This is a genomic window from Amycolatopsis sp. WQ 127309 (assembly GCF_023023025.1).
Lineage (GTDB): Bacteria > Actinomycetota > Actinomycetes > Mycobacteriales > Pseudonocardiaceae > Amycolatopsis.
The window spans coordinates 8,517,165-8,573,103 of record NZ_CP095481.1 but is presented as its reverse complement, the minus strand read 5'-3'; the positions used below and the strand labels follow the sequence as shown (position 1 = coordinate 8,573,103).

The 55,939-nt window shown below is 72.7% G+C and carries 55 protein-coding genes (2 of these 55 only partly in view); 34 read left to right on the top strand and 21 right to left on the bottom strand.

Annotated elements, in window-relative coordinates:
- From MUY22_RS37710 to pip, 3 genes are all read left to right on the top strand, one after another.
- Positions 1-1,389, top strand: the 3' portion of a protein-coding gene (locus tag MUY22_RS37710) for a WXG100 family type VII secretion target (RefSeq protein ID WP_247051952.1). The gene continues 6 nt to the left of window position 1, outside the view; 1,389 of the gene's 1,395 nt are visible here — the last part of the coding sequence; its start codon lies beyond the left edge, outside the window; its stop codon occupies positions 1,387-1,389.
- A gap of 27 nt (positions 1,390-1,416) precedes the next feature.
- Positions 1,417-2,145, top strand: a complete 729-nt coding sequence (locus tag MUY22_RS37705) for an ESX secretion-associated protein EspG (protein ID WP_247064315.1) — start codon at positions 1,417-1,419, stop codon at positions 2,143-2,145.
- Positions 2,146-2,223: 78 nt separating this feature from the next.
- Positions 2,224-3,171 carry a prolyl aminopeptidase gene (gene pip, locus MUY22_RS37700; protein WP_247051951.1) on the top strand — a complete coding sequence of 316 codons (948 nt, stop codon included), beginning with the start codon at positions 2,224-2,226 and terminating at the stop codon, positions 3,169-3,171.
- A 46-nt stretch (positions 3,172-3,217) separates the two neighbouring features.
- Here the strand turns inward: pip and MUY22_RS37695 are convergent, their stop codons facing one another.
- On the bottom strand, positions 3,218-4,417 hold the full coding sequence (locus MUY22_RS37695; RefSeq protein WP_247051950.1) for a Glu/Leu/Phe/Val dehydrogenase dimerization domain-containing protein: 1,200 nt from the start codon (positions 4,415-4,417) through the stop codon (positions 3,218-3,220).
- 118 nt (positions 4,418-4,535) lie between these two features.
- On the opposite strand from MUY22_RS37695, the gene MUY22_RS37690 reads away from it, so the two are divergent.
- The 8 genes from MUY22_RS37690 (at position 4,536) to MUY22_RS37655 (ending at position 13,069) form a co-directional block, all read left to right on the top strand.
- The gene (locus MUY22_RS37690) at positions 4,536-5,462 is read left to right on the top strand and encodes a LysR family transcriptional regulator (protein ID WP_247051949.1); all 927 of its coding nucleotides are present in this window, start codon (positions 4,536-4,538) and stop codon (positions 5,460-5,462) included.
- A gap of 120 nt (positions 5,463-5,582) precedes the next feature.
- Positions 5,583-6,851, top strand: a complete 1,269-nt coding sequence (locus tag MUY22_RS37685) for a glutamate-cysteine ligase family protein (protein ID WP_247051948.1) — start codon at positions 5,583-5,585, stop codon at positions 6,849-6,851.
- A complete protein-coding gene (egtB, locus tag MUY22_RS37680) occupies positions 6,848-8,182 on the top strand; it encodes an ergothioneine biosynthesis protein EgtB (RefSeq protein WP_247051947.1) in 1,335 nt (444 codons plus the stop codon). The genes MUY22_RS37685 and egtB overlap by 4 nt, the downstream gene beginning before the upstream one ends.
- 5 nt (positions 8,183-8,187) lie before the next feature.
- Positions 8,188-8,964 (top strand): ergothioneine biosynthesis protein EgtC, encoded by a 777-nt coding sequence (egtC, locus tag MUY22_RS37675; protein ID WP_247051946.1) that lies wholly within the window; start codon positions 8,188-8,190, stop codon positions 8,962-8,964.
- The gene (gene egtD / locus MUY22_RS37670) at positions 8,961-9,938 is read left to right on the top strand and encodes an L-histidine N(alpha)-methyltransferase (protein WP_247051945.1); all 978 of its coding nucleotides are present in this window, start codon (positions 8,961-8,963) and stop codon (positions 9,936-9,938) included. The genes egtC and egtD overlap by 4 nt, the downstream gene beginning before the upstream one ends.
- A 46-nt stretch (positions 9,939-9,984) precedes the next feature.
- The gene (locus MUY22_RS37665; protein ID WP_247064313.1) at positions 9,985-10,407 is read left to right on the top strand and encodes a nitroreductase family deazaflavin-dependent oxidoreductase; all 423 of its coding nucleotides are present in this window, start codon (positions 9,985-9,987) and stop codon (positions 10,405-10,407) included.
- 141 nt (positions 10,408-10,548) lie between these two features.
- On the top strand, positions 10,549-12,144 hold the full coding sequence (locus tag MUY22_RS37660; RefSeq protein ID WP_247064311.1) for an alpha/beta hydrolase: 1,596 nt from the start codon (positions 10,549-10,551) through the stop codon (positions 12,142-12,144).
- Positions 12,145-12,361: 217 nt separating this feature from the next.
- Complete coding sequence (locus MUY22_RS37655) at positions 12,362-13,069, top strand: MgtC/SapB family protein (RefSeq protein ID WP_247051944.1); 708 nt, start codon at positions 12,362-12,364, stop codon at positions 13,067-13,069.
- Here MUY22_RS37655 and MUY22_RS37650 read toward each other — a convergent pair.
- Both MUY22_RS37650 and MUY22_RS37645 read right to left on the bottom strand, forming a co-directional pair.
- Entirely contained in the window at positions 13,066-13,842 is a 777-nt protein-coding gene (locus MUY22_RS37650) for an alpha/beta fold hydrolase (protein WP_247051943.1), read from the bottom strand. The genes MUY22_RS37655 and MUY22_RS37650 overlap by 4 nt on opposite strands.
- 69 nt (positions 13,843-13,911) lie before the next feature.
- The gene (locus MUY22_RS37645; RefSeq protein ID WP_247051942.1) at positions 13,912-16,743 is read right to left on the bottom strand and encodes an aconitate hydratase; all 2,832 of its coding nucleotides are present in this window, start codon (positions 16,741-16,743) and stop codon (positions 13,912-13,914) included.
- 351 nt (positions 16,744-17,094) lie between these two features.
- Between MUY22_RS37645 and MUY22_RS37640 the strand changes: the two genes are divergently transcribed.
- Positions 17,095-18,414, top strand: a complete 1,320-nt coding sequence (locus MUY22_RS37640) for an NlpC/P60 family protein (protein ID WP_247064309.1) — start codon at positions 17,095-17,097, stop codon at positions 18,412-18,414.
- 1 nt (position 18,415) lies between these two features.
- Here MUY22_RS37640 and MUY22_RS37635 read toward each other — a convergent pair whose 3' ends face one another.
- Positions 18,416-18,811 (bottom strand): DUF1801 domain-containing protein, encoded by a 396-nt coding sequence (locus MUY22_RS37635; RefSeq protein WP_247051941.1) that lies wholly within the window; start codon positions 18,809-18,811, stop codon positions 18,416-18,418.
- A 2-nt stretch (positions 18,812-18,813) separates the two neighbouring features.
- On the opposite strand from MUY22_RS37635, the gene MUY22_RS37630 reads away from it, so the two are divergent.
- The 5 genes from MUY22_RS37630 (at position 18,814) to MUY22_RS37610 (ending at position 22,713) form a co-directional block, all read left to right on the top strand.
- Positions 18,814-18,984: a hypothetical protein gene (locus MUY22_RS37630; RefSeq protein ID WP_247051940.1), complete on the top strand. Its 171-nt coding sequence runs from the start codon at positions 18,814-18,816 to the stop codon at positions 18,982-18,984.
- A gap of 9 nt (positions 18,985-18,993) precedes the next feature.
- Positions 18,994-19,548 (top strand): molybdenum cofactor guanylyltransferase, encoded by a 555-nt coding sequence (locus MUY22_RS37625; RefSeq protein ID WP_247051939.1) that lies wholly within the window; start codon positions 18,994-18,996, stop codon positions 19,546-19,548.
- A 162-nt stretch (positions 19,549-19,710) separates the two neighbouring features.
- Entirely contained in the window at positions 19,711-20,784 is a 1,074-nt protein-coding gene (locus MUY22_RS37620) for a MoxR family ATPase (protein WP_247051938.1), read from the top strand.
- Positions 20,785-20,791: 7 nt separating this feature from the next.
- On the top strand, positions 20,792-21,736 hold the full coding sequence (locus MUY22_RS37615; RefSeq protein WP_247051937.1) for a DUF58 domain-containing protein: 945 nt from the start codon (positions 20,792-20,794) through the stop codon (positions 21,734-21,736).
- Positions 21,733-22,713 (top strand): VWA domain-containing protein, encoded by a 981-nt coding sequence (locus MUY22_RS37610; RefSeq protein ID WP_247051936.1) that lies wholly within the window; start codon positions 21,733-21,735, stop codon positions 22,711-22,713. Before MUY22_RS37615 ends, MUY22_RS37610 begins: the two co-directional genes overlap by 4 nt.
- 4 nt (positions 22,714-22,717) lie before the next feature.
- On the opposite strand, the gene MUY22_RS37605 is transcribed toward MUY22_RS37610, so the two are convergent.
- The 7 genes from MUY22_RS37605 to MUY22_RS37575 are packed head-to-tail and all read right to left on the bottom strand — an operon-like array spanning position 22,718 to position 28,523.
- Positions 22,718-23,233 carry a hypothetical protein gene (locus MUY22_RS37605; RefSeq protein ID WP_247051935.1) on the bottom strand — a complete coding sequence of 172 codons (516 nt, stop codon included), beginning with the start codon at positions 23,231-23,233 and terminating at the stop codon, positions 22,718-22,720.
- A 23-nt stretch (positions 23,234-23,256) separates the two neighbouring features.
- A complete protein-coding gene (locus MUY22_RS37600) occupies positions 23,257-23,724 on the bottom strand; it encodes a tRNA (cytidine(34)-2'-O)-methyltransferase (protein WP_247051934.1) in 468 nt (155 codons plus the stop codon).
- A 4-nt stretch (positions 23,725-23,728) separates the two neighbouring features.
- Positions 23,729-24,154 (bottom strand): thioesterase family protein, encoded by a 426-nt coding sequence (locus MUY22_RS37595; RefSeq protein WP_247051933.1) that lies wholly within the window; start codon positions 24,152-24,154, stop codon positions 23,729-23,731.
- A 22-nt stretch (positions 24,155-24,176) separates the two neighbouring features.
- On the bottom strand, positions 24,177-25,121 hold the full coding sequence (locus tag MUY22_RS37590) for a TAXI family TRAP transporter solute-binding subunit (RefSeq protein ID WP_247051932.1): 945 nt from the start codon (positions 25,119-25,121) through the stop codon (positions 24,177-24,179).
- Complete coding sequence (locus tag MUY22_RS37585; RefSeq protein ID WP_247051931.1) at positions 25,118-26,506, bottom strand: HAMP domain-containing sensor histidine kinase; 1,389 nt, start codon at positions 26,504-26,506, stop codon at positions 25,118-25,120. Before MUY22_RS37585 ends, MUY22_RS37590 begins: the two co-directional genes overlap by 4 nt.
- Positions 26,507-26,509: 3 nt before the next feature.
- Positions 26,510-27,178 carry a response regulator transcription factor gene (locus MUY22_RS37580; RefSeq protein ID WP_247051930.1) on the bottom strand — a complete coding sequence of 223 codons (669 nt, stop codon included), beginning with the start codon at positions 27,176-27,178 and terminating at the stop codon, positions 26,510-26,512.
- Positions 27,179-27,185: 7 nt separating this feature from the next.
- Positions 27,186-28,523, bottom strand: coding sequence for an MFS transporter (locus MUY22_RS37575; RefSeq protein WP_247051929.1), 1,338 nt, complete (start codon positions 28,521-28,523; stop codon positions 27,186-27,188).
- A gap of 484 nt (positions 28,524-29,007) precedes the next feature.
- Between MUY22_RS37575 and fabG the strand changes: the two genes are divergently transcribed.
- A complete protein-coding gene (fabG, locus tag MUY22_RS37570) occupies positions 29,008-29,712 on the top strand; it encodes a beta-ketoacyl-ACP reductase (protein ID WP_247051928.1) in 705 nt (234 codons plus the stop codon).
- 35 nt (positions 29,713-29,747) lie between these two features.
- Positions 29,748-30,515 (top strand): enoyl-ACP reductase FabI, encoded by a 768-nt coding sequence (gene fabI / locus MUY22_RS37565; protein WP_247051927.1) that lies wholly within the window; start codon positions 29,748-29,750, stop codon positions 30,513-30,515.
- A 61-nt stretch (positions 30,516-30,576) separates the two neighbouring features.
- On the opposite strand, the gene MUY22_RS37560 is transcribed toward fabI, so the two are convergent.
- Together MUY22_RS37560 and MUY22_RS37555 are read right to left on the bottom strand one after the other, a co-directional pair.
- A complete protein-coding gene (locus tag MUY22_RS37560) occupies positions 30,577-31,743 on the bottom strand; it encodes a Cmx/CmrA family chloramphenicol efflux MFS transporter (RefSeq protein ID WP_247051926.1) in 1,167 nt (388 codons plus the stop codon).
- A gap of 69 nt (positions 31,744-31,812) precedes the next feature.
- Entirely contained in the window at positions 31,813-32,394 is a 582-nt protein-coding gene (locus MUY22_RS37555) for a TetR/AcrR family transcriptional regulator (RefSeq protein WP_247051925.1), read from the bottom strand.
- A gap of 87 nt (positions 32,395-32,481) precedes the next feature.
- Between MUY22_RS37555 and MUY22_RS37550 the strand changes: the two genes are divergently transcribed.
- Positions 32,482-33,525, top strand: a complete 1,044-nt coding sequence (locus MUY22_RS37550) for a ferrochelatase (RefSeq protein WP_247064308.1) — start codon at positions 32,482-32,484, stop codon at positions 33,523-33,525.
- On the opposite strand, the gene MUY22_RS37545 is transcribed toward MUY22_RS37550, so the two are convergent.
- Positions 33,522-34,280: a bifunctional 2-polyprenyl-6-hydroxyphenol methylase/3-demethylubiquinol 3-O-methyltransferase UbiG gene (locus MUY22_RS37545; protein WP_247051924.1), complete on the bottom strand. Its 759-nt coding sequence runs from the start codon at positions 34,278-34,280 to the stop codon at positions 33,522-33,524. The two genes, MUY22_RS37550 and MUY22_RS37545, sit on opposite strands and share 4 nt — an antisense overlap.
- A gap of 121 nt (positions 34,281-34,401) precedes the next feature.
- Positions 34,402-35,202 (bottom strand): hypothetical protein, encoded by an 801-nt coding sequence (locus MUY22_RS37540; protein WP_247051923.1) that lies wholly within the window; start codon positions 35,200-35,202, stop codon positions 34,402-34,404.
- Positions 35,203-35,302: 100 nt separating this feature from the next.
- Between MUY22_RS37540 and MUY22_RS37535 the strand changes: the two genes are divergently transcribed.
- Together MUY22_RS37535 and MUY22_RS37530 are read left to right on the top strand one after the other, a co-directional pair.
- The gene (locus tag MUY22_RS37535) at positions 35,303-36,700 is read left to right on the top strand and encodes an ATP-binding protein (protein WP_247051922.1); all 1,398 of its coding nucleotides are present in this window, start codon (positions 35,303-35,305) and stop codon (positions 36,698-36,700) included.
- A complete protein-coding gene (locus MUY22_RS37530) occupies positions 36,697-38,661 on the top strand; it encodes a VWA domain-containing protein (RefSeq protein WP_247051921.1) in 1,965 nt (654 codons plus the stop codon). The genes MUY22_RS37535 and MUY22_RS37530 overlap by 4 nt, the downstream gene beginning before the upstream one ends.
- A gap of 3 nt (positions 38,662-38,664) precedes the next feature.
- Here the strand turns inward: MUY22_RS37530 and MUY22_RS37525 are convergent, their stop codons facing one another.
- Positions 38,665-39,291: a tetratricopeptide repeat protein gene (locus MUY22_RS37525; protein ID WP_247051920.1), complete on the bottom strand. Its 627-nt coding sequence runs from the start codon at positions 39,289-39,291 to the stop codon at positions 38,665-38,667.
- Between the two features lie 181 nt (positions 39,292-39,472).
- Between MUY22_RS37525 and MUY22_RS37520 the strand changes: the two genes are divergently transcribed.
- The 3 genes from MUY22_RS37520 (at position 39,473) to mshC (ending at position 43,158) form a co-directional block, all read left to right on the top strand.
- Positions 39,473-41,014, top strand: coding sequence for a hypothetical protein (locus MUY22_RS37520; RefSeq protein WP_247051919.1), 1,542 nt, complete (start codon positions 39,473-39,475; stop codon positions 41,012-41,014).
- 76 nt (positions 41,015-41,090) lie between these two features.
- Positions 41,091-41,849 (top strand): MerR family transcriptional regulator, encoded by a 759-nt coding sequence (locus MUY22_RS37515; protein ID WP_247051918.1) that lies wholly within the window; start codon positions 41,091-41,093, stop codon positions 41,847-41,849.
- Between the two features lie 70 nt (positions 41,850-41,919).
- Positions 41,920-43,158, top strand: a complete 1,239-nt coding sequence (mshC, locus tag MUY22_RS37510; protein WP_247051917.1) for a cysteine--1-D-myo-inosityl 2-amino-2-deoxy-alpha-D-glucopyranoside ligase — start codon at positions 41,920-41,922, stop codon at positions 43,156-43,158.
- 70 nt (positions 43,159-43,228) lie between these two features.
- Here the strand turns inward: mshC and MUY22_RS37505 are convergent, their stop codons facing one another.
- Both MUY22_RS37505 and MUY22_RS37500 read right to left on the bottom strand, forming a co-directional pair.
- Entirely contained in the window at positions 43,229-44,863 is a 1,635-nt protein-coding gene (locus tag MUY22_RS37505) for an ABC-F family ATP-binding cassette domain-containing protein (protein ID WP_247051916.1), read from the bottom strand.
- Between the two features lie 156 nt (positions 44,864-45,019).
- Positions 45,020-45,496: a MarR family winged helix-turn-helix transcriptional regulator gene (locus MUY22_RS37500; protein WP_247064306.1), complete on the bottom strand. Its 477-nt coding sequence runs from the start codon at positions 45,494-45,496 to the stop codon at positions 45,020-45,022.
- Between the two features lie 145 nt (positions 45,497-45,641).
- Between MUY22_RS37500 and MUY22_RS37495 the strand changes: the two genes are divergently transcribed.
- Genes MUY22_RS37495 through MUY22_RS37485 form a run of 3 tightly spaced genes read left to right on the top strand, consistent with a single transcriptional unit; the run spans position 45,642 to position 48,297 of the window.
- Complete coding sequence (locus tag MUY22_RS37495) at positions 45,642-46,229, top strand: helix-turn-helix transcriptional regulator (RefSeq protein ID WP_247051915.1); 588 nt, start codon at positions 45,642-45,644, stop codon at positions 46,227-46,229.
- Positions 46,226-47,500 (top strand): MFS transporter, encoded by a 1,275-nt coding sequence (locus MUY22_RS37490; protein ID WP_247051914.1) that lies wholly within the window; start codon positions 46,226-46,228, stop codon positions 47,498-47,500. The genes MUY22_RS37495 and MUY22_RS37490 overlap by 4 nt, the downstream gene beginning before the upstream one ends.
- Positions 47,464-48,297: a metallophosphoesterase gene (locus MUY22_RS37485; protein ID WP_247051913.1), complete on the top strand. Its 834-nt coding sequence runs from the start codon at positions 47,464-47,466 to the stop codon at positions 48,295-48,297. Before MUY22_RS37490 ends, MUY22_RS37485 begins: the two co-directional genes overlap by 37 nt.
- A 244-nt stretch (positions 48,298-48,541) precedes the next feature.
- Here the strand turns inward: MUY22_RS37485 and MUY22_RS37480 are convergent, their stop codons facing one another.
- On the bottom strand, positions 48,542-49,093 hold the full coding sequence (locus MUY22_RS37480) for an ABATE domain-containing protein (RefSeq protein ID WP_247051912.1): 552 nt from the start codon (positions 49,091-49,093) through the stop codon (positions 48,542-48,544).
- Between the two features lie 38 nt (positions 49,094-49,131).
- Here MUY22_RS37480 and MUY22_RS37475 point away from each other — a divergent pair, with 38 nt between their 5' ends.
- Positions 49,132-50,067 (top strand): phosphotriesterase, encoded by a 936-nt coding sequence (locus MUY22_RS37475; protein ID WP_247051911.1) that lies wholly within the window; start codon positions 49,132-49,134, stop codon positions 50,065-50,067.
- Between the two features lie 15 nt (positions 50,068-50,082).
- On the opposite strand, the gene MUY22_RS37470 is transcribed toward MUY22_RS37475, so the two are convergent.
- Positions 50,083-50,994 (bottom strand): PAC2 family protein, encoded by a 912-nt coding sequence (locus MUY22_RS37470; RefSeq protein WP_247051910.1) that lies wholly within the window; start codon positions 50,992-50,994, stop codon positions 50,083-50,085.
- A gap of 275 nt (positions 50,995-51,269) precedes the next feature.
- On the opposite strand from MUY22_RS37470, the gene MUY22_RS37465 reads away from it, so the two are divergent.
- From MUY22_RS37465 to hisG, 5 genes are all read left to right on the top strand, one after another.
- Entirely contained in the window at positions 51,270-51,902 is a 633-nt protein-coding gene (locus MUY22_RS37465; protein WP_247064304.1) for an HAD family phosphatase, read from the top strand.
- 58 nt (positions 51,903-51,960) lie between these two features.
- Positions 51,961-53,427: an AlkA N-terminal domain-containing protein gene (locus tag MUY22_RS37460; protein WP_247051909.1), complete on the top strand. Its 1,467-nt coding sequence runs from the start codon at positions 51,961-51,963 to the stop codon at positions 53,425-53,427.
- 21 nt (positions 53,428-53,448) lie between these two features.
- The gene (locus MUY22_RS37455; RefSeq protein ID WP_247051908.1) at positions 53,449-53,940 is read left to right on the top strand and encodes a methylated-DNA--[protein]-cysteine S-methyltransferase; all 492 of its coding nucleotides are present in this window, start codon (positions 53,449-53,451) and stop codon (positions 53,938-53,940) included.
- A gap of 113 nt (positions 53,941-54,053) precedes the next feature.
- Positions 54,054-54,317 carry a phosphoribosyl-ATP diphosphatase gene (locus MUY22_RS37450; protein ID WP_247051907.1) on the top strand — a complete coding sequence of 88 codons (264 nt, stop codon included), beginning with the start codon at positions 54,054-54,056 and terminating at the stop codon, positions 54,315-54,317.
- Between the two features lie 35 nt (positions 54,318-54,352).
- A complete protein-coding gene (gene hisG, locus MUY22_RS37445; RefSeq protein WP_247051906.1) occupies positions 54,353-55,198 on the top strand; it encodes an ATP phosphoribosyltransferase in 846 nt (281 codons plus the stop codon).
- Between the two features lie 60 nt (positions 55,199-55,258).
- Here the strand turns inward: hisG and MUY22_RS37440 are convergent, their stop codons facing one another.
- A protein-coding gene (locus tag MUY22_RS37440) for a ParA family protein (protein ID WP_247051905.1) crosses the window boundary here: on the bottom strand, positions 55,259-55,939 show its 3' portion. Its footprint extends 255 nt past the window's final position; only the last 681 of its 936 coding nucleotides appear in the window; the start codon falls outside the window, past its right edge; it ends in the stop codon at positions 55,259-55,261.

Below are 55,939 nucleotides of genomic sequence, written 5' to 3'. Positions count from 1 at the left end.
GGCAAGCAGATCTACGACAACTTCAAACAGGGGGACACCGAAGGACTCCGGCAGATGTCCGAGTCGGTGGAGAAGCTCTCTTCGGCCTACATGGACCGCGCGCAGGGCATCAAGTCGCTGCAGGAGCGGATGAAGCAGGCGTGGACCGGGAGCGCCGCCGACGCCGCCAACGCCGGAGCCGGACCGCTCGAGCAGGCCTTCGCCGAGACCGCGATGCCGCTCGACATGACCAGGGCCTCGGTCGACACGCAGGCGGACGTGTTCGAAAACTCGAACAACGCCGTCGTCGAGATTCCGCCCAAGCCGGACAAGCCCAGTCCGTGGTCCGTGGGGCTCAAGGCCGCCATTCCGATCGCCGGGCCGTTCATGGCTCAGGACGAAGTCAACGACTACCAAACCGGCATCGCGAAGTACAACGCCGCCAACGAGACCAACGTCCGTGTGATGGACCAGTACAGCAGTGCCACCAGTGGCACCAAAGCCGTTCTTCCGACGGACTACGGCGTGCTCGAGTCCGACGGTGCCACGATCGCCGTGAACACGCCGCAGACGCCCGGGCGGATCAAGCCGCCGATCATCGATGGGCACAACTGGACGCCGGATCATCCCGGTGAGAGTGACGACCACACCTCGACCACCAGTGTCGACACCACGCACTCCGGTGGCCCTGGCGGGACCGGCGGCACAGGTGGGACTGGTGGTACGGGCGGGACCGGAGGCACCGGCGGCACTGGGGGAACCGGTGGCACGGGCGGGACCGGGGGTACCGGTGGGACCGACACCACCCACACGACCGGCACCGGCACGACGGGCACCCCCGGCACCAACCTGCCCGGCCGGCTGCCCACCGGACAGCAGACCGGCGACCGGCCCGGCAAGACGCCGCCCGGGACGGGTGGGGTCGACTTCTACCCGACCGGTACCGGTGGGGGCGGCGGTGGTCAGAACTACTCCACCACCTTCGGTGAACCCGGCGGCTCCGGCACGGGAACCGGTCCTGGCGGGCGCGGTCCCAGCAGCGGTTCCGCGGGCGGACGGCTCCTCGACTCCAGCGGCCGCCCGATCGGCGGCTCCGGCACCGGCAGCGGCGGGACCGGCAGCGGCAGCGGAGGCACCGGCAGTGGTTCCGGCGCGGCGGGGGAGCGCGGGCTCGGCAGCGGGCGGGGCTCCGGCATGGGCAGTCTCGGCAACGCGGCCGCCGCGGAGGCGGCCGCGGCTCGGTCGGCCGGCGGGCGGTCCGGGCAGATGGGGCCGATGGGTGCCGGTGGGCGGCGCGGCGAAGGTGAGGAAGATGATGAGCACCAGCGGCCGGACTTCCTGATCGAAGCGGACCCGGACGCGATCTTCGGCACCGACCAGCGGACCAGCCCGCCGGTCATCGGCGAGTAGAACGAGGTGGACGTGGCAACAGGCCGGGTGGACGTTCCGGTCGAGGCGCTGGCCGCACTGGCCGAGCGTGAGCAGGTCGGTCAGTTGCACATCACCCTGCGTCCGGAGCCCCTGTGGCTCTCGGACGAGGAGCGTGACGAGGCCGACCACCGGATCGACGCCGCGCTCGCGGAGGCCGGGCTGGTCGACGCGCGCGGGCGGGCTTCGTTCGACTTCCTCGACTGGCTGCCGCTGCTGGTGACGCCGGCGCGGGAGTGCTACGGCTGGGTCGGCGCCGGCGGCCAGACCTACGGCGTGCTCGCCGCCGCGAAGGGGCTGCAAGCGATTCTCGCGGTCTCCGACGGCGCGCACGTCGGCGTCCAGGAGATCGACCGGAACCGGCTCGCCGAGTCGCTCGTCGAGCAGCTGCCGCCGGTCGGGCCCGGCGGCGGCAACCCGCGCACCGTCCGGGTTGCGGACCTGGCCGACGCCGCCCGCCGCGGTCAGGACGCCTACCCGCTGTCCCCGGCGATCGCCGACGTTGTCAGCCTGGTCCAGCGGCCGGTCACCGGCAGTGGTGAGCTCTACGTCGGACGCCGTGACGACGTCGGCCGCCACACCTGCCTGCGGCAGCCGTTGCACTACGCCGACACGGACTGGGGCCGCTACCTCAGCTACACCTCCGGCGCCGGTGACGACGAGGTCATCCACATCGGCCCCGCCGGCCCCCGCGAGCTGGCGGACACCCTCACCGAGCTGGCCGGCTCCCTGAACTGAGCCGAAAACCCCGAGCGTGCGAGCCGTCTCCGCCGCTAATGTGACAGCGCTGTTGTATTCCGGTGGAAGGACGCGCTGATGGCTGGGCTGTACCCCGAGATCGAACCGTACGAGCACGGCCTGCTCGACGTCGGCGACGGGCACGAGATCTACTGGGAGACCTGCGGGAACCCCGACGGCAAGCCGGCGCTGGTCGTGCACGGCGGGCCGGGCTCGGGCTGTTCGACGAACCTGCGCCAGTACTTCGACCCGGCGAAGTACCGGGTCGTGCTCGTCGACCAGCGCGGCTGCGGCCGCAGCACCCCGCACGCCGGGGCCGCGGTCGCCGACCTCTCCGCCAACACCACCGACCACCTGGTCGCGGACTTCGAGCTGCTCCGCACCCGGCTCGGCATCGGGAAGTGGCTGCTGTTCGGCGGTTCCTGGGGCTCGGTCCTGAGCCTGACCTACGCGCTGCGCCACACCGGCCGGGTGAGCGAGCTGGTCCTGATGGGCCTCGCGACGGACCGCTTCCTCGAGATCGAGATGCTCATCCGCGGCCTCGGCGCCTACTTCCCGGAGGGCTTCGCGAAGTTCCGTGACGGCGTCCCGGAAGCCGACCGCGACGGCGACCTCTCCGCGGCCTACAACCGCCTGCTGCTGGACCCGGACCCCGCGGTCCACCACCAGGCGGCCGCCGACTGGTGTGCCTGGGAAGACGCGATGCTGCCGGGCGTCCCACCGCACGACGTCTTCGCGGACCCGGCGTACCGGCTGTGCTTCGCCCGGATCGTCACGCACTACTTCAGCAACCGGGCGTTCCTGCCGGACGGCGAGATCCTGAACCAACTCGGCAAGCTCGCGGCCGTCCCGGCCGTGCTCGCCCAGGGTGTGCTCGACACGAGCAACATCACCGGCACGCCGTGGCTGCTGCACCACGGCTGGCCGGCCAGCGAGCTGGTCATGCTCGACAACGTCGGGCACACCACGTCGGCCGAGACGATGCAGGACGTCCTGGTCGGCGCGACCGACCGGTTCGCGGGCTGAGGTGCCCGCGCGGCGCCACCGAGAAGGGCGCCGCGCGGACCCCGGCTCACGGGATGAGCAGCGCCGGCTCGCCCTCGGGGGTGAGCGCCGCTTCGGCGCGCGCGGCCCGGTTGGCCTCCACCAGCTTCAGCCCGGTGACGCGCAGCGGCAGCCGGTCCATGGTCCACTCGGCCAGCAGGAGCGCCACCTTGGACTGCATCTCGGTGCGCAGCCGCAGGAACGAGTCGGCCGGGTCCGCGCCGACCTCGCCCAGCAGCAGCCACCACGCCCACGCCGCGGCACCGGCGTTGGCCACGAAGTCCGGCACGACGGCCACCCCGCGCGCCGAGAGCGCCGCTTCGGCCTCCGGCGTCGTCGCCGCGTTGGCCGCCTCGATGACGACCTTGGCCTTGACCAGGTTCTCGTTGTCCGGTCGCAGCGCGTAGGAGATCGCCGCCGGCACGAAGATGTCCGAATCGGTCGAGACGACGGCGTCGCGGGGGAGCAGCTTGATCCCGGCGGGCAGCCGCTTGCGGTCCACCTCGCCGAAGCGGTCGCGCAGGTCGAGCAGCGCCGGGATGTCGAGGCCGTCGGGTGCGTAGAGCGTGCCCGCGGCGTCGGCGACCGCGACGACCTTCATGCCCGCTTCGTGCAGGTACCAGGCCGCGCCGCCGCCCATGGTGCCGATGCCCTGGATCGCGACGGTCGTCTCGCGCACGTCCCAGTCCCACGCCGACGCGACGCCGAGGCACGCCTGCGCCACGCCGTAGCCGCCGACGACGTCGCCGAGCAGCAGCCCGCCGGGCACCGGGGCGTTCAGGCCGGCCTGCACCCGCCGCAGGGTGCGCTCCGGATCGGCCGACCGGCCGATCGCGGCGTGGAACGACTGCTCCAGCCCGAGGTCGGCGAACACCGCGTCGATCAGGTGCTGCGGGACGCCGAGGTCTTCCGCGGTCACCCAGTGGGCGTCCAGCCAGGGCCGGAGGAACGAGCAGAAGCGCGTCAGGACGCCGAAGGCGCGCGGGTCCTTCGGGTCGAAGTCGATGCCGCCCTTCGCGCCGCCGACCGGCAGGTTGAAAGTCGCGGTCTTGTTGGCCATGCCCCGGGCGAGGTCCTCGACCTCGCCCATGGTGCAGCCGGCCCGCATCCGGGTGCCGCCGGTGGCGACGCCGGAGACCAGGCTGTGCACGACCAGGTAGCCGTTCGCGCCGGTGAGGGGGTCGGTCCACGACAGTCGCATCAGCGGCTCGGCGTTGCGGGGGATCATCAGGCCACTCACCTCCGGGGAAGTTGGGGCGGCCTCGTGACCGCCACCACGAGCCTGCGCCCCGGGTGGCCTTCGCGTCCATTTAACGCTACTGCACGATCTCGTTTAGGTTTGGTGCATGGAGCTTTCGTTGCATCGGCTGAAGATGCTCCGCGAGCTGCACCGCCGGGGCACCGTGACGGCTGCCGCGGCGGCCCTGCACTACACCGCTTCGGCGGTGTCGCAGCAGCTCGCGCAGCTGGAACGGGACGTCGGGGCCAAGCTGTTCGAACGGCTGGGCCGGCGGGTCCAGCTCACCGAACTGGGCAAACTGCTCACCGAGCACGCCGAGGAGATCCTCGGCTCGGTGGAGCGGGCCACGCTCGCCCTGGAGGAGGCGCAGGACGCCCGGACCGTCCGGCTGACGGCCGGGGTGTGGGCCTCGGTGGCCTCCGGCCTGCTCCCGACCGCGCTGACGACGCTGGCCGGTTCGCACCCGGGCATCGAGGTCCGGACCCGGGAGCTGGCGCCCGAGGACACCGCCGAGGCGGTCCGCGACGGCGTGCTCGACCTGTCCTTCGTCATCGACTACTCCGACGCGCCGATGCCCTGGGACGCGGGCCTGGAGCGGGCCGTCGTGGCCGTCGAACGCCTCCACGCGGCGGTGCCGCGCGGCGCGGTGCCCGCGGGCTCGGCGTCGCTGGACGACCTCGCCGAGCACCCCTGGATCCTGGCCAGCCCGAAGTCGCACTTCGGCCGGGCGATGCGCACGGCGTGCCGGCGCCACGGGTTCGCCCCGAAGATCAACCACGAGGTCGAGGAGCAGTCCACGGCGATGGCCATGGTCGGCGCCGGGCTGGGCATCACCCTCGTCTCCGACCTCGGCCTGCGCCTGCTGCGCCCGCCCGGGATCGACGTCGTGACGCTCACGACGCCGTTGCTCCGAACGGTGTCGATCGCCTACCGGCGCACCGCGTTCCGCCGTCCGGCGTTGCACCTGGTGATCGACGCCGTCCGGGCCTCGGCCGCCGAACTGGGGCTGGGCACGGAATCCGCTTTGCCCTGATCCGGGACTTCTTACGGAGTGGTGACCCTGTCCTGAAGGGCAGGATCAACCCTGTTTTTGTCGTACCCCGCGTGTAGCGTCCGATGTCGAGAAAGTTCCACCACACGGGACAGGATTGACATGACAGAAGCGTCTACGGTGCACGAATTCCCCGAGAAGTCGGGTAGTGCGTCGAACCGCACCGCGCGGGTCCTGGCGGACCGCGCGGCCGGGGAGGCGTACGTGGCATCGGTGTGCTTCAAGCACGGCCCGCCGCGCCTGACCGGCGTCGAGCTGGAGTTCACCGTGCACCACGCCGACGACCCGGCCAGACCGCTTGATCCCGATCTCCTCGCCACGGCACTGGGCCCGCACACCCCGCGGACACTGCGCCCCGACAGCCCCGCCACGCCGCTCCCGGCAGGTTCACCAGTGAGCCTCGAGCCCGGGGGCCAGGTCGAAATCTCCGCTCATCCCCAGGCCACGCTGCGCGACCTCGACGCAGTCGTCTCGGCCGATCTCCGCCACCTGGGTGAACTTCTCGCCTCCCACGGCCTCCGGTTCGGTGAATCCGGCATCGACGCGCACCGCGCGCCGCGCCGGCTGCTGGACACGCCGCGCTACGCGGCGATGGAACGCCGGTTCGCGCCGATCGGGCCCGGTGGCCTCACGATGATGTGCAGCACCGCCGGCCTGCAGGTCTGCGTCGACGCCGGGGAGGCCGAGCACCACGCGGCCCGCTGGGCGGCCGCGCACGCCATGGGCCCGCCGTTGCTCGCCCTGTTCGCCAACTCCCGCGTCCACGCCGGGCGTGACACGGGGTTCGCGTCCGCCCGCTGGCTCGCGGTGCACGACACCGAGGCCATCCGCACGCGCACGGCGCGCGTCGCGGGGGACCCGGGGGCGGCGTGGGGCGCGCGCATGATGGACACCCCGCTGATGGCGCTGCCCCGGGAAGACCGCCCGTGGGACGCGCCGGAGGGGCTGACCTTCGCCGGCTGGATCGAGGGCCGGGGCCCGGCGGCGCTGCTGCCGAAGCCCACCGAGGCGGATCTCGACTACCACCTCACGACGATGTTCACCCCCGTCCGCCCGCAGGGGTACCTGGAGATCCGGTACCTCGACGCGCAACCGCCGGACGAGTGGCTGGCGCCGGCCGCGCTGGTCACCGCGCTGCTCGCCCGGCCGTCCACAGTGGACAGGGTCCGCGACCTGTGCGAGCGGGTGGCGGACCGGTGGGCCACGGCCGCGTGCCGCGGCCTGGCCGACCCGGACCTGGCGGCCGTCGCGGCCGCGCTGGCCGACCTCGGCTGCGCCGAGCTGGGCCACACCGGGCTGACAGCGGAATCCGTAACCGAGATCTGCGAGAGCGTGCAGGGGCGCGCGTACCGATCGAGGAGCGAAGCATGACCACCACGGAGTCGAAGGACCTCGGCGCGGAGGAGCTGCGTGCCCGCGCGGCCGAGGCACTGACCCGCGCCCGGGCGCGCAGCGACGCGCTGACCGACGCGGTCGACGACGAGGACCTGATCCGCCAGCACTCCAAGCTGATGTCGCCGCTGGTCTGGGACCTGGCGCACATCGGCAGCCAGGAGGAGCTGTGGCTGGTCCGCGACGTCGGCGGCCGGGAGCCGCTGCGCCCGGACATCGACGACATCTACGACGCCTTCCAGCACGCCCGCGCCGACCGGCCGGCGCTGCCGCTGCTCAGCCCGGCCGAGGCCCGCAGCTACGTCCGCGAAGTGCGCGCGAAGGCGTTCGACGTGCTGGAGCGGGTGCCGCTGGGCGGCCGCCGGCTCACCGAACAGGCCTTCGCGTTCGGCATGGTGACCCAGCACGAGCAGCAGCACGACGAGACCATGCTGGCCACCCACCAGCTGCGCCAGGGCGACCCGGTGCTGCACGCGCCCGAGCCGCCGCCCGCGCGGTCGGGCACCCTGCCGGCCGAGGTCCTGGTGCCCGGCGGCGCGTTCACGATGGGCACGTCGGCCGAGCCGTGGGCGCTGGACAACGAGCGCCCGGCGCACGAGATCGCCGTCGACGCGTACTGGATGGACACCACGCCGGTGACTTCCGGGGCCTACGCCGGGTTCCTGGACAGCGGCGGCTACGACGACGAGCGCTGGTGGAGCCCGGCGGGCTGGGCCTACCGCACCGAAAACGGCATCACCGCGCCGCGGTTCTGGAAGCGGGAGCAGGACGGCTGGTGGCGCACCCGGTTCGGGGTCTACGAGCGGATCACGGCCGCCGAACCGGTCGTGCACGTCTCGTTCTTCGAGGCCGAGGCGTACGCGGCGTGGGCCGGGCGGCGGCTGCCGACCGAGGCCGAGTGGGAGAAGGCCGCGCGGTTCGACCCGGCGAGCGGCCGGTCGCGCCGTTTCCCGTGGGGTGACGAGGAACCGGGCGCCGAGCACGCCAACCTGGGCCAGCGGCACCTTCGTCCGGCACCCGCGGGCGCGTACCCGGCGGGCGCGTCGCCCACCGGCGTGCATCAGCTGATCGGTGACGTCTGGGAGTGGACGAGCACCGACCTGCACGGCTACCCGGGCTTCGCCGCGTTCCCGTACCAGGAGTACTCGGAGGTGTTCTTCGGGCCGGAGTACAAGGTGCTGCGCGGCGGCTCGTTCGGCACCGACGCCGCGGCGATCCGGGGCACGTTCCGCAACTGGGACTACCCGATCCGGCGGCAGATCTTCGCCGGCTTCCGCACCGCCCGCGACGCGGGCCCGGGCGAGGGTTAGGCGCCATGTGCAGGCATCTCGCTTACCTCGGCGCGCCCGTTTCGCCCGCCGAGGCGGTTTTTCGCGCGCCGCATTCGCTGCTGGTGCAGGCCTACGCGCCGGCGGACATGCGGGGCGGCGGCACCGTGAACGCCGACGGCTTCGGGCTGGGCTGGTACCTCGGCCCCGGCCACGGCGCCGACGGCGCTTTGCCCCTGCGGCACCGCCGCTCGACTCCACTGTGGACGGACGAGGCGCTGCCGCCGCTGGCCGCGGCGGTCACCACCCACGCCTTCGTCGCCGCGGCCCGCAACGGCACCACCGGCATGCCGGTGACCGAGGCGGCCGCGGCGCCGTTCACCACGGGCCGGTGGCTGTTCAGCCACAACGGCGTCGTCCGCGGCTTCCCCGACTCGCTGGCCGAACTGGCCAAGACCCTGCCGGTCACCGAACTGCTGACACTGGAGGCGCCGACGGACTCGGTCGTGCTCTGGGTCCTGCTGCGGGCCCGGCTCGCGGCCGGGGAAGACCCGCTGGCGGCGGTGGCCTGGCTGACCAGCGCCGTCGAGGCCGCCGCGCCCGGCTCCCGGCTCAACTTCCTGCTCACCGACGGCGAAACGCTGATCGGCACCACCTGGACGCACTCGCTGTCCCTGCTGGAGACCCCGGCGGGCGTGCTGCTGGCGTCCGAACCCGTCGACGGCGATCCGCGCTGGACGCCCGTCCCGGACCACCACGCCGTGCGCGCCACCGCCGCCGGCGTCGACCTGCTTCCCTTGACCCAGGAGGGCATCATCCGATGATCGAACCCGATCTCGACCACCACCGCTCCGGTGACGCCGTCACCGAGGAACTGCGCGCCGACGTCGTCGCCGGGCTCACCGCCGAGCAGAAGTGGCTGCCGCCCAAGTGGTTCTACGACGCCGAGGGCAGCGAGCTGTTCGAGAAGATCACCCAGCTGCCGGAGTACTACCCGACCCGCAGCGAGCGTGAGGTGCTGGCCGCGCACGCCGGCGACGTCGCGGAGCTGACCGGCGCGCACACCCTCGTCGAGCTCGGGTCCGGGTCGAGCGAGAAGACCCGGCTGCTGCTCGACGCCCTCACCCGGCACGGCACGCTGGCGGCGTTCGTCCCGCTCGACGTCTCCGAATCGGCGCTCGCCGACGCCGCCCGGTCGATCTCCGCGGACTACCCAGGCCTGGAGGTGCGGGGGGTCGTCGGCGACTTCACCCAGCACCTCGATCTGCTCCCCGGTGACGGGCCGCGGGTGGTCGCCTTCCTCGGCGGCACGATCGGCAACTTCCTGCCCGCCGAGCGCGCGACGTTCCTCCGGTCGGTGCGGGACGTCCTCGACGAGGGGGAGTGGCTGCTGCTCGGCACGGACCTGGTGAAGGACGCCGAGACGCTGGAGCGGGCCTACGACGACGCCGCGGGCGTCACCGCCGAGTTCGACATGAACGTGCTGCGGGTGCTCAACGCCCGGCTGGGCGCGAACTTCGACCTCGACGAGTTCGAGCACGTCTCGCACTGGGACGCCGAGCACGAGTGGGTCGAGATGCGGCTGCGCGCCCGCCGCGAACTGACCGTCGAGATACCGGGCGCCGACCTCACCGTCCGGTTCGCGGCCGGGGAGCACATCCGCACGGAGATCTCGGCCAAGTTCCGCCCCGGCGGCGTCGAGGCCGAGCTGGCCGCCGCCGGGTTCGCCCTTGACCAGTGGTGGACCGACTCCCAGCAGCGGTTCGGGGTGAGCCTGGCAAGATCTGTGCGTGGCTAATCCTCTCCGGGCGCTGGCCCGGGCCCTGGGCACGAAGCCGTGGCTGATGCGCTCGGCCGGCTTCGTCGTCTGGGCGGACAAGAAACTGCACCGGGTGTTCGGCGGCCGGGTGAGCCTCGTGGCGCTCGCCGGGCTGCCGTCCCTGCGCCTGACGACGACCGGCCGCAAGAGCGGGCTGCCCCGCAGCACGAACCTGCTCTACTTCCCGCACGGCGACGACCTCGTGCTCACCGGGTCCAACTGGGGCCGTCCGCACGACCCGGCCTGGACGCTCAACCTGCGGGCCGACCCGAAGGCCGAGGTCGCCCTCGCCGGGCGGCCGGTCGCGGTCGTCGCGCGCGAGCTGGCCGGCGCGGAGTACGCGCAAATGTGGCGTGAGCTGCTCGAGTTCTGGCCGGGGTACGCGATGGAGCAGGAGGAGGCCGCGCGGCCGTTGCCCGTTTTCGTCCTCAATCGGGTGGCTCGATAGATTCGCACCATCCTTTTGGACGGTGACGGCTTTCACCGGTTTGTGCCAGTCTCTCCCGGGTAACGCGCCGTGACGTCTCGACCGCGCGGCGAGTGCGTGACCTAGGGAGGAGACGTCTTGCGGAGATCCACAAGGGGCCGGGTGCGCTCGTTCGCGCTGGTGGGGGCACTGGTGGCCGGAATGGGACTGGCCGGCACGGCGGGCACCGCCGCCGCCGCGCCGGAAGCGGCCGTCAAGCCGGCGGTCGTCGGCGCCACGGCGCCGGTCGCCTGGGGGACCTGCTCGGCCGCGACCCTCGCCGGCGTGCCCGCGGACCAGGTGAAGTTCTACAGCTGCGCGCGCTACCGCGTGCCGATCGACCACGACAACGCGTCGCTGGGCACGATCGACATCGCCCTGCTCAAGCGCGCCGCCCGCACCCCGGACGCGCGGATCGGCTCGCTGTTCCTCAACCCCGGTGGTCCCGGTGGCTCGGGCCTGCGGATGCCGATCAGCGGCCAGTACTACTTCCAGCCGCAGGTGGTCGACCGCTTCGACCTGATCGGCTTCGACCCGCGCGGGGTCGGGCAGAGCAACCCGCTGCGCTGCTTCACCACGCAGGAGGACGCGGACGAGGTCTTCGGCGCCCAGATTGCGGTGCCGCTGAGCCGCGCCGAGATCTCCGGCACGCTCGCCAGCTACCGCGACTACGGCCAGTTCTGCAGGAACAACGCCGGTTCGCTGCTGAACCACATGTCCACGAAGGACGTCGTGCGGGACGTCGACACGCTGCGCGCGGCGGTCGGTGACCGGAAGCTGACCTACGTCGGCTTCTCCTACGGCACGCTCATCGGCTCGACCTACGCGGCGATGTTCCCGAAGCAGTCCCGCGCGATCGTCATCGACGGCAACGTCGACCCGCAGCTGCGCACCAAGGACGGCGTCGAGTACGACCGCGAGCGGGCACAGGGCTTCGAGATCGCGCTCGACGGCTTCCTCAAGCGCTGCGACCAGGTCGGCACGCAGTGCGCGTTCAGCGACGGCACGCCGCGGGCGAAGTTCGACGAGCTGCGCGAGTACCTGCGCAAGCAGCCGATCACCGTCCCCGGTGGCGGCTCGGTCGACATCAACGCGTTCACCGGTTCGGTGTCGAGCATCCTGTACTCGCCGTCGGCGTTCCCCGGCCTGGCGGAGGACCTTCAGGCGCTCTACGACACGATCCACCCGGCGGGCGCGCAGGCCCAGACCCTGCAGGCCCGGCAGCTCAAGCTGATCGTGAAGGGCAAGCAGGGCCTGGCGGACCAGAACCCGGACAGCCCGTACACCAGCGACGACTCGTACTTCGCCGTCAACTGCTCCGACAAGCCGTTCAAGATCAAGCAGGACCAGGTGCCGGACATCGCCGCCAAGTGGGAGCGCGAGTCGCGCACCTTCGGCCGCTACCAGGCCTTCGCCGACACGGCGGGCTGCCCGGTGTGGCCGGCGAAGAAGCCGGACGTCTACCGCGGTCCGTGGCAGGCGAAGACCGACGTCCCGGTCGTCGTGGTCAGCAACTACTACGACCCCGCGACGCGGTACAAGTTCGGCCAGCAGATGGCGGCCGAGCTGGGCAACTCCCGGCTGCTGTCGGTCGACGCGTTCGGCCACTGCATCCTCGGGGACGCCCTCGGCGTCGACCAGGCCGTCGCGGCGTACCTGACCGACCTCAAGGTGCCGGCGAACGGCCAGGTGTTCCAGCCGAACGTCCAGCCCTTCTGAGTGTGAGCCCGGTCCCGCGGCCCGCACCCGGGCCGCGGGACCGGCTACCCTGAGCGAGATCGATCATCGACCAGTACGGGAAGCGAGGTGAGCGGCACATGCCAGCGGACAGTCATCGGACGGCCGGGCGCGCGCTCACCGGAGGTTTCCGGCTGGGCTGAGGACGTCCGGCCGCCTCCTGTCCGGCAGTGCGCGCACGCCGGAAAAGAGCCGGATCATGACCACCTTCGAAATGCTGCTGCGCGTGGGCACCGGCGTCGGCCTCGGCGCCGTCATCGGGGTCGAGCGCCAGTTCCGCGCCCGGATGGCCGGGCTGCGCACCAACGCCCTCGTCGCGGTCGGCGCGACCTTGTTCGTCCTGCTGTCCGCCCACGGCTTCGGCGGCCTGTCCGGCAGCGGTGACGCCGACCCGACGCGGGTGGCCGCGCAGATCGTCTCCGGCATCGGGTTCCTCGGTGCCGGCGTGATCATGCGCGACGGCCTCAACGTCCGCGGCCTCAACACCGCCGCGACGCTGTGGTGCTCGGCCGCCGTGGGATCCCTTGCGGGATCGGGGTTGTACGCGGTGGCCCTGGCCGGGACGGCGGTCGTGGTCGGGGTGAACGTGGTGCTGCGCCCGCTCGGCCGCGTCGTCGACCGCCGCCCGGACTCGGGTGACGAAACCCCGGCCCGCTACGAGTTCCAGGCCGTGACCCGTGACGACTCCGAGGCCCACGTCCGCGCGTTGCTCGTACAAGCGTTGGCGCGCACGGACTTCCGCCTCTTGTCGGTGCTGAGCACGGACCGTCCGGAGGACCGTACGGTCGAGGTGCGTGCCGAGCTGGCCGCCGACCAGCGTGACGACGCGCAGATGGAGTCCGCGGTGTCCCGGCTGTCGCTGGAGCCCGCGGTGTCCAGTGTGCGCTGGGAAGCCGTGCCGGCTTAGGCGAGGAACTCCTCGAGCAGCTCGCCGAACCGGCGGGGCTGCTCGAGGTTCACCATGTGCGCGGCGCCGGGTACCCGGACCCGGCGCGCGTGCGGGGCTTCGCGCTCCAGCAGGTCGGCCACCGCGAAGATGTCCGTGGCGTCCAGGTCGCCGGTCACGACGAGCATGCGGGTGCCGATCTCCGCGACCCGGCCGATCGCGCCCAGCTCGGCACCGAGCGCCGGGGCGCCGTGGCCCGCGGCGAAGTTCCCCACCAGCATGTCCCGGCACAGGGCGCGAACGGCCGGCGCGACCTCCGCGGGCGTGCGGTGCGGGCCGTCGACCCACAGCCGCAGGACGCACTCCACCACGGCCGCGCCGTCGCCGGAGCGGGCGGCTTCGGCCGCTTGGGCCAGCAGGCCGAGGACGTACGGGTCGTGGAACTCCATCCCGCTGATCCCCGGCGAGGTCAGCACCAGCCCGGCCGGTCGATCGGGATACGCCAGCGCGAAGTCGAGGAACACGCGGCTGCCGAAGGAGCAGCCGACGAGCACCGGCCGGTCCACGTCGAGCGCGTCGAGGAGGTTCTTCAGGTCTTCGTGATGTGAGAACGCACCCGACGGATTCGGTGAGCCACCGGCGCCGCGGGCGTCGTAGCGGATCACGCGGTGGCCGCGCGCGAGACGGGTGAACTGCTCCTCCCACATCGCGCGGGTCATCCCGCCCGCGTGCAGGAAGACCACCGGCTGCCCGTGGCCGCGTTCGTCGTACGCCAGGTCACTGTGTTCCCCCATGCCCGCCACGGTACCGAAAAGGCCTCCCCGCCGGGACCGGCGAGGAGGCCTTTCTTCAAGCAGGAACCCTTACGCGTTCGTCATCTTCCGCAGCACGTACTGCAGGATGCCGCCGTTGCGGTAGTAGTCCGCCTCACCCGGGGTGTCGATGCGGACGTCCGCCTCGAACTCCACCTTCGTGCCGTCGGTGCGGGTCGCCGTGACGTGCACGGTGCGCGGCGTCGAACCCTCGTTCAGCGCCGTGATGCCCGAGATGTCGAACGTCTCGGTGCCGTCCAGCTTCAGCGACGCCGCCGACTCGCCCTGCGGGAACTGCAGCGGGATGACGCCCATGCCGATCAGGTTCGACCGGTGGATGCGCTCGAACGACTCGGTGATCACCGCGCGCACGCCCAGCAGCGAGGTGCCCTTGGCCGCCCAGTCGCGCGACGAGCCCGAGCCGTACTCCTTGCCGCCCAGCACGACCAGCGGCGTGCCCTGCGCCGCGTAGTTCTGCGCCGCGTCGTAGATGAACGCCTGCGGGGCGTCGTCCTGGGTGAAGTCGCGCGTGTAGCCACCCTGGACGTCGTCCAGCAGCTGGTTGCGCAGCCGGATGTTCGCGAAGGTGCCGCGGATCATCACCTCGTGGTTGCCGCGCCGCGAGCCGTAGGAGTTGAAGTCCTTCTTCTCCACGCCGTGCTCGGTCAGGTACTGCGCGGCCGGGGTGCCCGGCTTGATCGCGCCGGCGGGGGAGATGTGGTCGGTCGTGACCGAGTCGCCCAGCTTCGCCAGCACGCGCGCGCCGGAGATGTCGGTGACCGGCGCCGGCTCGGCCTGCATGCCCTCGAAGTACGGGGGCTTCCGGACGTAGGTGGACTCGGCGTCCCACTCGAAGGTCTTGCCTTCGGGGGTGGGCAGCGCCTTCCAGCGGTCGCCGCCGTCGAAGACGTCGGCGTAGTCCTTGGTGAACATCTCCTGCGTGATCGAGGAGTCGATGGTCTCCTGGATCTCCTGCGGCGTCGGCCAGATGTCCTTGAGGAACACGTCGGTGCCGTCGGTGGCCTGGCCCAGCGGCTGGTTCGCGAAGTCGAAGTCCATCGTCCCGGCCAGCGCGTAGGCGATGACCAGCGGCGGCGACGCCAGGTAGTTCATCTTGACGTCGGGGTTGATCCGGCCTTCGAAGTTCCGGTTGCCCGAGAGCACCGAGACCGCGGTGAGGTCGTTCTCCTGGATCGCCGCGGAGATCTCGTCCGAGAGCGGGCCGGAGTTGCCGATGCACGTGGTGCAGCCGTAGCCGACCAGGTGGTAGCCCAGCTTCTCCAGGTACGGCCAGAGCCCGGCCTTGTTGTAGTAGTCGGTGACGACCTGCGAGCCCGGCGCCATCGACGTCTTGACCCACGGCTTCACCGCGAGGCCCTTGTCCACGGCGTTGCGCGCGAGCAGCGCGGCACCGAGCATGACCGACGGGTTCGAGGTGTTGGTGCACGACGTGATCGAGGCGATCACGACGGCGCCGTGGTCGAGCACGAACTCGCCGCGGTCGGACGTGGAGACCTTGACCGGCTTGGTCGGGCGGCCCGAGGCGCCGTTCGCGGCGGAGACGATCACCGGCGCGGCGTCGTCCTCGGCGAACGACAGCGACGGCGCGTCGCTGGCCGGGAAGGACTCTTCCGAGGCTTCGTCGACCTTGGTGTGCGGGGTGGTGTCCTCACCGTCGACGTAGTCGTGCACCGACTTGCGGAACGACGACTTCGCGTCGGTCAGCTCGATGCGGTCCTGCGGGCGCTTCGGGCCGGCGATCGACGGGACGACCGTCGAGAGGTCCAGCTCGATGTACTCGGAGAACTGCGGCTCGTGCGACGCGTCGTGCCAGAGGCCCTGCTCCTTGGCGTACGCCTCGACGAGGGCGACCTGCTCGGCCGAGCGGCCGGTCAGCTTGAGGTAGCGGACGGTCTCCTCGTCGATCGGGAAGATCGCCGCGGTGGAGCCGAACTCCGGGCTCATGTTGCCGATGGTGGCGCGGTTGGCCAGCGGCACCGCGCTCACGCCGTCGCCGTAGAACTCGACGAACTTGGAGACCACGCCGTGGCGGCGCAGCATCTCGGTGATGGTCAGCACGACGTCGGTCGCGGTGACGCCGGTGGGGATCTCGCCGGTCAGCTTGAAGCCGACGACGCGCGGGATCAGCATCGAGACCGGCTGGCCCAGCATGGCGGCCTCGGCCTCGATGCCGCCGACGCCCCAGCCCAGCACGCCCAGGCCGTTGACCATGGTGGTGTGCGAGTCGGTGCCGACGCAGGAGTCGGGGTAGGCCTGCCCGTTGCGGGACATCACGGTGCGGGCGAGGTGCTCGATGTTGACCTGGTGCACGATGCCGGTGCCCGGCGGGACGACCTTGAACTCGTCGAAGGCGCCCTGGCCCCAGCGCAGGAACTGGTAGCGCTCGCGGTTGCGCTCGTACTCGATCTCGACGTTGCGCTCGAAGGCGTCGGGGGTGCCGAAGACGTCGATGATCACCGAGTGGTCGATGACCAGCTCGGCCGGGGCGAGCGGGTTCACCTTGTCGGGGTCGCCGCCGAGGTCCGTGACCGCTTCGCGCATGGTGGCGAGGTCGACGACGCAGGGGACGCCGGTGAAGTCCTGCATGATCACGCGGGCGGGCGTGAACTGGATCTCGATGGAGGGGTCGGCGTTCGGGTCCCACGAGCCCAGCGCGCGGATGTGGTCGGCGGTGATGTTCGCGCCGTCCTCGGTGCGCAGCAGGTTCTCGAGCAGGATCTTCAGGCTGTACGGCAGGCGCTCGGCGCCCTCGACCTTGTTCAGGCGGAACACCTCGTACGAGGCGTCGCCGACCTTCAGCGTGTCTTTGGCGCCGAAGCTGTCCTTGCTGGCAGGTGCGGTCACGTCTAACTCCAGTGGCATGGACTTCCGCGCCGGTGCGGCGGTCGAGTCCCGGGTCAGGTTCGGTCAGTTCGGGTGTCGTGCAGTCCGCACGAGGCGGACGCGAGTCTTGCGCACCCCCACCGTAGGACCGGCTCCGGGATGGCACACCTCGCGGTGCCTCAAACAGTACGCGTGTCCTGTTTGGGGTTCAAGACGACACGCGGTGTGGGCTGCGCCATCCGCACGAGGGGTCCCTCGATAAGGGGAATTGGTGCCTACGGTGTGTAAGTTTCCGCTGAGGCTTGTGATAGTGGTGTGACTGCAGTGACGCGCGATGTGCGCAGGTGAGCGGAGGTGGCGGTCGTGCCGGAACGGCGCAGGGGCTGGTGTGTGCCGAGCGGGCGCCGTGGACTGACCGTGAGCACCCTGGCTCTGGTGATCTTGTTCGGCGCGGGCGGCACGGGCCTCGCGGCGCCCCCGCCGCCGCCCAACCCCAGCGACTCGGACCTCAACTCCAGCAAGGCCCAGGCGAACGCCAAGGCTGGCGAGGTCGGCCGGCTGACCAACCAGCTGGCCCAGGCCGAGCAGAAGCTGTCGCAGCTGCAGGACGACGTCGAGCTGAAGCAGGAAGAAGCCAACAAGGCCCTGGTCGACCTGCAGACCGCCCAGGACGCGGCGGCGCAGGCCGAGAACGACGCGAAGGCCGCCCGGACCGAGGCGGACGCGGCGGCCGGGGCGATCGAGAAGGCGCGCGACGAGCTCAAGTCGTTCGCCGCCGCCAGCTTCCAGCAGGGCAGCACGGTCGGCTCGCTCTCGGCGTACCTGAGCGCCGACAGCCCGAAGGACATGCTGGCCCGCGCGCAGCTGCTCGACGCCGTCGGAGGCGACCGGCTCAACGCCCTCGACCGGCTCCAGCAGGCGCAGACCGAGAAGTCGAACAAGGACTCCGCGGCCCGCAAGGCCGCCGAGATCGCCCAGCAGAAGCAGGACGCCGCGCGCCAGGCGAAGAACGGCGCCGACGCCGCGCAGAACGCCGCCGTCAGCGCGCAGGACAACCAGCAGACGCAGAACTCGGCCCTCGAAGCCAACAAGTCGAGCGTCGAGCAGCAGCTCTACACCGCGCAGGCCAAGGTCAACGGCCTGCAGGGGCAGCGCCAGCGCTACCAGGACTGGCTCGCGCAGAAGCAGCGCGAGGACGACGAGCGCGCCCGGCAGGCCGCGCTCGCGTCGTCCGGCGGTGGCGGCGGTGGCCGTCCGTCCGCCGGGTCCCGCCCGTCGGCCCCGGCCGGCGCGTCGATCGAGGCCGTGATCGCCCGGGCGCTGTCCAAGCTCGGCATGCCCTACGCCTGGGGCGGCGGCAACGCGAGCGGTCCGACCCGCGGCATCCGCGACGGCGGCGTCGCCGACCGCTACGGCGACTACAACAAGATCGGCTTCGACTGCTCCGGCCTGATGATCTACGCCTTCGCCGGGGTCCGGTCGCTGTCGCACTACAGCGGCTACCAGTACACGTCCGGCCGCCGGGTCCCGCTGTCGCAGATGCGCCGCGGCGACATGCTGTTCTACGGCGGCGCGGGCGGCATCCACCACGTCGCGCTCTACCTCGGCGGCGGCCAGATGGTCGAGGCCCCGCAGTCCGGGCTCCGCGTCCGGATCGCCCCGGTGCGCTACGGCGGGATCATGCCGTACGCGACGCGCCTGGTCGGCTGAGTCAGGCGTCGCGCTTCAGCTTGCGCCAGCCGCCGGCCCGGTTGTTCGCGATGATCTGCCGGAACATCGCGGTGAGGGCGGGCGCGTTGATCGGCTCGCCGCGGCGGAACGCGACCGTCCGCGCGGTCTTGTTGCCGTGCCCGGCGGTGATGATGCCGTCCGGGTCGGGCACGATGCCGCCGTCGTAGACGAAGACGTTGACGTGGTCCTTCGCCGCGAGCAGCGCACAGATGTTGCCGTCCAGCACGAAGTACGGCTGCCGGGTGCGCTTGATCGTCTCGGTCACCTCGGGATCGGCCGCGTGGACGAGCTCGCGGACCTCCCGGCAGATCGCCTGCTGCCACTCGGGCAGGGCGTCGATGTAGGCGTCGACGCGCGGTTCGACGGTGTAGGTCATCCGTGGAGTATCACCGAAACCCGCTCGGCGGCTCGACCGGTGGTCTCGCCCGTCCGAACGGCTGCTCTACGGCGACGGATTCCCGGCGCCGGCCGCTCGGCGAACGGCTGCGGCAGTACGTCGGGGACTACCGCGGTGTGCTGGGCTTCTCCTACCTCGTGCCGGGCCGCTAGGGTCCCGGGGTGCGGTACGCGGGGATCGTGGTGGCCGGCGGGTCGGCCCGCAGACTGTCCGGTGTGGACAAGCCGGCCCTGAACGTGGGCGGAAAGTCGTTGCTGACCCGCGCCATCCACGCCCTCGAGGGCGCCGAACGGGTGATCGCGGTCGGCCCGCGACGGCCCGGTTTCGACGTCGTGTGGACCCGCGAGCCCGTGCCGGGCACCGGGCCGGTGGCCGCGGTCGCCGCCGGGCTCCTCTTCGTGCCCGAGGACGTCGAAGCGGTCGCCGTGCTCGCCGCCGACCTGCCCGGCGTCCGCCGGTCCACAGTGGACCGCCTGGTGGCCGCGGTCGGCGGCGCCGGCGGTGCCGATGGTGCGGTCCTGGTCGACGCGGCGGGTGCCCGCCAGTGGCTGCTCGGCGTCTGGCGGGTGCCGGCGCTGCGGGCCGCGCTGCCCGAGCACCCGGAGAACGCGGCCCTGCGCCGGACGCTCGGCGCGCTGGACATCGTGGACGTCCCGGCCGAGCCGGGGGAGGCCGACGACATCGACACCCCCGAGGACCTGGACCGGTTGTCCTGAGCCGGTGCTTCACAGATGTCACACCGGGCACCGTGTTGGCTACCTTCACGGGCCTGCCCGTGCGTCCGCGTGCCGGACGGACGGACGACCGGGGGACGCAGTACGGTCGCACCGCGTGATCAACGTCGCGGGGGCGGCGCACGGACTCAACAAGGAGGCAGAGTGACCGAGCCCGGCTACGCCGAGGGCGGGAACGGGCAGCAGCCCGCCACGCCGGCGCGGGACGCCCAGTTGCTGGAGCGGACCGTGTTCGAGGTCAAGCGGATCATCGTCGGCCAGGACCGCCTGGTCGAGCGGATGCTGGTCGGCTTGCTGGCCAAGGGCCACCTGCTGCTCGAAGGCGTGCCCGGTGTCGCGAAGACGCTGGCCGTCGAGACGTTCGCGCGGGTCGTCGGGGGCTCGTTTTCGCGCGTGCAGTTCACCCCGGACCTGGTGCCGGCCGACATCCTCGGCACCCGGATCTACCGCCAGGGCGCCGAGCGGTTCGACGTCGAGCTCGGCCCGGTCGTGGCCAACTTCGTGCTCGCCGACGAGATCAACCGTGCGCCGGCGAAGGTGCAGTCGGCGATGCTCGAGGTGATGGCCGAGCGGCACGTGTCCATCGGCGGGCAGACGTTCCCGATGCCGGACCCGTTCCTCGTGCTCGCCACGCAGAACCCGATCGAGAACGAGGGCGTGTACCCGCTGCCGGAAGCGCAGCGTGACCGGTTCCTGTTCAAGATCCTCGTCGAGTACCCCTCCGCCGAGGAGGAGCGCGAGATCATCTACCGGATGGGCGTCACGCCGCCCACCCCGCACGAGGTGCTCAGCCCCGGCGAGCTCGTCCGCCTCCAGGGCGTCGCCGCGCAGGTCTTCGTGCACCACGCGCTGGTCGACTACGTCGTGCGGCTCGTGCTGACCACCCGCACGCCGAACGACCACGGCCTCGCCGACGTCGCCGGCTGGGTGTCCTACGGCGCCTCGCCGCGCGCCAGCCTCGGCATCATCGCCGCCTCGCGGGCGCTGGCCCTGGTCCGCGGCCGCGACTACGTGCTGCCCCAAGACGTCGTCGACGTCGTGCCGGACGTGCTGCGCCACCGGCTCGTGCTGTCCTACGACGCCCTCGCCGACGGCGTCCCCATCGACCACATCATCACCCGCGTGCTGCAGACCGTGCCGTTGCCGCAGGTCTCGGCCCGGCCGCAGGGCGGGGCCGGCCAAGGCGGCCCGGTCCCGGCGGGCGCGCCGGTCAGGTAACCCGGCGATGGCGAAGAACGAGAAGGGCGAGCGCCCTTCGTGGGCCCCGCCGGTCCTGCGCGGCGACCGGCTGGAGGCCGGGCTCCGCACGCTGGAGCTCGACGTCCGCCGCCGGCTCGACGGCCTGCTGCAGGGCAACCACCTCGGCCTGGTGCCGGGGCCGGGGTCCGAGCCCGGCGAGGCGCGGCCGTACCAGCCCGGCGACGACGTGCGCCGGATGGACTGGGCCGTCACCGCCCGCACCACCACCCCGCACATCCGCGAGACGGTGGCCGACCGCGAGCTGGAGACCTGGGTGGTCGCCGACCTGTCGGCGAGCCTCGACTTCGGCACGGCGCTGTGCGAGAAGCGGGACCTGGTGGTCTGCGCGGTCGCGGCGGTCGCGCACCTGACCGGGGGCGGCGGCAACCGGATCGGCGCCCTGCTGTCCACCGGCGCCGAGACCACCCGCGTCCCCGCCCGCGGCGGCCTCGCGCACGCCCGCGGGCTGGTCCGCAAGATCGCCGCGACGCCGCGCGCGCCCGAAGGCACCCGGGGTGACTTCGCCGACGCCCTGGAGGCGTTGCGCCGGCCGCCGCGCCGCCGGGGCCTGGCCGTGGTGATCTCCGACTTCCTGGGCGAGCCCACCTGGGAGCGGCCGCTGCGGGCGCTCGGCGGGCGCCACGAACTGATCGCGATCGAAGTCCTCGACCCGCGCGACATCGACCTGCCCGAGGTGGGCACCGTCGTGCTGGCCGACCCGGAGACAGGGAAACAGCGCGAAGTGCACGCTTCGGCCTTGCTGCGCAAGGAGTTCGGGGCCGCGGCCCACGCCCACCGGCAGACGGTGGCGGCCGGCCTGCGGCGCGCGGGTGCGGCGCACCTGACGCTGCGCACCGACGCCGACTGGATCGCCGACATGGTCCGGTTCGTCGTCGCCCGCAAGCGGCGCTGGTCCGGGGGTGTCGCGTGAGCTTGACGGGGTTCACCGCGCCGTGGTGGTTCCTGCTGCTGATCGCCGTGGCCGCGGTCGCCGTCGGGTACGTCCTGGCCCAGCGGGCGCGCCGGAAGCGGACCATGCGGTTCGCGAACCTGGAGCTGCTGGAGAAGGTCGCGCCGAAGAGCCAGGGCTGGGTCCGGCACGTGCCGGCGGTGCTGATCGTGCTGTCGCTGCTGCTGCTGACCGTGGCGCTGGCCGGGCCGACCGCCGAGCAGAAGGTGCCGCGCAACCGGGCGACCGTGATGCTGGTGATCGACGTGTCGCTGTCGATGGAGGCCACCGACGTCGCGCCGACGCGGCTGAAGGCGGCCCAGGACGCGGCGACGCAGTTCGCGCAGAACATGACCCCCGGGATCAACCTGGGGCTGATCTCCTTCGCGGGCACCGCGACGGTGCTGGTCAACCCGACCACGGACCGCAACGGCGTCATCAAGGCGATCGACAACCTGAAGCTGGCGCAGTCCACGGCCACCGGTGAAGGCATCTTCGCGGCCCTGCAGTCGGTGGAGAGCTTCTCCAGCGTCGTGGGCGGGGCCGACGGCCCGCCGCCGGCGCGCATAGTGCTGATGTCCGACGGCAAGCAGACCGTCCCGGAGGACCTGTACGCGGCCCGCGGCGGCTACACCGCGGCGCAGGCGGCGAAGCAGGCCGGCGTGCCGATCTCGTCGATCTCCTTCGGCACCACGCACGGCTCGGTCGACATCGAGGGCAAGGCCCAGCCGGTGAGCGTCGACGACGAGTCGCTGCGCGAGATCGCGCGGCTGTCCGGCGGCGAGTTCTACAAGGCGGCCAGCGCGGAAGAGCTGAAGAAGGTCTACGGCGACCTCGGCGAGCAGATCGGCTACGAGATCAAGGACGCCGACGCGAGCAAGCCGTGGCTGGTCGTCGGGACGCTGATCCTGATGCTGGGCGCCGCGGCGAGCCTGTTCTACGGCCAGCGGCTCCCGTAGCCGCTCACCCTTCTCGGCGGACGCCGTACAGACTGCCGCCGAGGAGGGTGACGCCGGAGAGCGTGCCGCTGACGAACGGGACCCACGGCAGCGCCGCCGTCCCGAGCAGGACCAGGCCCACGACGCCGAGCACCGTCAGGACCGCGCCGACGACGAGGATCGAGCGCGTCTTCCACGCCGAGGCCAGCGCCACGAAGTGCAGCCCGACGATCGTGGCGATCCACGCGACGTTGGCCTGCACCGGCGCGTCGAGCAGGCTCAGCACGAAGAACCCGGCGATCAGCAGCACCACTTCGCCGATGACGATCACCCGGTAGCTCGGCCCGAACATCGGCCGGTCCGCCAGCGTCGGGCGCTCGCCCGCGCGGAACCCGACGACCACCACGGCGGCCAGCGCGACGACGGCGAGGCCGCGCAGGATCCAGCCGGCCACGGCCGGCAGCGGGTCGCCGGAGTTGACCAGGACGAACACGGCACCGAACGCGGCGCCGATGAGCGCCCCCAGGAATTGCTGTCGCACCGGGCGAACCTACCGGACGCCGGTCAGGCCTCCGGAACGGCGAACCCGTTCTGCCGCCAGGCCTCGTAGATCGCGATCGCCGCGGTGTTGGCGAGGTTGAGCGAGCGGCTGGTCGGCAGCATCGGCAGCCGCACCCGGTCGGTCACCTCGGGCGCCTGCTGGACGTCGGCGGGCAGCCCGACCGACTCCGGCCCGAACAGCAGGACGTCGCCGGGGGTGTAGGCGACGTCGGTGTGCAGCCGGGTGGCCGACGCGCTGAACGCGTAGACGTTCGCCGGCAACAGTGCCCGCCACGCCGCGCCGAGGTCCGCGTGCACCCGGACCCGCGCGAGGTCGTGGTAGTCGAGCCCGGCGCGGCGCAGCTGCTTGTCCTCCAGGGTGAACCCGAGCGGCTCGACCAGGTGCAGCTCGCAGCCGGTGTTGGCCGCGAGGCGGATCGCGTTGCCCGTGTTGGGCGGGATTTCGGGGTGGTAGAACAGAACGCGGAACACCGGCTCAGCCCTCGGCCAGGAACGCGGCGTACTGCTTGCGGACGGCGTCCGGCGGCGCGGCCGGGCGGATCGTCGCCGGGTCGACGAACACGTACCGCAGGGTCGCCTCGCTGATCAGCGCGCCGCCGCGGCGGATCTCGAAGTCGTGGACCATCGACGTCGTCCCCAGGCGGACGATGAACTGCGACACGACCAGTTCCTCGTCGTAGCGCGCCGGCGCGCGGAACTTCAGGTTCGCCTCCGCGACCACGACGTCCGTGCGGTGCGCGAGGAACTCGTCGTGGGAGCCGAAGAGGGCCTTCTCCGCCTCGAACGCGCACATGTCCACATAGGCCATGTAGTGGGCGTTGAACACGATGCCTTGGCCGTCGCATTCGTGGTAGCGCACGCGCAGCGGCATTGCGACGATCGGCCGGCGGGGTTCGGTCACCGCGCCAATCTAGCGAGCGGGTTCAGCCGTGCAGCACGCGGTACGCCGTGGCCGCGCCGGGCTGCAGCGGCACCGGCTGGGTGCCGATCAGCGTCCGGACGTCCAGGAACTGCGTGCCGACGGCTTCCGCGGGCACCAGGTCCGTCGCCCGTTCGACCAGGAGCCGGACCACCGCCGCGGCGACGTCGTCGGGAAGGGCGGGGGAGCAGACCAGCAGGTTCGCGACGCCGATCGTGCCCAGTGCGCCGACGCCGCGGTAGGCGCCTTCGGGGACCTGGACCTGGTCGTACACGGGGCCGTAGGTCGTGCGCAGTGGGGGGACCAGAGCGTCGAGCGGGAGCAGCGCGATCGGCGTCGTGCGGGTGAGGTCCGCGAGCTTCGGGGTCGGCACGCCACCGGACCACAGCATCGCGTCGATCCGCCGGTCGGCCAGCGCGTGGACGGCGTCGTCGAACAGCAGGTGCCGGGCGTCGACGACGACTCCGGCCCGGGCGAACAGCCGCTCGCCCAGCTGCGCCGCGCCGGAGCCGCCCGCGCCCAGCGACACCGGGCGGCCGGCCAGGTCGGCGAGCCGGTGCGCGGGCCCGTCCGCGCGCACCACGAGCTGCAGGTAGTTCTCGTACACGCGGCCGAGCGCGAGCAGCGGCACCTTCGCGGTGAACGGCGCGCCGCCGCCGATCGCCGTCTGCGCGACGTCGGCCAGCACCAGCCCGAGATCGGCCCGGCCGCCGCGCACGAGGTCGACGTTGGCGACGCTCGCCTCGGTCGGCACGGCGGTGGCGTGCAGCCGCGGTTCGGCGCGGCTCAGTTCCGCCGCCAGCAGCTCGGCGAAGGCGAGGTAGAAGCCGCCGCGCTCGCCGGCGGCGATGGTGAGGGCCCGCTCGGGACCGGCGTAACCGGACGACGAGCACCCGGCCAGGGCGAGGCCGAGGCCGGCGAGCAGGGCGGTGCGCCGGGTGATCGTCATGGCCCCTCCGGCGCGAGCGGCAGCGTGACGCGCACTTCGAGGCCGTGCGGTTCGGCCTGGCGCAGTTCGAGGACGCCGCCGCGGGTGCGCACCTGCTGGTGCGCGATGGCGAGGCCGAGCCCGGTCCCGCGCGGGGCGCCTTCGCCGCCGGCGCGCCAGAACCGTTCCGTCGCCCGGGCCCGGTCCTCAGTGGACAGTCCGGGGCCGTCGTCGCGCACGACGAGTGTCGCCGTTTCGGCGCCGGCTTCCCAGTCCGTGGTGATCTTCGCGCCGCGCCCGGCGTAGTGAACGGCGTTGTCCAGCAACACGTCCAGGATCTGCGCGAGCTCACCCTCCGGGCAGCGGACGGTCACCGGCTCGTCGTGCCCCGGCGGCGGGACGAGCGCCGCTCCGGCGTCGTCGGCGGCCGGGCGCCAGGCGTCGACGCGCTCGGCGAGCACGGACGCGAGGTCGCACGGCTCGTCGGCGGCCCCGGCCGCCACCCGGGTCGCGGTGCTTTCGGCGAGGGCGAGCGCGAGCAGGCCGTCCAGCAGCTTCTCGAGGCGTTCGACCTCGGCCACGGTCGCCCGGTAGGTGGCGCCTTCCGCTTGGCCCGCCAGGGAATCGACGCGCAGGCGCAGCGCGGCCATCGGGTTCCGCAGCTGGTGCGAGGCGTCGGCGACCAGCCGGTGCTGCTGGTCGGCGGCCTCCAGCACGGCCTCGGACATCCGGTTGACCTCACCGGCCAGCGACCGCAGCTCGCGCGGCCCGGCGCGTTCCGGGACGTGCGCGCGGTGCCCGGCGGCGACGGCCAGCACGCCGGTCTCCAGCTCGTGCAGCGGCCGCACCATCCACCGGGCCAGGAGCACGGCGAGCAGCACGAACACGACGGCGACCAGGAGCGCGCCGGCGGCGATGGTGCCCCAGCGGGCGGCGACGTCCGCGGCGGCCGCCGTCACCGACGCCCGCAGCACGACGACGCCGGCCACCCGGGTCCCCGTACCGACCGGCCGCGCGAAGTACGCCGGTTCGGTCGACAGCGGCCCGAGCCGGTCGACGCGCGGGCCGGGCTCGTTGCGCATGGTCGCCTCGACCAGCGCGTGGACGGCGGGGTCGGTCGCGGTCAGCCCACCCGCCTGCACCAGCGGCACGCGCCGCGCGTCGACGATGACCACGCCTTCGCCGTAGAGATCGGCGTAGCGCGTCGCGTCGGCGGCCAGCGCGGCCGGATCGCGGGTGTCGACCGCCTGCTGGGCCAGCACGACGAACCGGTCGACGTCGGCGGTGCGGGAGATGACCAGCTCCTGGGTGCGCTGCTCGGCCGTGGAGAGCAGCAGCGGCACGGCGAACGCGGCCACCACCGCCAGCGCCAGGGCGACCAGGACCACCAGCAGACGGGTGCGCACGGCTCAGTCCCGGCCGAGCCGGTAGCCGAAGCCGCGGATCGTGGTGAGCAGGCCCGGCCGGTCGAGCTTCGCGCGCAGGCCCGTGAGGTGGACGTCGAGCGAGCGCGACACCGCGAGGTAGGCGTCGCCCCAGACCTCGTCCATCAGCTGCTGGCGGCTGACCGCGGTGCCGAGGCGGGTGGCGAGGACCGCCAGGATCTCGAACTCCTTGGTGGTCAGCGCGACGTCGGCGCCGGCCACCCGCACCCGGCGGGCGGCCAGGTCGATCTCGACGTCCTCGACGTGCACGACGTCGCCGGCCGGGGCGTCGCGGGCGACCGCGCGCCGCACGACGGCGTCCATCCGGGCCAGCAGTTCCGCGAGCCGCACGGGTTTGGTCAGGTAGTCGTCCGCGCCGAGGCGCAGGCCGCGCACCACCGAGCGTTCGTCACCGCGGGCCGTCAGGACGATGACCGGCACCGGGGAGACCGCGCGGATCTTGCGCAGCACGTCGAGGCCGTCGATGTCGGGCAGGCCCAGGTCGAGCAGGACGAGGTCGGCGTCGCGGTGGCGGTGCAGGGCGTCGGCGCCGCGGCCGACGCTGGTGACCGGATGACCGCGCGCGTGCAGCGACTCGGCGAGCGCGCCGGCGACCCCGGCGTCGTCTTCGACGAGGAGCACGCGCACGGCCATCCCTTTCTCAGCGTTCGCCCGCGGCCACCGGATCGGGTCGTTCCTCCAGCTCCGAGCTCTTCGAAGTCTCCCGCATTGTGCCGTAGACGACGAGGGAAACCAGGACGCAGCCCGCGACGTAGAAGAAGAACACCGACTCGTGCCCGGCGCTCTTCAGCGCCTGCGCGATCAGCTCGGCGGTGCCGCCGAAGATCGCGACGGTCAGGGCGTACGGCAGGCCGACGCCGATGGCCCGGATCTTCGTCGGGAACAGCTCGGCCTTCACGATCGCGTTGATCGAGGTGTACCCGGCGACGACCACCAGCCCCGCCAGCACGAGGAAGAACGCGCCGACCGGGTTCCGCGTCGAGCCCATGATCGTCATGATCGGGACGGTCAGCAGCGTGCCCGCGATGCCGAAGAACAGCAGCAGCGGCCGGCGGCCGATCCGGTCGGAGAGCTTGCCCGCGATGGGCTGCAGGATCGCGGCCAGCAGGATCGCCGAGAACAGGATGATCGTGACCGTGCGCCGCGGGATGTGGGCGGTGTTCTCGAGGAACTTCTGGCTGTAGGTGGCGAAGGTGTAGAAGGCCACGGTGCCGCCCAGGGTGAGGCCGACGACGAGCGCGATCTCCTTGGGGTACTTGGCGAGCGCGCGCAGGGTGCCGCGTTCCCCGGAGGCCTGGCCGGCTTCCTTGGTGAAGCTCTCGGACTCGTCCATGCCGCGACGCAGCCACATCACGCTCAGCGCGGCGACGGTGCCGACGCCGAACGCGATCCGCCAGCCCCACGCCGTCAGCTGCTGTTCGGTGAGCAGCGCCTGGAGGATGAGCTGGAGCCCGAGAGCCAGCAGCTGGCCGCCGTAGAGCGTCACGTACTGGAAGCTGGAGTAGAAGCCGCGCTTGCCGGGAGTGGCCACTTCGGACAGGTACGTCGCCGAGGTGGAGTACTCACCGCCGACCGAGAGGCCCTGGATCAGCCGCGCGACGAGCAGCAGGATCGGCGCGGCGATCCCGATCGTCTGGTACCCGGGGGTGACGGCGATCAGCAGCGACCCGCCCGCCATGAGCGTCACCGACAGCACCAGCGCCCGGCGCCGGCCGAACCGGTCGGCGAACCGCCCGAGCATCCAGCCGCCGAGCGGCCGCATGAGGAACCCGACGGCGAACACCGCGGCGGTCCCGAGGAACGCCGCCGTCGTGTCGCTGGTGGAGAAGAAGGACTTGGCGAAGTAGGTGGTGAACGCCGCGTAGGCGTACCAGTCGTACCACTCGACCAGATTGCCGATCGAGCCGCGCAGCACGTTGCCGATCACGCGCTTCTCGCTCACGCCCGCGGCGCCGGTGCCGTTGATCCGGGTAGTCATCGTCGACCTCCTGTGTTGCGACTCACGGTGACCAACCGCGAGACGACCAGCAAGGCCGAGAGAGGGTTCCTTACACCCGCTTAGGACACATCCGTGCATCGCGACCGTCGAGTCGAGCTGGGTCAGCGATCAGGCTCACGGGGTTGGTCCGCAGCGTCGCGGCATCGCGCCGAGCCCGGTCGAACGGCGGTGCTGAAGGTTCGCCGGCACAGCGCGCTGTGGTCTGCGTCGCACCGTTGCGGAAAGTGTAAGCAACAACGCACCGGCAGCCGCGACGTCACGCTCCGTCGACCTACCGGCCGGTACCCGCCCGCCGCACTCACGTTCCGCTGGCCGGAGCGTGCGCCTGTCGTGTGGTGTTGCCGACACCCGGCTCCGATGACGGCGGTTACCTGCAGGTATGGCGGGCGTGGCTGCGCGCCCGGAGCGGCCTGCCGATAGCCTCTTGCCGTCACTCGCGCACGGTCGAAAGAGGGAGAACGCTGTGGGACGGTCGGTCTTGGTCACCGGGGGCAACCGGGGCATCGGTCTGGCGATCGCCCGGGATCTCGCCGGACAGGGCCACCAGGTCGCCGTCACGCACCGCGGGTCCGGGGCTCCCGAAGGGCTCTTCGGGGTGCAGGCGGACGTCACCGACACCGAGCAGATCGACGCGGCGTTCAAGCTCGTCGAAGAACACCAGGGCCCGGTCGAGGTGCTCGTGTCGAACGCCGGGCTGACCGACGACACCCTGCTCATGCGGATGAGCGACGACCAGTTCGAGCGGGTGATCAACGCGAACCTGACCGGCGCCTACCGGGTCGCCAAGCGCGCGTCGCGCGGCATGCTGCGCGGCAAGTGGGGCCGGTTCGTCTTCATCTCCTCGGTGGTCGGCCTCTCCGGTTCCGCGGGCCAGGCGAACTACGCGGCGAGCAAGGCGGGCCTGGTCGGCTTCGCGCGCTCGCTGGCCCGTGAGCTCGGCTCCCGCAACATCACCTCGAACGTCATCGCGCCCGGGTTCGTGCGCACCGACATGACCGACGAGCTGCCCGAGGACCGCAAGAAGCAGATCCTCGCGCAGGTGCCCTCCGGCCGGTACGCCGAGCCGTCGGAGATCGCCGCCGCCGTGCGGTACCTGGCCTCGGACGACGCCGGTTACGTCAACGGCGCGGTGCTGCCCGTCGACGGCGGCCTCGGCCTCGGCCACTGACCTCGCTTCACACCCGAACAAGACTTGGAGGACCTGTGCCCGGACTGCTCGAAGGCAAGCGCCTGCTGATCACCGGCATCATCACCGACGCCTCGCTCGCCTTCCACGCGGCCAAGATCGCGCAGCAGGAGGGTGCGAAGGTCGTCCTGACCGGCTTCGGCCGCATGTCACTGGTCAAGACCATCGCGAAGCGCCTGCCCGAGCCGGCCCCGGTGATCGAGCTCGACGTCACCAACCAGGAGCACCTGGCCGGTCTCGCGGACAACGTCCGGGAGCACGTCGACGGCCTCGACGGCGTGCTGCACTCCATCGGCTTCGCCCCGCAGAGCTGCCTCGGCGCGCCGTTCATGGACGCTCCCGCGGAGGACGTCAAGGTCGCCGTGGACGTCTCGGCGTACTCGTTCATGTCGCTGTCGAAGGCGTGCCTGCCGCTGCTGGGCCGCGGCTCGTCGATCGTGGGCATGGACTTCGACGCCCGGGTCGCGTGGCCGGTCTACAACTGGATGGGCGTCGCGAAGGCCGCGCTGGAGTCGGTCAACCGCTACCTGGCCAAGGAACTCGGGCCGCAGGGCATCCGCGTCAACCTGGTCAGCGCCGGCCCGATGAAGACGATGGCCGCGAAGTCGATCCCGGGCTTCTCGGACCTCGAAGACGGCTGGGGCGACCGCGCGCCGCTCGGCTGGGACAGCTCGGACCCGGACCCGACGGCGAAGAGCGTCTGCGCGCTGCTGTCGGACTGGCTGCCGGCCACGACCGGCTCGATGATCATGGTCGACGGCGGGGTCCACGCCCTCGGCATCTGATCGTTGTCCGTGAAGGCCTCCTTACCGGCTCTTATGGCCGGGAAGGAGGCCTTCACGGCTTTCAGGCCGCGACCGGGACCGGGCGGCGGTCGTCGGCGCGCTGGACGGCGACCGCGACCGTGAGGGCGACGACCGTCGCCGCACCGAGGGCGATGCCCGTCCACGCGACGCTCGGGAAACCCAGCCCGGCGCCGATCGCGACGCCGCCCAGCCACGGCCCGGCGGTGTTGCCGACGTTGAACGCCGCCGTCGTGCTGGCGCCCACGAGCGTCGGGGCGTTCCCGGCCACGGCGTAGGTGCGCACGTTCAGCGCCGGGTTGGCACCGAACCCGGCGGCGCCGAAGACGAGCACGGCCGCGACGGCGACCACCGCGTCGGTCGTCAGGGCCAGCACGAGCAGGGCCGCCAGCGCGAGCGCGACGCAGCTGTAGAGCGTGGCGAACGGGTGCCGGTCGGCCAGCCGTCCGCCGGCGGTGATGCCGATGAGCGCGCCGACGCCGAACAGCGCGAGGACGCCCGGGACCCACGATTCCGGCAGGCCGTCCGTCTCGGTCAGCAGGGGCGCGAGGTAGCTGAACGCGGCGAAGATCATGGCCTGGCACAAGGCGATCACGCCGAGCGCGAGCCAGACCCGGCCGCGCCGGTAGAGCCGCAGCTCGGACCGGACGCTCATCCCGCCGCCGGTCGTTTCGGGCACCAGCGCGGCCACGCCGGCCGCCGCCAGCAGCGTCACCGCCGCGACCGCCCAGAACGCCGTCCGCCAGCCCGCGTGCTGTCCGATGAACGTGCCCGCCGGCACTCCGGCGACGTTCGCCACGGTCAGCCCGCCGACCAGCACCGCCATCGCACGGCCGCGCCGTTCGACCGGCACCAGCGCGATCGTCGTGGCCACGCCGACGGCCCAGAAGCCCGCGCAGGCGAGCGCGGCGACGACCCGCGTCGCGAACAGCAGCGCGTACCCGGTGGCGAGGGCGCCCACGACGTGCGCCCCGAGGAAGACCGCGAGCAGCACCAGCAGCGTCCGGCGGCGGGGGAGCCGCAGCGTGGTGATCGCCAGCAGGGGCGCGCCGATCACCATGCCGATGGCGAACGCGGAGATCAGCAGGCCGGCGTCGGGGATGCTCACGCCGAGGTCGGTGGCCATGCCGGGGAGCAGGCCGGTGATCATGAACTCGGACGTGCCCAGCGCGAACACGCTGAGCCCGAGGACGAAGACGGCCAGGGGCACGGGTCCTCCTTGGTTGTGTATTGGTCAGTACAAAACGTGGCCAGGCTGCTGCCGAAAGGTGCCCGGGGTTCAGGCGACGAGCGCGGACAGGGCGAGATCGGCGACGGCGTACATCGCCTCGCGGCTGGTGCCGCGCCGGGACATCACCTTCAGGCCGGTGACGGTGTTGAGGACGAACTGCGCGACGTCGGCCGGATCCCGGCCGGGCCGCAGGCTGCCGTCGAGCACGCCTTCCCGGGCGCACTGGCCGAGCATCGCCAGGTTGCGCTCGGTGTCGCTGCGCAGGGCGGCGCCGATGCCGTCGTCCGGCATGCCGAGCTCGGCGAGGGTGTTCACGACCAGGCAGCCGCGGCGGTTCCGCTCGAGTTCGGCGTCGATGGTCGTGGTGAAGAGCGCGGTGAGCCGTTCGGCGGCCGTGCCCGGTCCCTCGAGGAGTGCCTGCCGGGCCGTGAGCTGGCTGTCGGTGTAGTGCGTCAGCGACCGCTCGAACAGGGCTTTCTTGCTGGTGAAGGTGTTGTAGACGCTGCTGCGGCCCAACCCGGTGGCCTCGCACAGGTCCTGCGTCGACGTCGCCTCGTAGCCGTGTTCCCAGAACGCGTGCATCGCGCTGTCGACGGCGGCGGACTCGTCGAACTCCCGTGGCCTGGCCATGGGATCACCGTACCAGGGTTTTGGACTGGTCGATTCATAACGGGCCCGCGTCAGCGTGCGGGGCGCCACAGCGGCAAGATGACCGAGGTGGGATACGACGCGGTGCTGTGGCTTTCGTTCGGCGGTCCGGAAGGGCCTGACGACGTCATGCCGTTCCTCGAGAACGTCACCCGGGGCCGGGGGGTGCCTCGTGAGCGGCTCCTGGAGGTCGCCGAGCACTACCAGCACTTCGGCGGGGTCTCGCCGATCAACAAGCTGAACCGCGACGCCATCGCCGCGGTCGAGAAGCAGCTCGCGGCCGCCGGTGTCGACCTGCCGGTGCACTTCGGCAACCGCAACTGGCACCCGATGGTCGAAGCCACCCTGAGCGAGCTGACGGCGGCCGGCGCGCAGCGGATCCTGGTCTTCCCCACGAGCGCGTACGGCGGCTACTCGGCGTGCCGCCAGTACGACGAGGACATCGAACGCGCTCGCGCCGCGGTCGGCGAAGGTGCACCCGAAATGGTGAAACTGCGCCAGTTCTTCGACCACCCGCTGTTCGTCTCGGCGATCGCCGACGGCGTCCGCGCCGCCCACGCGTCGCTGGGGAACGTGCCGGGCATCCGCACCGTCTTCACCGCGCACTCGGTGCCGGACAGCGCGGACAAGGCGTCCGGCCCGCCGGCCGAGGGCGGCCGCCGCTACTCGCGCCAGATCGCCGAGGCCGCCCGGCTCGTCGCGGCCGAAGCCGGCGTCGAGACCTACGACGTCGTCTGGCAGTCGCGGTCCGGGCCGCCGCAGGTGCCGTGGCTGGAGCCGGACATCGTCGACCACATCGACGCGCTGCACGCCGAGGGAGTGCCCGGAGTGGTCGTCTCGCCGCTCGGGTTCGTCTCGGACCACCTCGAGGTGATCTGGGACCTGGACAACGAAGCGGCCGAACGCGCGGCCGAGCACGGCATGGCGTTCGCCCGCGCGGCGACGGCGGGCAGCGACCCGCGCTTCGCCGAGCTGGTGGTGGAGCTGATCCGCGAGCACACGCACGACGTGGCGCCGCGCAAGCTGTCGCCGTTCCCGGCGAGCGGCTGCACGGTCAACGGCGCCCCGTGCGCGATCGGCTGCTGCGAGCCCGCGAAGCGTCCCGGCCGTTAGCTTTTGCGCCCCACCAGGTGGAAGATGCGGCTGAGCCGGCGGCAGGGGTCCCGCCGGCCGGCTTCGAGTTCGACCGCGGCCACGCGTTCGGTGTCGGCCGGATCCAGGTCGGCGCCGCTGAGGTCGAGCCAGTCGACGAACAGCCAGACTCCGTACCACCGCAAGGGTTCCACGCCGCGGCGGCGCAGTGACTCGCTGAGCTCGTCGACGGTGTCGGCGCGCGTCGGCAGGCCCAGCACGCCGATCTCGGCGCGGGTGTCGAACGCCGCCAGCACGTCCTCCCACCGTCGTTCCATGGCCGGGCGCACCGCGGCCGCGTCGGCGTTGCCCGCCATGATCGAGACGAGGCCGCCGGGAGCGGCGCACCGGCACAGCTGGTCGAGCACGGGTTCCGGGTCCGCCAGGTAGCCGAGCACGCCGTGGCACAACACGGCGTCGAACTGCCGGCCGCTGACCGCCTCGACGGCGTCCGCGCCGTCGGCCGCCACGAACGTCACCCCATCCGGCAGCCGCTGCCGGGCCTTGTCCAGCATCGCCGGTGACGGGTCGAGCAGCGTGACGTCGTAACCGGCGCGGGCCAGCGGGAGCGACTGGTGTCCCGCGCCGCCGCCGACGTCGAGCACCCGGGCCGGCGGGGCCGGGAGGTGCTCCAGCAGCTGCCGGTGGATGACGTAGGTGCGCACGCGCCCCTTCACGGTGGCGTAAGCGCCATCGGCGAACTGGTCGGCCAGCGCGGCCCAGGTGTCCTCGACCATGGCCGCCACGGTACTGGGGATCGCGGCGGGGGAGTTCGCTGACCACGGGAGCGACCACGGGAGCGAGGTCCGCGTCCGGGGCTGTTCGGGCACATCACGACCGGCACGAACCGCTGAGACGTCAGCCTTCGCGAGCGGTCTGCTCCGCGAAGACCCGCACGGCCTCGTTGACGGCGGCGCACCGGGCGATCCGCACGGCGTCAGACAGCGGCCGCAGCGCCTGGGCCCGCAGGTTCGACGCCGATGCCGACAGCGCCCCACCCGGGTCGTCGGTTTCGGCGATCGCCAGGATCGCCGAGATCTCCTCGGCACGCTGCAGCACCCGCAGTGACCGTCCAGGTGTGCCCGCCGGCCAGTCGACGTCCGGGCGGGAGCGCAGGTGGGCGGACAGTTCCGCGCGCACTCCCGGCCGGTCGCTGGCGACGTTCAACGTCTGGAGCGCGCCGGCACTCGCGCGGATCGCGTCGGTCAGGCCGTGCTCGGCCTCGCCCAGCGCGACGTACTCCGGCGGGGCGGCCAGGGGGACGAGCGAGAACACCGTCCAGCGCATCAGGCCTTCGGCGACCGGCTCCGGCACGATCCCGTAGCCGAGCTCGGGCAGCACCACCGCGTCACCGGCGCGCAACGCCGCTTCGGTGAACGGGCCGCCGCCCCCGAGGCCCCGGACATCACCCGGGACGGGGAGGACCAGCCGCATGCTTTTCGCTCCCTGCGAACGCAGGGCCATCAGCAACTGGACCGGGGTGGCCGCGCGGTTGAAGGCCAGCGGGAGCTCGAACGCCTCCGCGGCGGCCGCGTCGGCGGCGACGACGTCGTGCGCCTCACCCCACGCGAGCAGGGCGTCGAGCACATCGTCGGACGCGGCGGCTCCGTTCAGCCACGCGCTGGACCAGACGGCGAAGGTCGCACTGGGTCGGCACACGACGCCCTATTTTACCGGGCCGCCTCGCGGCCCGGCAGCGCGCCCACGCTGGAGTCGCTCCACATCGACGGGCCGCCGATCCGGCAGTAGCGTCGAACGGGTGAACGTAGTTCCAGACGATCTTCCCCGCACCGCCGGGGCCCTGCGCGCGGCCGGGTACGAGCCGCGGCCCATCGCGCAAGAGATCCACGACAACCTGCTGACCGCCCTCCGCACGGGGGTCGACGCCTGGCCGGGCATCGTCGGGTTCTCCCGCACGGTGCTGCCGCAGCTCGAACGCGCGCTGCTGGCCGGCCACGACGTCGTCCTGCTCGGCGAGCGCGGCCAGGGCAAGACCCGCCTGCTCCGCACCCTCTCCGGGCTCCTCGACGAGTGGACGCCCGTCATCGAGGGCTCCGAGCTGGGCGAGCACCCGCTGCAGCCGATCACGCCCGCGTCGCTGCGGCGCGCGGCCGAGCTCGGCGACGACCTGCCCGTGGCCTGGCGCCACCGCTCCGAGCGCTACACCGAGAAGCTGGCCACGCCGGACACCTCGGTGGGCGACCTGATCGGCGACGTCGACCCGGTGAAGGTCGCCGAAGGCCGCAGCCTGGGCGACCCCGAGACCATCCACTTCGGCCTGGTCCCGCGCGCCCACCGCGGCATCGTCGCCATCAACGAGCTGCCCGACCTCGCCGAGCGCATCCAGGTCGCGCTGCTCAACGTGATGGAGGAGCGCGACATCCAGGTCCGCGGCTACACGCTGCGGCTGCCCCTGGACGTCCTGCTCGTCGCCACCGCGAACCCCGAGGACTACACCAACCGCGGCCGGATCATCACCCCGCTGAAGGACCGCTTCGGCGCCGAGATCCGCACGCACTACCCCCTGGACGTCGAGTCCGAGGTCGCCGTCGTGCGGCAGGAGGCCCACCTCGTCGCGGAAGTGGGCGAACCGCTGCTGGAGGTCATCGCCCGGTTCGTGCGGAACCTCCGCGAGTCGCCGGTCATCGACCAGCGCTCGGGTGTCTCCGCGCGGTTCGCCGTCGCGGCGGCCGAGACCGTGGCGGCCGCGGCCCTGCGCCGCTCGGCGCTGACCGGTGAGGAACCCGCCGTGGCCCGGCCGGTCGACCTCGACGCGGTGCCGTCGGTGCTGCGCGGCAAGATCGAGTTCGAGCCGGGCGAGGAAGGCCGCGAGGTCGAGCACCTCGTGCACCTGCTGCGCCGGGCGATCGCCGAGACCGCCCGCGAGCGCTTCGCCGGCCTCGACCTGCGCCCGCTGGCCGACGCGGTCGCCGACGGCCACCTCGTCGCCACCGGCGAGCGCGTGCCGGGCGAGGACGTCCTCAAGGCGCTGCCGGAGCTGCCGGTGCTGCACGAGGTCGCCGCGCGCGCCGGCGTCTCGCCCGACGAACCCGCCGGCCGGATCGCGGCCGCCGTCGAACTCGCCCTCGAATCGCTGTTCCTGGCGCGGCGGCTCGCCAAGGACTCCGACGACACGACCACCGTCTACGGCCGATGACCGCGGTCCCGCTCCCCGACGGCTACTCCTACGGCCCGTTCCACGACGGGCCGGACCCGCTCGCGCCGCCGGCCGACCTGCACGACGCGCTCGACGAGATCGGCCGCGACGTGATGGCCGGCTCGTCGCCGCGCGCCGCGCTGGAGGAGCTGCTGCGCCGGGGCACCGACCGCACCTCGGGGCTCGACGAGCTGACCCGGCGCCTGTGGCAGCGCCGCTCGCAGATCCAGCGGCGCAACAACCTCGACGGCACCCTGCAGGAGGTCCAGCGCCTCCTGCAGGACGCCCTCGAAGCCGAACGGCGCGAGCTGTTCCCCGACCCGGACGACGACGCCCGCTTCCGCGAGGCCCAGCTGGACGCCCTGCCGCCCGGCACGGCCGCCGCCGTCAACGAGCTGTCCGAGTACGACTGGCGCTCCGAGCAGGGCCGGGAGAACTACCAGAAGATCCGGGACCTGCTCGGCCAGGAGCTGATGGAGTCCCGGTTCCAGGGCATGAAGCAGGCGCTGCAGAACGCCGGGCCCGAGGACGTCGAGCGGATCAACGAGATGCTCTCGGACCTCAACGATCTCCTCTCCGCGCACGCCCGGGGCGCCGAGGACATCCAGGAGCGCTTCGACGACTTCATGGGCAAGCACGGCGAGTACTTCCCGGAGAACCCGCAGAACGTCGAGGAACTGATCGACGCCCTCGCGGCCCGGTCCGCCGCGGCCCAGCGGATGCTCAACTCGATGTCCGCCGAGCAGCGCGCGGAGCTGGCCGAGCTGACGCAGCAGGCCTTCGGCGACCCGCGGCTCGCGGAGCAACTGTCGAATCTGGACGCGCAGCTGCGCGCGGCCCGGCCGGGCGAGGACTGGACGTCGTCGGAACGCTTCCGCGGCAAGAACCCGCTCGGCATGGGCGAAGGCGCCCAGGCGATGGCCGACCTCGCCGAGCTGGACGCGCTGGCCGAGCAGCTGGGCCAGTCCTACCCCGGCGCGAGCCTGGACGACATCGACCTGGAAGCGCTCGAGAGCCAGCTCGGCAAGGACGCCGGCGTCGACGCGCGGCGACTGTCCGAACTGGAGCGTGAGCTGCGCCGCCAGGGCTTGTTCGAGCGCGCCGCCGACGGGTCGCTCCGGTTGTCGCCCAAGGCGTTGCGGCGCCTGGGCGAGACGGCGCTGTCGGACATCGTGAACGCGTTGCGCGGCAAGTCCGGCGACCGCGAGACCGAGTCGGCGGGCGCCGCGGGCGAGCCGACCGGCGCGTCGCGGCCGTGGCGGTTCGGGGACATGCAGCCCTGGGACGTGCCGCGGACGATCCGCAACGCCGTGCTGCGCTCGGTGTCGGTGGGGGAGTCCGCGGTCCGGCTGGACGTCGAGGACGTCGAAGTGGTCGAGACCGAGCACCGGTCCCGCGCCGCGGTGGCGCTGCTGGTCGACACGTCGTGGTCGATGGTCTCGGAAGGCCGCTGGCTGCCGATGAAGCGCACCGCGCTGGCGCTGCACCAGCTGATCACCACCCGGTTCCGCAACGACGCGCTGCAGCTGATCACCTTCGGCCGCTACGCGACGTCCATGGAGCTGCCGGAGCTGGTCGGGCTGGAGGGCGCGTGGGAGCAGGGCACCAACGCCCACCACGCGCTGCTGCTGGCCGGGCGCCACCTGCGACGTCATCCCGACGCCCAGCCGGTGGTCCTGATGGTCACCGACGGCGAGCCGACCGCGCACCTGGAACCGGACGGCGAGGCCGTCTTCGACTACCCGCCGCAGCCGCAGACCCTCCACAAGACACTGTCCGAAGTGGACCGCCTGGCCAAGCTGGGCGCGTCGGTGACGGTGTTCCGCCTCGGCGACGACCCGCGGCTGACGGCGTTCGTGGACGTCATCGCCCGCCGCTCGGGCGGCCGGGTGGTGGCCCCGGACCTGGACGGCCTGGGTGCGGCGGTGGTGGGCGACTACCTGCGCACCCGGCGTCGGTGACGGTTAGCGGCGCACCCGGCGGTGCCGGACCGGCGCCGCCAGCCCGGCGAGGTCGCTCCCGGCCTGCCGGCTGTACGGGTGCTCCGGTCCGAGCACCCGCTGGTAGTCGGCGGTGACGGCGGTGAGCGTCTCGCGTGCCGGGCCCGGCTTGCCGGCCCTCGCCAACGCCAGGCCGAGGTTGCGCCGGGCGTTGAGCGTGCCCGTGTGGTCCGGGCCGAGCAGCCGGGTCCGGTCGCCGGCCGTGCGCTCGAACAGCTCCAGCGCCTCCCGGGTCTTCCCGGCGTCCAGCAGCGCCCGGGCCAGGAAGAGCCGCAGCCGTACCGTCTCCAGGCTGTCCGCGGGCTGCTCGCGCTCGGCGGTGTCGCGCAGCCGCCGCAACAGCCCGATCGCGTCGCCGTGGCGCCCGGCGGCCTGGTAGGCGGCCGCGCGGTACTGTCCCCACCACGGCGCGTCGGTCCGCGCCGCGTTCTGTTCGTGCAGCGCGATCCCCTCGGTGACCCGGCCGCACCGGACGTAGGTGCGGGCCAGTTCGCCCCGGGCGTTGACCGTCGACGGGTGATCCGGCCCGTGCACCCGGACGTTCTCCCGCAGGTTCTCCTCGAACACCCGGCACCGCCGCCGCGAGCTCACCGGCCGACCGGAGCGCGCTGCCGAGGTTGACGCGGGCGTGGAGCGCGGTCTGGTGGTCGGGCCCGGCCACCCGCACCACGTCGGCGAGGTTGCCGCGGTGCACGGCGATCGCCCGGTCGAGCTGCCCGTGGCACTCGTGGTCGTAGCCGAGTGAGTTGCGGGCGCCGAGCGTGCGCACGTCGTGCTCGCCGTACCACCGGGTCCGGCGCTCGACGAGCCGCTCGGAAAGGGCCACCGCTTCGCCGGTCCGTTCGCCGCGGACGCAGACCAGCCGCAGCGACCGCACCGCGCGGTCGACGTCGGCGTGCCCGGCGAGCAGGTAGGCGTCGTGGTCGGCCAGCACCTCCCGCCCCAGCGCCCGCGCTTCGGCGAGGGCGCCCGCTGCCGCGAGGTGGCCCACCGACCAGCGCCGCAGCCGCAGGATCCGCTCGAGCCGCGGCGTCAGCTCGACCGACGGCAGCGCGCGGAAGGTCCGCCACACCGCGCCGACGTGCTCGGCCAGGTCGTCGGGTGCGGAGCCGTCGCTCTCGTCCGAGCCCCCGGTTTCCTGCTCGAGCGCGTCGAAGGCCTGGTCCAGGGTGGCCGCCAGGCGTTCCTCGGCGTGCAGCCGGCTCAGGACGGCCCGCTGGGTGAGCCGGTGCATGGTGACGATCTCGCCGCTGACGTCGAAGCCGGCGATGGAGGCGCCGGTCAGGGCCCCGAGCGCGGCGTCGACGGCGACCGGATCGGGGCCGAGCCGGTGCGCCAAGTCGCGCCGGACGCCCCGGGGCGCGAGGAGGGCGACGAACTCGGCGATCGCCCGCGCCCGCCCGTCGCGGGCCGTCACCGCCCGCAGCGACTCCAGCGCCGTGTCCTCGACGCGAGCGGGGTACCCCTCGCCGGGCACCCGCTCCAGCAGCGCGTTGAGCGGCGCGTGCGACAGCCGCTCCAGGTAGGTCGCGAAGGTGAGGCGCTGCCGCCGGATGACCCCACCGGCCTGGGCGAGCGCCAGCGGCAGGCCGCCCAGCTCGCGGACGACGCCGGCCGCGGCCTCATCGGCTTCCCGGCCCGACCTCGCGCACAGGAAGCAGACGGCCTCGTCCTCGTCGAACCCGCCGACCGCGACCGTGCCGCCGAGGATCTCGAAGGCCTGCACGGTGCTCGTGACGAGGACACGGGCGCGGGCGGGCAGCCACCGGTTGAGCGCGTCGGGATCGGCCGCGTTGTCGAACACGACGACCGGCCGCTCGACGGTGTCCAGCCACGCCATCCCGGTGCGCGCGGCGGCTTCGGCGTCGGCGACGGCGTCGGCTTGCCCGGCCTGGCGGGCCAGTCCGGCGTACGCCCGGACGATGTTCGCGGGATCCTCGGCGCTGATCCAGACCACCGTGGACCGCCCGTCGGCGGCGGCCGCGCGGGCGTACGCGGCGGCGAGGTGGGTCTTGCCGGCCCCGCGTCCGCCGAGCAGGACGCAGAACCCGCCGCCGTCGAAGGCGTCGTCGATCCGGGCCAGCAGCGGACCGCGGCGCACCGCCGAGAGCGGTGCACGGGGGAGGTCGCCGAGGACGAGCCGGGTCACCGCGGGCGACGGCCGGTCGCGGGCCGGGGTCCGGCGCAGCTGCAGGTACGCGATGAGCGCCGCGACCAAGGCGATCACCGCACCCGCGACACCCAGCGTCACCTCGGCCTTCACCCGAGTCAGGTTAACCGCGCGGGCGGCGCGTGGCGGGCTACGGAAGGGTGACGCTTGACCCTGACGTCGCGTGAGGCACCACCGTGGTCCGGGCAAGGGCCACACCGGCCGCAGAGGAGGGGAAACGATGGGGCATCCCGTGGGCAAGGTCGCCGCACTCGCCGGGGTCACCGTCCGGACACTGCACCACTACGACGAGATCGGCCTGCTCCGCCCGAGCGGGCGGACGGCGTCGGGGTACCGCAGCTACGGCGACGACGACCTCGACCGGCTGCAGCGCATCCTGTTCTACCGGGAGCTCGGGTTTCCCCTCGAGACGATCGCGACCCTCGTCGACGACCCCGGCATCGACGCCGACGCGCACCTCGAACGGCAGCGGGAGCTGCTGGTGGCGCGGATGGGCGAGCTGGGGCGGATGGTCGCGGCCGTCGATCGTGTGATGGAGGCGAGAGCCATGGGCAACGCGTTGACGCCCGAGGAGAAGTTCGCAGTGTTCGGTGGCTTCCGGGAGCCGGACGGTTACGCGGAGGAAGCGGCGCAGCGCTGGGGGAGCACGCCCGAGTGGCGGGGCGCGCCGGCACTGTCCAAGGAGGACTTGGCCGCGGGCGAGGCGGCGCGCCAGGACTGGGTGGGCCGGCTGAACGCCGTCCTCGACGCCGGTGCCGCGCCGGACAGCGCCGAGGCCACGGACCTGGCCGAGGAGCACCGGGTGATGCTCGGCCGGGTGATGGGGGAGTGCTCGTACGAGACCCAGCAACGGATCGGTGAGCTGTACGTCACCGAACCGGTGCAGCTGGGCTTCCTGGTCCGCGAGGACGAGCAGCGCCCGGGCGTCGGCGCGTTCGTCCGCGACGCCATCAGGGCGAACGCGGTGCGCCGGGGCTAGCACTGCCCCGGGTGGGGGACGTGTCCCACCGGGCGGGAGGGTGGCGGGGGGAACGCTTACAGTCGAGGGTATGCAGACTTGGTCATCGGTCGACGTGCCCCGCATCCCCGGCACCCCCCGCCCGCTGCGGCTCCACGACACGGCCACCGGGCAGATCCGCCCGACCGCACCCGGCGCCACCGCCCGGATGTACGTCTGCGGCATCACGCCCTACGACGCCACGCACCTCGGGCACGCCGCGACGTACCTCGCCTTCGACCTGGTGAACCGGATCTGGCGGGACAACGGGCACGACGTCCACTACGTGCAGAACGTCACGGACATCGACGAGCCGCTGCTGGAGCGGGCCGCGCGCGACCAGGACGACTGGGTCGTGCTGGGCATGCGCGAGACGGCGCTGTTCCGCGAGGACATGACCGCGCTGCGGGTGATCCCGCCGAAGCAGTTCGTCGGCGCGGTGGAGAGCATCCCGGAGATCGTCGAGGTGATCGCGAAGCTGCTGGCCAACGGCAGCGCGTACCGGGCCGACGACGCCGAGTACCCGGACGTGTACTTCGACCACACGGCGACCGGGAAGTTCGGCTACGAGTCCAACTACGACGCCGAGACCATGGCGAAGCTTTTCGCGGAGCGCGGCGGCGACCCCGACCGCGTGGGCAAGCACCACCCGCTGGACGCGCTGCTGTGGCGGGTCGCCCGCGAGGGTGAGCCGTCGTGGGAGTCCGAGCTCGGCGCGGGCCGCCCGGGCTGGCACATCGAGTGCAGCGCGATCGCCGTCAACCGCCTCGGCCTCGGCTTCGACCTCCAGGGCGGCGGCTCCGACCTGATCTTCCCGCACCACGAGTACAGCGCGGCGCACGCCGAAGCCGTGGCCAAGGACGGCCAGTTCGCCCGCCACTACGTGCACGCCGGCATGATCGGCCTCGACGGCGAGAAGATGTCCAAGTCGCGCGGGAACCTGGTGTTCGTCTCGCGGCTGCGCGCCGACAAGGTCGACCCGGGCGCGATCCGGCTGGCCCTGTTCGCCGGCCACTACCGCGGCGACCGCCCGTGGTCGGATTCCCTGCTCGCCGAGGCCCGGACGCGGCTGGCGCGCTGGCGCGAGGCCGTTTCCCTGGCGACGGGCCCGGCCGCCGAGGACACGATCTCGCGGCTGCGCGACCACCTCTCCGACGACCTCGACACGCCGAAGGCCCTCGCCGCGATCGACGCCTGGGCGAACGAGGCGCTGCGCCGTGACGGTACCGACCCCACGGCCCCCGGCCTGATCTGCATCGCGGTCGACGCCCTGCTCGGCATCACCCTCTGAAAAGCCGTGAAGGACTCCTTACCGGCCATAAGAGCCGGGAAGGAGTCCTTCACGGACCTTGTATAACGGCCTATACCGCGGCGGGGCGGCCGGCGGCCAGCTCCAGGTGGTCGCCCGCCCAGTCCCGGCGCAGCCAGCGGTCGTGGGACGCGATGACGACGGCGCCCGGTGCCGTGTCGAGCGCGGCGAACAGCTCTTCCGCCAGGGTCAGCGAAACGTGGTTCGTCGGCTCGTCGAGCAGCAGCACGTCCGGCGGTTCGGCGAGCAGGACCGCCAGCGCCAGCCGGCGCCGCTGCCCGACCGAAAGCGCGCCGACCGGCAGTCCCAGGTCGCGGGACGCCAGCAGGCCCAGCCGGCTCAGCGGGGGAGCGTCCTCGCCGAGCGCGTCGCGGTACACCTGGTGCGCGGTCCGCGCCGGGTCGGGGAACACGACGTCCTGCTCCAGCAGGCCGACGCGCACCCCGTGTCCGAAGTGGACCGTGCCGCTCGCCGGCGTCAGCTGTCCCGCGAGGACGGACAGCAGCGTCGACTTCCCGGCGCCGTTCCCGCCGGTGACGAGCAGCCGGGCCGAGCCGTCGACGTCGAGCCGCGGCAGGTGCAGCCGGCCCGGGACGTCCAGCTCCCGCACCGAGATCGCCGGGCCGTCGCCCGCCGAACGGCCGGTGAGCGCGGCCCGGAACCGCAGAGGCGCCGGGGGTTTGCGCACCTGGTCGCGTTCGAGGTGCTCGAGCCGCTGCTCGGCGTCGCGCACCCGCCGTGAGATCGTCTTCTGGACGCGGGCGCCCTTGAAGTGGTGGATGAACTTGTCGTTGTCCCGCGGCGCCCGGCCGTAGGCGACGTTCCGCGCGGTGACAGCGACCGTCTCGCGCAGCTCCTTCAGTTCCTCCTGCTCGTCGGCGAAGCGCTGCTCCCAGCGCGCCCGTTCGGCCTTCTTGTGCCCGAGGTAGTCGGTGTAGCTGCCGCCGTAGCGGACGGCGCCGCCGGCCTGGCTGCCGGCCGCGGCCGGGTCGAGGTCGACGATGTCCGTGCACACCGCGTCGAGGAAGACGCGGTCGTGCGAGGACAGCACCACGACCCCGGTCAGCTCCGCGAGGTGGCGTTCCAGGAACTCCATCGCGGCGTCGTCGAGGTGGTTGGTCGGCTCGTCCAGCAGCAGCGTCTCCGGCCGCCGGATCAGCAGCGCGGCCAGCCCGAGCCGCGAGCGCTGCCCGCCGGACATCGTGCCGAGGCGCCGGTCCGGCTCGATGCCGCCGAGGCCGAGCCCGTCGCAGACGAGCTTCGCGCGGCGGTCGGCGTCCCAGAGGTCGTGGGCCTGCGCCCACTCCAGGACCCGGCCGTACTCGTCGAGCACGGCCGCGTCGTCGGGTCGCGCGGTCATCGCCGTGGTCAGCTCGTCGAGCCGGACCGTGGCGGCGCGGATCTCGGTGAGGGCGTCGTCGACGACGTCGGCGAACGTCGCGTCCGGTGTGAAGGGCAGTTCCTGCAGCAGGAAGCCGACGTCCGGACCGCGCAGGACCTCGCCGGAGCGGGGTTCTTCGAGCCCGGCGAGCAGCCGCAGCAGGGTGGACTTGCCGGTGCCGTTCTCACCGACCAGGCCGAGGCGCTGGCCGGCGGACGCGGTCAGCGAGACGCCGTCGAGCACCACGCGGGTGCCGTAGCCGAAGACGACGTCCTTGGCCAGCAACGGAAAAATGGGGGTAGACATGCGCGATCACCGAGCCCGGAGGAGAAGATGCGGATATCCCGCCGGGCGTCGTGGCACGCGGGAGCGTCGGCTCGACCGGGTGCCGCCTCGGAAGCGGGATGGGCGCGATCAGTTCTTCATAGTGGAGCCAGGTTAACGCAACGACTGTAGAGTTAGTCAACTCGATATGGCCTGGGTCACATCCGGCAGCTCCGTGGTCGAGCGTTCGGCCGCGGCGGTGCCGTCCGTGAGGAACCCGAGCAGGGCGGTGAGCTGGCGCCGGTCCAGGTGGGCCAGGCGCTCGCCGACGAACCGGGCCATCGGCGCGTACAGCTCCGCGAGCTCGGCCATCCGGTCGGGCAGCGGCCGGACGACGAGCCGGCGCCGGTCGGCGGGGTCGGGCGCGCGTTCGGCGAGCCGGTGCAGCGCCATCCGGTCGAGCAGCCGGGTGAACGCGCCGGTGGTCATGCCCAGCAGCCGGGCGAGCTCGGTCGGGGAGTCGCTGACGCCGCCGTGGAGCAGGTGCAGGCAGTGCAGCTCGGTGGGCGTGACGGCCATCCGCTCGGCGACCGCGGCGTGGAAGAGCGCGGTCGACCCCACGAACCGGGGGAGGGCGAGGGCGGCGGCGGTGGCGAGTTCGCGCTGGTCGGGCAACATCCATCCCAGGTTCGGTGACGACGCAGTCACTGCTTCGCGCAGTCGCTGCCCGGCGAACGATAGCGGAGCCGGTTGACAAACCCGCAGGCGGGATCAACTATGAAAGAACACTTTCGAAACGATCCTTTCAGATAGGTGACCGATGGCCGAGCTGCCGCCGCGCAAGCGGGTCGAGGACGTCGAACTACTGCGGGCGCTGTCGCACCCGCTGCGGTCGGCGCTGCTGCACCACCTGACCTCCGTCGGGCCGCGCACCGCGAGCGAGTGCGCGGAGGCCGTCGGGTCGACCGCGTCCAACTGCAGCTGGCACCTGCGCCAGCTCGCGCAGTACGGCCTGGTCGAGCGGGCGGACGCCGAAGACGGCCGGGAGCGCCCGTGGCGGGCCCGCCAGGTCGGGCTCGACCTCGGCGACATCGACGACGACCCGGTCCGCCGAGCGGCCCAGCTCGGGGTGGTCGGCGCGAGCCTCGCCAACGAGCAGGAGCTGACCCAGCGCTACCTCGACTCCATCGACGACCTCGACCCGGCGTGGCGGTCCGCGGCCGGGCTGAGCAGCTACTCGCTGCGCGTCACGCCGGAGGAGCTGACCCGGCTCTCACACGCGATCGACGCCCTGGTCCGGCCCTACGTCGGCGCGATACGGACGGACGCGCCGCCCGGCGCGCGCCCGGTGCACGTCGGCGTGCGCGCGTTCCCGCGCATCGAACACTCGGGGAAGGCGGAGGAATGAAGCAGCTGCTGGGGGTACCCGCGTTCGCGCGGTTGTGGGTGGCCGCGTTCTTCGGCGAGACGGCCGAGTGGATGCTGCAGGTCGCGCTGCCGGTCTACGTCTTCCAGCGCACCGGGTCCGCGGCGTCGACGGCGCTGAGCATCGTGCTCGGCCTGCTGCCCGCGGTCCTGCTCAGCCCGGTCGCCGGCGTGGTCGCCGACCGCTGGAACCGGCGGGCGGTGCTGTTCGGCGTCTGCTGCGGCCTCGCCGTCGTCGCGCTGCCGCTGCTGGCCGAGCCGGGGATCGCCGTCGTGTACGCGGTGATGGCGGCTCAGGCGGCGCTCGCGTCGGTGTTCGAGCCGGCGCGCAACGCGCTGGTCCCGGAGCTGGTCGGCGTCGAGGAGGTCACCGGCGCGAACGGGCTGATGAGCGTGAACGGCAGCGTCGCCCGGCTGGCCGGCGGCTGGGCCGGGGGCGCGCTGCTGGGCTTCGGGGGACTCGCCGACGTCATCACCGGCTACCTGATCGTGCTGGTCGTCGCCGCGGGCCTGCTGGCGAAGCCGTTCCGCCGGGTGAGCGCGCCCGCGCCGGCCGCGGCACCCGAACCGGTGGTGCAAGCGTGGCTGGACGGGCTGCGGGAACTGACGCACAACCGCCGGTTGTGGCGGACCGGGCTCGCCGTGGTGCTCACCTCGCTGGCCCAGGGCATGTTCCTGGTGCTGTTCGTGGTGTTCGTGCTGCAGGTGCTCGGCGGCAGCGAGGCCGACGCGGGCCTGCTGCGCGGTGTGCAGGCGGTCGGCGGGCTCGCGGCGGGCTTCGCCATCGCGACCGTGGCGCGCCGGGTGGCGCCGGCCAGGCTGCTGGGCTGGGGCTCGATCGTGCTGGGCCTGGTCTCCGCGGTGATCTGGAACCTGGCGCTGGCGACGACCGCGCTGGGCGTCTACGTGGGGCTGTTCGTGCTGGTGGGCGCACCCGGCGTGGTCGTCGGCGCCGGCGTGCTGTCGGAGATCCAGAGCGCGGTCGCGCCGGAGCGGGCGGGCCGGGTGCTGAGCACGACGTTCGCCGTCATGGCGACGTTCAGCACCATCGGCGCGCTGGCGGCCGGGACCCTGGTCGCCACGACCGGGCCCGCGGTGCTGCTGGACGTCCAGGCCGGGGTCTACGTCCTCGCCGGCGTCCTGATGCTCGTGCGGAAAACCCGCCGAATCACCCGGTTCGGGGACGTACCCGAAAGGGTGGTGGCTACGGTGGAGGGGTGCCGCACCTCTTCGCCACCAGCGACCTCCACGTGACCCACGAGGGCAACGGCCCGATCCTCGACTCCGTCGTGCCCGAGACGCCCGCAGACTGGCTGCTCGTGGCGGGCGACGTCGCCGAGCGGGCCGACGTCACGATCGCGACGCTGAAGACGTTGCGCGAGCGGTTCGCGAAGGTCGTCTGGGTGCCGGGCAACCACGAGCTGTGGACCACGAAGAACGACGACTGCCAGCTGCGCGGCCAGGCGCGCTACGAGCACCTCGTCGAGGGGTGCCGCGAGATCGGCGTGCTCACCCCCGAGGACGAGTACCCGGTGTGGCAGTACGGTTCGCGGCCGCTGACGATCGCGCCGCTGTTCCTGCTCTACGACTACAGCTGGCGGACCCCGGCGGCGGAGGGCAAGTCGCTGGAGGAGGCGCTGCGCCAGGCCCGCGAGGCCGGCGTGGTCTGCACCGACGAGTACTTCCTGCACCCGGACCCGTACCCCAGCCGCCAGGCCTGGTGCGCCGACCGGCTGAAGATCAGCACCGAGCGGCTCGACGCGATCCCCGATGACCACGGCACGATCCTGATGTCGCACTGGCCGCTGCACCGCCACCCGACCGCGCCGCTGTACTGGCCGGAGTTCGCGTTGTGGTGCGGGTCGACCAAGACCGAGGACTGGCACCTGCGCTACCGCGCCGAGATCGCGGTGTACGGCCACCTGCACATCCCGCGCACCACCGAAGCCGACGGCGTCCGCTTCGAAGAGGTCTCGCTGGGCTACCCGCGCGAGTGGCGCAAGCGCGCCCGGGGCGCGGTGCCGATGCGCCGCATCCTCTGGCCCGCCTGAGCCGCCGCGAGGCGCACTTTCGCCGAGAAAGTGTTCCGGAGTTACGACCTCCGCATCCGGTTCACCCGAACGAGCGGGGCCGGTTCCGGCGCCGTGCGGGTCCAGACGACCTCGCCGTGGACGGACATCTCGGCCCGCGCCCGGATCGAGGTCGCCACGTCGGGACGGGTCGGCGCGACCGCGGTTTCGGTCGGCGACTTCCGGTCGGTCGCGACGGTCGCGCGGACCGGCGTGGGGGCAGTCGTCAGGACTCGGCGCGGCGGCGCTCCCTGAGTGCGCGGACGCGGCCGCGGCTGGCGCATGCCGGGGAGGGGCACCAGCGGCGTCGGCCGCCCGGGTCGGCGAACACGCCCCGGCAGTCCTGCTCCGGGCAGGCCCGCAGGTCGGCGCGCAGGGGGCCGGTGAGCCAGTCGGCCGCCTGCAGCGCGAGCCTGCTCAAGGCGTCGGCCGCCGTCGCCGGGGCGCTGCGGTGGAGCCGGTCGAGCGCGGCCAGGTGCATCGGCTCGGCCCGGAAGAACGTCGTCAGCGCCCGCACCTGATCGGCCCGCGGCGCGAGCCCGTCGACCGCGCCGAGCGCCAGTTCGCGCACCGCTTCGCGCAGCCGGTGCGCCGCCTCGACGTCGGCCTCGGTGACCCGGGCGAGGGGTGTCAGCCCGACTTCGGCGAGCCACTCGGCCAGCCGGTCCCGCGTCGGCATCCGTTCCACCGGGCTCGCCCCGAAGCAGCGGCCGCGGGTGGCCATGAGGTCGAGCCAGGGGGCGCCGCTGTCGAAGCGGAAGGCGTGATCGTCGGGCATGGTCGCAGTGTAACGGGTCAGCCGTTACACTCGACGGCATGACCGCTGAACCGCAGGTCCGGACGGTGCTGGGTGACATCGATCCGGCCGAACTGGGCGTGACGAACGCGCACGACCACCTCTTCTTCGCCTCGAAACTGCTGCCGGGCCAGGAGCTGGACGACCCGACCGCCGCCACGGAAGCGCTCCTCGAGTTCAAGGTGCGGGGCGGCTCGGCGCTCGTCCAGTGGACGCCGTACGGCCTCACGCGCCGGACCCGGGAACTCGCCTGGATGTCGCGGGAGCTCGGCGTGCACGTGGTCGCGGCCACCGGCCTGCACCGCGCGGAGCACTACGACCCGGCCGTCCTCGACCGGGTGATCGACGGCCTCGTGCGCGAGTTCGTCGCCGACCTGACCGAGGGCACCCAGCCCGCGGACCTGCCGGACGAGCCGCGCACCGGCCCGCGCGCCGGGCTGGTCAAGGTCGCCGGCGCGTTCCACACGATCGACTCCCACGCGCGGCTGACGATGACCGCCGCCGCGGTCGCCCACCAGGAGACCGGGGCCACGATCGCCGTGCACCTGGAGCTCGGCACCGCGGCGCTCGAGACGGTCCACCTGCTGTGCGAGCAGCTGGACGTGCCGCCGGAGAGCGTGATCCTCGGGCACCTCAACCGCAACCCCGACGCGCGCCTCCAGCGGGAGATCGCCGAAACCGGCGTCTTCCTCGGGTTCGACGGCCCGTCGCGGGCCAATCACGCCACCGACTGGCAGCTCTTCGACGGCCTGGAAGCGCTCGTCGAGGCCGGCCACGGCGGGCAGATCCTGCTGGGCGGCGACACGACGACCGCCGCGGCCCGGCGGCAGCCGGGGGCGTCCTACCTGCTCACGACGCTCGCCCCGCGGCTCACCGAGCTGCTCGGCGGCGACGTCGTCACGGCCATGCTGGTGGCGAACCCCGCCCGGGCGTTCGCCACCAGCTGGCTCAAGTGACCTGGCGCAGGTGACTCAGCGGAGGCCGAAGCCTTCCTGGCCCCCGTTGCCGCCGCGGCCGCGGCGGCGCAGGTAGCGCTCGAACTCGGCGGCGATCTTGTCGCCGCTGACGTCCTGCTCCGCGACCTCGGTCTGCGCGTCGCCGCGCTCCTCGAGCCCGCGGACGTACTCGCTGATCTCTTCGTCCTCGTCGGCCATCTCGCTGACCGTGCGCTGCCACTCCTCGGACTGCTCCGGCAGCGCGCCCAGCGGGATCTCGACGTCGAGGATGTCCTCAAGCTTGTGCAGCAGCGCCAGCGTCGCCTTCGGGGACGGCGGGTGCGACACGTAGTGCGGCACCGCGGCCCAGATCGAGACGGCCGGGATGCCGGCCTGGACGCAGTAGTCCTGCAGGATCCCGACGATGCCGGTCGGGCCCTGGTAGTTGTTCAGGTCGAGCCCGTAGAGCGACGCGGTGTCCTTGTCGTACGCCGTCCCGGTGACCGGGACGGGCCGGGTGTGCGCCGTGTCGGCGAGCAGCGCGCCCAGCGTCACCACGGTCGCGACGTCCAGCTGCTGGATGTGTTCGAGCAGTTCGGCGCAGAAGGCGCGCCAGCGCATGTTCGGCTCGGGGCCCTGCACGAGGACCACGTCGCGGTCGAACCCGTCGGGGCGGCACACCGACAACGTCGTCGTCGGCCAGTCGACGCGGCGGGTGACGCCGTCGACCATGCGGACCGTGGGCCTGCTGACCTGGAAGTCGTAGTAGTCGTCCGGTTCCAGCTCGGCCAGTGGTGTGGCGTCCCAGTTGAGCTGCAGGTGCTCCACGGCGCGGCTGGCCGCGTCACCTGCGTCGTTCCAGCCTTCGAAGGCGACCACCATCAAGGGCCGGGAGGGTTCGGGGCGGTCGCCAGGCGGCCGCGGGGTCTCGTCGACGGGCTCACTCACCGGACCAGCCTACGACCACCGGGCCCAGGCTGTTCAGCACGTCCGGCGGCCTGTCGCCGCCGTTTACCGCCGTCACCCGTCCGGACGGCGCACCGCCGGCCTTCCTCCGGCGGTGTGGCGGGCGCCTCAGCCGCCCCGATGGCCGTCGAGGAGTTCTCCCGGCTCGGCTACCGTGGAGTGCGGGGACCGCGCCCGGAGCGGAAACCCCGGCACTTTCACCACCCGACCCCGGAGAGGGATCCACTGTGGACGGTCTCGACGCCGTGTTGTTCGACATGGACGGAACACTGGTCGATTCCGAGAAACTGTGGGACGTCGCGTTGTACGAGACGGCGGAAGCCCTGGGCGGCAAGCTCTCCGAAGAGACGCGGATGACGCTCGTCGGGTCCAACATGGACGACACGGCCGCCTGCCTGCTCGAGGTCGCCGGCCGTGAGGTCACGCCGGAGGCGATCGTCGAAGCGGGCGTGCTGATCCGGCGCCGCACGGCCGGGCTGTTCGACGACGCGCTGCCGTGGCGCCCCGGGGCCCGCGAAGTGCTGGCCGCCGTGCGCGCGGCGGGCCTGCGCTCGGCCCTGGTCACCTCCACCGAGCGTGACCTGACCGAGCTGGCGCTGAACACCATCGGCCGCGAGTTCTTCGACGTCTCCGTGTGCGGCGACGAGGTCGAGGGGTTCAACAAGCCGCACCCGCGCCCGTACCTCAAGGCCGCCGAGCTGCTCGGCGTCGCGCCCGGGCGCTGCGTCGCGATCGAGGACTCGCCGCCGGGCACCGCGTCGGCGGTCGCCGCCGGCTGCACGGTGCTGGTGATCCCGAACGATGTCGACGTCGAGCCGGGGGAGCGGCGCGTCTTCCGCGACACGCTCGTGGGCGTCGACGCGCGGGCGCTGACGGCCCTGCTCGGCTGAGCACCCCCATGTCGCTTTTCCGCTAGCCGGGGCGCGCGGACTCGGCGATGCTGGGGGCGTGCACGAAGACTTCGAGCGGTGCGTGCGGGCCGTGCAGGCGAAGGACGCCCGGTTCGACGGGTGGTTCTTCACGGCGGTCGTGACGACCCGGATCTACTGCCGGCCCAGCTGCCCGGTGGTGCCGCCCAAACCGCGGAACATGACCTTCTACCCGAGCGCGGCGGCCGCCCAGCAGGCCGGCTTCCGGGCGTGCAAGCGCTGCCGCCCGGACGCCAGCCCGGGCTCGCCGCTGTGGAACGAGCGCGCGGACCTCGTCGCCCGGGCGATGCGGCTGATCGCCGACGGCGTCGTCGACACCGAGGGCGTCCGCGGCCTCGCCGACCGCCTCGGCTACAGCGTCCGGCAGGTCGAGCGCCAAGTCTTGGCGGAACTCGGCGCCGGGCCGCTGGCCCTGGCCCGGGCCCAGCGCGCGCAGACCGCGCGGACGCTCATCGAGACGACCACGCTGCCGATGACCGAGCTGGCCCTGGCCGCCGGGTTCGGCAGCATCCGGACGTTCAACGACACCGTCCGCGAGGTGTTCGCCCTCTCGCCGACCGAGCTGCGCACCCGGGCCAAGGGCAAGCCGGGCGCCGCGGCCGGGGCGATCGAGCTGCGGCTGCCCTTCCGCAAGCCGCTGTGCCCGGACAACCTCTTCGGGCACCTGGTGGCCACCGGCGTGCCGGGCGTCGAGGAGTGGCGTGACGGCGCCTACCGCCGCACGCTGCGGCTGCCGCGCGGGCACGGCGTCGTCGCGCTGCGTCCTGAGGACGGTCACATCGCCTGCCGGCTGACGCTCGCCGACCTGCGCGACCTCCCGGCCGCCACCAGCCGCTGCCGCCGTCTGCTCGACCTCGACGCGGACCCGGAAGCCGTCGACGACCAGCTCGCCACCGACCCGCTGCTGGCCCCGCTGGTCGCGGCCGCGCCGGGCCGGCGCGTCCCGCGCACGGTCGACGGCGCCGAGTTCGCCGTCCGCGCGGTGCTCGGCCAGCAGGTGTCGACGGCCGCCGCGCGCACCCACGCCGCCCGGCTCGTCGTCGCGCACGGCACCCCGATCGAAGACCCCGAAGGCGGCCTGACGCACCTGTTCCCGTCTCCCGAGGCGCTGGCCGACCTGGACCCGGAGACGCTCGCCATGCCGCGCAGCCGCCGGCGCACGCTGCTCGCCCTGGTCGAGGCGCTGACCGGCGGCGGCCTCGACCTCGGCGCGGGCAGCGACTGGGCCGGGACCCGCGCCGCGCTGAACGCGTTGCCCGGCTTCGGGCCGTGGACCGTCGAGAGCATCGCGATGCGCTCGCTCGGCGACCCGGACGCGTTCCTGCCCACCGACCTCGGCATCAAGTACGCGGCGGAGACCCTCGGCCTCGGCGGCCCGGCGGCCGTCGTCGCGCGGTCGGCGGCGTGGCGCCCGTGGCGCGCGTACGCCACCCAGCACCTGTGGGCCACCGGCGACCACGCCATCAACCGCATGCCCGCCGCCTGACCCGCCCACGACAGGAGAATCATGCGTTCCCACACGGTGGTGGACAGCCCGTGCGGCCCGCTCACCCTCGTCGCCCAGGGCGACGCGCTCTGCGGGCTGTACATGGTCCAGCAGCGCCATCGCCCGGACGAGCTCACCTTCGGCGAACCCGGCCCGGGCGCGGAGATCTTCGTGCGGGCCGAAACCGAGCTGAAGGAGTACTTCGCCGGGCAGCGCCACGAGTTCGAGGTGCCGCTGACCTTCGTGGGCACGCCGTTCCAGCAACGGGTCTGGGCCGCGCTGCGGGAGATCCCTTACGGCAGCACCACTTCCTACGGCGAGCTGGCCGACCGGCTGGGGCAGCCCACGGCGTCGCGCGCGGTCGGGCTGGCCAACGGCAAGAACCCGGTCAGCATCATCGTTCCGTGCCACCGCGTCGTCGGCGCGAGTGGTTCGCTGACCGGCTACGGCGGCGGCCTCGAACGGAAGCGCTACCTGCTGGACTTCGAACAGGAGCACGAAGCCCGTTTCTGACCAGCGTCGCTCCCACCCCTCGGGAGCTGATGTCCACGAAGGTGTGACGTCGGCGGCACCGGGACCGGCCCGGGGCGGCGTCACCCCGGCCGGGGTGGAAGGATCTGCAGACCGTGAAGACCTTCGATGAGCTGTTCGCGGAGCTTGCCGAGCGCGCGCGTACCCGTCCCGACGGGTCCGGCACCGTCGCCGCCCTGGACGCCGGAGTGCACGCCCAGGGCAAGAAGGTGCTGGAGGAAGCCGGCGAGGTGTGGATCGCCGCCGAGCACGAGTCCGACGACCGGCTCGCCGAGGAGATCTCCCAGCTGCTGTACCGGCTGCAGGTGCTGATGCTCGGCCGCGGTCTGTCGACCGAGGACGTCTACCGCTACCTGTGACGGGTGGTCCACCGCTGAACGAGGAGAGAAGCGAAATGCTGCGTGTTGCCGTGCCGAACAAGGGAGCCCTCGCCGCCACGGCGACGGAGATGCTCGGCGAGGCGGGCTACCGGAAGCGGCATGAGCAGCGCGACCTGACGATCCTCGACACGGTCAACGAGGTCGAGTTCTTCTTCCTGCGCCCCAAGGACATCGCGATCTACGTCGGCTCCGGCGACCTCGACCTCGGCATCACCGGCCGCGACCTCGCGCTCGACTCGGGCGCGCCGGTCGAAGAGATCCAGGCCCTCGGTTTCGGCGGCTCGACGTTCCGCTACGCGGCCCCGGTGGGCCAGGACTGGAAGCCGGCCGATCTGCAGGGCAAGCGGCTCGCCACGTCGTACCCGCGGCTGGTGCGCGAGGACCTCGCCCGTCACGGCGTCACCGCCGAGGTGATCCGCCTCGACGGCGCGGTCGAGATCTCGATCCAGCTCGGGGTCGCGGACGCGATCGCCGACGTCGTCGAGTCCGGCCGGTCGCTGCGCCAGAACAACCTGGTGGCCTTCGGCGATCCGATCTGCGTGTCGGAAGCCGTGCTGCTGCAGCGCAAGGGCACCGAGCGGAGCAAGGCGAAGAGCCAGCTCGCGGCGCGGCTGCGGGGGGTCGTGTTCGCCCAGCAGTACCTGATGCTGGACTACGACTGCCCGCGCACGCTCGTCGAGCGCGCCATCGCCATCACGCCGGGCCTGGAGTCGCCGACGGTGGCCCCGCTCGCCGACGACGACTGGGTGGCGGTGCGCGCGATGGTGTCGCGCAAGGACGTCAACCGCGTCATGGACGAACTGGCCGAGGTGGGCGCGAAGGCGATCCTGGCCTCGGACATCCGCTCCTGCCGCCTCTGAGTCCTTGCCGGTCGTGGGTGTTCAGGGCGGTTCCAACTGCCCTGAACACCCACGACGGGGTCAGCGGGGGCGGTGCGGCTTCTTCGGCAGCAGGTCGTAGAGGCCCTTGCGGGCGCCGTTGTCGTTGGCGTTGCGGGCCACCGAGACCTCGGAGATGAAGTCCTCGAAGACGAACTCCTCGTCGGCCGGGATCACCGCGGGCGCCGAGTTCTGCTCCAGGTAGGTGTCGAGCGTGCCCGCGATCTCGCGGAACGACAGCGCCTGCAGCGTTTCCGGGGCGTAGGTCGTCACCGGGACGCCGTGGGCGGCGGCCTCGTTCATCACCACGCCCAGCGGCAGGTGCGACAGCATCGGGATGCCGAACTCGTACATCTCCTGCAGCGCCGCGGCGGCGTAGTGCGAGATCGGCCGCCGGTAGAGGCTCGGCACCAGCCCGAACCACGACAGCGGCTGCCGGCCGACGGTCTGCTCGACGTAGCGCACCTGGTCCGCCAGCAGCCGCAGCGCGCGGATGCTCGTCTTGTCCGGCTGCACCGGGACCAGTATCCCGTGCGACGCCGCCAGCGCGTTGTTCGTCAGCACGTCGAGCGCCGGCGGGCAGTCGATGATGCAGTGGTCGTAGTTGGCGAACTGGATGACCCGGGCCAGCTGCCAGCCGGGCACGCGGAACGAGTCGAGCCGCCGGATCAGGTCGAACATCCCCGGCGACGTCGGGATGACGTCGAGCGCGCCGCCGCGGCC

What these genes read in the sequence shown, in the direction of transcription:
- pip (WP_247051951.1), top strand. Translation starts at nt 2,224, where the DNA reads ATGGCTGGGCTGTACCCCGAGATCGAACCGTACGAGCACGGCCTGCTC.
- MUY22_RS37695 (WP_247051950.1), bottom strand. Translation starts at nt 4,417, where the DNA reads ATGATCCCCCGCAACGCCGAGCCGCTGATGCGACTGTCGTGGACCGAC.
- MUY22_RS37690 (WP_247051949.1), top strand. Translation starts at nt 4,536, where the DNA reads ATGGAGCTTTCGTTGCATCGGCTGAAGATGCTCCGCGAGCTGCACCGC.
- MUY22_RS37685 (WP_247051948.1), top strand. Translation starts at nt 5,583, where the DNA reads ATGACAGAAGCGTCTACGGTGCACGAATTCCCCGAGAAGTCGGGTAGT.
- egtB (WP_247051947.1), top strand. Translation starts at nt 6,848, where the DNA reads ATGACCACCACGGAGTCGAAGGACCTCGGCGCGGAGGAGCTGCGTGCC.
- egtC (WP_247051946.1), top strand. Translation starts at nt 8,188, where the DNA reads ATGTGCAGGCATCTCGCTTACCTCGGCGCGCCCGTTTCGCCCGCCGAG.
- egtD (WP_247051945.1), top strand. Translation starts at nt 8,961, where the DNA reads ATGATCGAACCCGATCTCGACCACCACCGCTCCGGTGACGCCGTCACC.
- MUY22_RS37665 (WP_247064313.1), top strand. Translation starts at nt 9,985, where the DNA reads ATGCGCTCGGCCGGCTTCGTCGTCTGGGCGGACAAGAAACTGCACCGG.
- MUY22_RS37655 (WP_247051944.1), top strand. Translation starts at nt 12,362, where the DNA reads ATGACCACCTTCGAAATGCTGCTGCGCGTGGGCACCGGCGTCGGCCTC.
- MUY22_RS37650 (WP_247051943.1), bottom strand. Translation starts at nt 13,842, where the DNA reads ATGGGGGAACACAGTGACCTGGCGTACGACGAACGCGGCCACGGGCAG.
- MUY22_RS37645 (WP_247051942.1), bottom strand. Translation starts at nt 16,743, where the DNA reads ATGCCACTGGAGTTAGACGTGACCGCACCTGCCAGCAAGGACAGCTTC.
- MUY22_RS37635 (WP_247051941.1), bottom strand. Translation starts at nt 18,811, where the DNA reads ATGACCTACACCGTCGAACCGCGCGTCGACGCCTACATCGACGCCCTG.
- MUY22_RS37615 (WP_247051937.1), top strand. Translation starts at nt 20,792, where the DNA reads ATGGCGAAGAACGAGAAGGGCGAGCGCCCTTCGTGGGCCCCGCCGGTC.
- MUY22_RS37590 (WP_247051932.1), bottom strand. Translation starts at nt 25,121, where the DNA reads ATGACGATCACCCGGCGCACCGCCCTGCTCGCCGGCCTCGGCCTCGCC.
- MUY22_RS37580 (WP_247051930.1), bottom strand. Translation starts at nt 27,178, where the DNA reads ATGGCCGTGCGCGTGCTCCTCGTCGAAGACGACGCCGGGGTCGCCGGC.
- MUY22_RS37575 (WP_247051929.1), bottom strand. Translation starts at nt 28,523, where the DNA reads ATGACTACCCGGATCAACGGCACCGGCGCCGCGGGCGTGAGCGAGAAG.
- MUY22_RS37555 (WP_247051925.1), bottom strand. Translation starts at nt 32,394, where the DNA reads ATGGCCAGGCCACGGGAGTTCGACGAGTCCGCCGCCGTCGACAGCGCG.
- MUY22_RS37545 (WP_247051924.1), bottom strand. Translation starts at nt 34,280, where the DNA reads ATGGTCGAGGACACCTGGGCCGCGCTGGCCGACCAGTTCGCCGATGGC.
- MUY22_RS37530 (WP_247051921.1), top strand. Translation starts at nt 36,697, where the DNA reads ATGACCGCGGTCCCGCTCCCCGACGGCTACTCCTACGGCCCGTTCCAC.
- MUY22_RS37515 (WP_247051918.1), top strand. Translation starts at nt 41,091, where the DNA reads ATGGGGCATCCCGTGGGCAAGGTCGCCGCACTCGCCGGGGTCACCGTC.
- mshC (WP_247051917.1), top strand. Translation starts at nt 41,920, where the DNA reads ATGCAGACTTGGTCATCGGTCGACGTGCCCCGCATCCCCGGCACCCCC.
- MUY22_RS37505 (WP_247051916.1), bottom strand. Translation starts at nt 44,863, where the DNA reads ATGTCTACCCCCATTTTTCCGTTGCTGGCCAAGGACGTCGTCTTCGGC.
- MUY22_RS37495 (WP_247051915.1), top strand. Translation starts at nt 45,642, where the DNA reads ATGGCCGAGCTGCCGCCGCGCAAGCGGGTCGAGGACGTCGAACTACTG.
- MUY22_RS37490 (WP_247051914.1), top strand. Translation starts at nt 46,226, where the DNA reads ATGAAGCAGCTGCTGGGGGTACCCGCGTTCGCGCGGTTGTGGGTGGCC.
- MUY22_RS37480 (WP_247051912.1), bottom strand. Translation starts at nt 49,093, where the DNA reads ATGCCCGACGATCACGCCTTCCGCTTCGACAGCGGCGCCCCCTGGCTC.
- MUY22_RS37475 (WP_247051911.1), top strand. Translation starts at nt 49,132, where the DNA reads ATGACCGCTGAACCGCAGGTCCGGACGGTGCTGGGTGACATCGATCCG.
- MUY22_RS37465 (WP_247064304.1), top strand. Translation starts at nt 51,270, where the DNA reads ATGGACGGAACACTGGTCGATTCCGAGAAACTGTGGGACGTCGCGTTG.
- MUY22_RS37455 (WP_247051908.1), top strand. Translation starts at nt 53,449, where the DNA reads ATGCGTTCCCACACGGTGGTGGACAGCCCGTGCGGCCCGCTCACCCTC.
- hisG (WP_247051906.1), top strand. Translation starts at nt 54,353, where the DNA reads ATGCTGCGTGTTGCCGTGCCGAACAAGGGAGCCCTCGCCGCCACGGCG.